General features: G+C 71.3%; 51 protein-coding genes, 1 tRNA gene and 2 pseudogenes (2 of these 54 only partly in view). 28 read left to right on the plus strand and 26 right to left on the minus strand.

The features are described from left to right. Positions 1-289: the final stretch of an alpha-hydroxy-acid oxidizing protein gene (locus tag AB5G72_RS11780; RefSeq protein WP_440219934.1), read on the plus strand. 1,040 nt of this gene lie to the left of the window's left edge; only the last 289 of its 1,329 coding nucleotides appear in the window; its start codon lies beyond the left edge, outside the window; its stop codon occupies positions 287-289. A 120-nt stretch (positions 290-409) separates the two neighbouring features. Here the strand turns inward: AB5G72_RS11780 and AB5G72_RS11785 are convergent, their stop codons facing one another. The 4 genes from AB5G72_RS11785 to mfd form a co-directional block, all read right to left on the minus strand. Further along, positions 410-541 carry a putative transporter small subunit gene (locus AB5G72_RS11785; RefSeq protein WP_096907137.1) on the minus strand — a complete coding sequence of 44 codons (132 nt, stop codon included), beginning with the start codon at positions 539-541 and terminating at the stop codon, positions 410-412. Between the two features lie 18 nt (positions 542-559). Beyond that, positions 560-2,293 (minus strand): sodium:solute symporter family protein, encoded by a 1,734-nt coding sequence (locus AB5G72_RS11790; protein WP_440219935.1) that lies wholly within the window; start codon positions 2,291-2,293, stop codon positions 560-562. Positions 2,294-2,773: 480 nt separating this feature from the next. Then, positions 2,774-3,718 carry a MazG nucleotide pyrophosphohydrolase domain-containing protein gene (locus AB5G72_RS11795; RefSeq protein WP_440219937.1) on the minus strand — a complete coding sequence of 315 codons (945 nt, stop codon included), beginning with the start codon at positions 3,716-3,718 and terminating at the stop codon, positions 2,774-2,776. After that, on the minus strand, positions 3,715-7,377 hold the full coding sequence (gene mfd, locus AB5G72_RS11800; RefSeq protein ID WP_440219938.1) for a transcription-repair coupling factor: 3,663 nt from the start codon (positions 7,375-7,377) through the stop codon (positions 3,715-3,717). The genes AB5G72_RS11795 and mfd overlap by 4 nt, the downstream gene beginning before the upstream one ends. 129 nt (positions 7,378-7,506) lie before the next feature. On the opposite strand from mfd, the gene AB5G72_RS11805 reads away from it, so the two are divergent. From AB5G72_RS11805 to AB5G72_RS11825, 5 genes are read left to right on the plus strand one after another with little or no spacing between them, the layout of a single operon-like run. Then, positions 7,507-8,238, plus strand: a complete 732-nt coding sequence (locus AB5G72_RS11805) for a vitamin K epoxide reductase family protein (RefSeq protein ID WP_185950247.1) — start codon at positions 7,507-7,509, stop codon at positions 8,236-8,238. Between the two features lie 6 nt (positions 8,239-8,244). After that, entirely contained in the window at positions 8,245-8,979 is a 735-nt protein-coding gene (locus AB5G72_RS11810) for a glycosyltransferase (RefSeq protein ID WP_440219939.1), read from the plus strand. Between the two features lie 27 nt (positions 8,980-9,006). Further along, on the plus strand, positions 9,007-10,041 hold the full coding sequence (locus AB5G72_RS11815; RefSeq protein ID WP_440219940.1) for an acyl-CoA dehydrogenase family protein: 1,035 nt from the start codon (positions 9,007-9,009) through the stop codon (positions 10,039-10,041). Further along, positions 10,038-10,829, plus strand: coding sequence for a PIG-L deacetylase family protein (locus AB5G72_RS11820; protein ID WP_440219941.1), 792 nt, complete (start codon positions 10,038-10,040; stop codon positions 10,827-10,829). Before AB5G72_RS11815 ends, AB5G72_RS11820 begins: the two co-directional genes overlap by 4 nt. Continuing rightward, complete coding sequence (locus AB5G72_RS11825; protein ID WP_440219942.1) at positions 10,826-11,398, plus strand: class I SAM-dependent methyltransferase; 573 nt, start codon at positions 10,826-10,828, stop codon at positions 11,396-11,398. Before AB5G72_RS11820 ends, AB5G72_RS11825 begins: the two co-directional genes overlap by 4 nt. A 13-nt stretch (positions 11,399-11,411) precedes the next feature. Here the strand turns inward: AB5G72_RS11825 and AB5G72_RS11830 are convergent, their stop codons facing one another. After that, positions 11,412-12,077 carry a TetR/AcrR family transcriptional regulator gene (locus AB5G72_RS11830; protein WP_440219943.1) on the minus strand — a complete coding sequence of 222 codons (666 nt, stop codon included), beginning with the start codon at positions 12,075-12,077 and terminating at the stop codon, positions 11,412-11,414. A gap of 117 nt (positions 12,078-12,194) precedes the next feature. On the opposite strand from AB5G72_RS11830, the gene AB5G72_RS11835 reads away from it, so the two are divergent. After that, positions 12,195-12,761 carry an HdeD family acid-resistance protein gene (locus AB5G72_RS11835; protein ID WP_440219944.1) on the plus strand — a complete coding sequence of 189 codons (567 nt, stop codon included), beginning with the start codon at positions 12,195-12,197 and terminating at the stop codon, positions 12,759-12,761. Between the two features lie 110 nt (positions 12,762-12,871). Here AB5G72_RS11835 and AB5G72_RS11840 read toward each other — a convergent pair whose 3' ends face one another. Next, positions 12,872-13,543 (minus strand): TetR/AcrR family transcriptional regulator, encoded by a 672-nt coding sequence (locus AB5G72_RS11840; protein ID WP_067713378.1) that lies wholly within the window; start codon positions 13,541-13,543, stop codon positions 12,872-12,874. Between the two features lie 204 nt (positions 13,544-13,747). Here AB5G72_RS11840 and AB5G72_RS11845 point away from each other — a divergent pair. Continuing rightward, positions 13,748-13,819, plus strand: a tRNA-Gln gene (locus tag AB5G72_RS11845). Here the strand turns inward: AB5G72_RS11845 and AB5G72_RS11850 are convergent. Further along, positions 13,820-13,990, minus strand: a complete 171-nt coding sequence (locus tag AB5G72_RS11850; RefSeq protein WP_325767487.1) for a hypothetical protein — start codon at positions 13,988-13,990, stop codon at positions 13,820-13,822. Further along, the gene (locus AB5G72_RS11855; RefSeq protein WP_440219945.1) at positions 13,987-15,792 is read right to left on the minus strand and encodes a thiamine pyrophosphate-requiring protein; all 1,806 of its coding nucleotides are present in this window, start codon (positions 15,790-15,792) and stop codon (positions 13,987-13,989) included. The genes AB5G72_RS11850 and AB5G72_RS11855 overlap by 4 nt, the downstream gene beginning before the upstream one ends. A gap of 133 nt (positions 15,793-15,925) precedes the next feature. Between AB5G72_RS11855 and AB5G72_RS11860 the strand changes: the two genes are divergently transcribed. Continuing rightward, on the plus strand, positions 15,926-16,537 hold the full coding sequence (locus AB5G72_RS11860) for a flavodoxin family protein (protein ID WP_440219946.1): 612 nt from the start codon (positions 15,926-15,928) through the stop codon (positions 16,535-16,537). Here the strand turns inward: AB5G72_RS11860 and AB5G72_RS11865 are convergent. Continuing rightward, positions 16,534-17,817 (minus strand): MFS transporter, encoded by a 1,284-nt coding sequence (locus AB5G72_RS11865; RefSeq protein ID WP_440221492.1) that lies wholly within the window; start codon positions 17,815-17,817, stop codon positions 16,534-16,536. The two genes, AB5G72_RS11860 and AB5G72_RS11865, sit on opposite strands and share 4 nt — an antisense overlap. 165 nt (positions 17,818-17,982) lie before the next feature. Between AB5G72_RS11865 and glmU the strand changes: the two genes are divergently transcribed. From glmU to AB5G72_RS11885, 4 genes are all read left to right on the plus strand, one after another. Further along, positions 17,983-19,479 (plus strand): bifunctional UDP-N-acetylglucosamine diphosphorylase/glucosamine-1-phosphate N-acetyltransferase GlmU, encoded by a 1,497-nt coding sequence (gene glmU / locus AB5G72_RS11870; RefSeq protein WP_067713368.1) that lies wholly within the window; start codon positions 17,983-17,985, stop codon positions 19,477-19,479. Further along, positions 19,476-20,453: a ribose-phosphate diphosphokinase gene (locus AB5G72_RS11875; RefSeq protein WP_067713365.1), complete on the plus strand. Its 978-nt coding sequence runs from the start codon at positions 19,476-19,478 to the stop codon at positions 20,451-20,453. Before glmU ends, AB5G72_RS11875 begins: the two co-directional genes overlap by 4 nt. 1 nt (position 20,454) lies before the next feature. Then, positions 20,455-20,814, plus strand: a complete 360-nt coding sequence (arsC, locus tag AB5G72_RS11880) for an arsenate reductase (glutaredoxin) (protein WP_067713362.1) — start codon at positions 20,455-20,457, stop codon at positions 20,812-20,814. 274 nt (positions 20,815-21,088) lie between these two features. Continuing rightward, positions 21,089-21,721 carry a 50S ribosomal protein L25/general stress protein Ctc gene (locus AB5G72_RS11885; protein WP_182635837.1) on the plus strand — a complete coding sequence of 211 codons (633 nt, stop codon included), beginning with the start codon at positions 21,089-21,091 and terminating at the stop codon, positions 21,719-21,721. 132 nt (positions 21,722-21,853) lie between these two features. On the opposite strand, the gene AB5G72_RS11890 is transcribed toward AB5G72_RS11885, so the two are convergent. Next, positions 21,854-22,471 (minus strand): LysE/ArgO family amino acid transporter, encoded by a 618-nt coding sequence (locus tag AB5G72_RS11890; RefSeq protein ID WP_440219947.1) that lies wholly within the window; start codon positions 22,469-22,471, stop codon positions 21,854-21,856. Between the two features lie 68 nt (positions 22,472-22,539). On the opposite strand from AB5G72_RS11890, the gene AB5G72_RS11895 reads away from it, so the two are divergent. Genes AB5G72_RS11895 through AB5G72_RS11905 form a run of 3 tightly spaced genes read left to right on the plus strand, consistent with a single transcriptional unit; the run spans position 22,540 to position 24,552 of the window. Beyond that, positions 22,540-23,436 carry a LysR family transcriptional regulator ArgP gene (locus AB5G72_RS11895; protein ID WP_325767481.1) on the plus strand — a complete coding sequence of 299 codons (897 nt, stop codon included), beginning with the start codon at positions 22,540-22,542 and terminating at the stop codon, positions 23,434-23,436. A gap of 49 nt (positions 23,437-23,485) precedes the next feature. Next, positions 23,486-24,097: an aminoacyl-tRNA hydrolase gene (gene pth / locus AB5G72_RS11900; RefSeq protein WP_440219948.1), complete on the plus strand. Its 612-nt coding sequence runs from the start codon at positions 23,486-23,488 to the stop codon at positions 24,095-24,097. After that, positions 24,094-24,552 (plus strand): DUF1990 family protein, encoded by a 459-nt coding sequence (locus tag AB5G72_RS11905; protein WP_335673312.1) that lies wholly within the window; start codon positions 24,094-24,096, stop codon positions 24,550-24,552. Before pth ends, AB5G72_RS11905 begins: the two co-directional genes overlap by 4 nt. 54 nt (positions 24,553-24,606) lie before the next feature. On the opposite strand, the gene AB5G72_RS11910 is transcribed toward AB5G72_RS11905, so the two are convergent. Continuing rightward, entirely contained in the window at positions 24,607-25,038 is a 432-nt protein-coding gene (locus tag AB5G72_RS11910) for a DUF6508 domain-containing protein (RefSeq protein WP_154828275.1), read from the minus strand. A gap of 291 nt (positions 25,039-25,329) precedes the next feature. Between AB5G72_RS11910 and AB5G72_RS11915 the strand changes: the two genes are divergently transcribed. The 4 genes from AB5G72_RS11915 to AB5G72_RS11930 all read left to right on the plus strand — a co-directional run bounded on the left by AB5G72_RS11915 (position 25,330) and on the right by AB5G72_RS11930 (position 31,549). After that, positions 25,330-27,003 carry a peptide chain release factor 3 gene (locus AB5G72_RS11915; protein ID WP_335673313.1) on the plus strand — a complete coding sequence of 558 codons (1,674 nt, stop codon included), beginning with the start codon at positions 25,330-25,332 and terminating at the stop codon, positions 27,001-27,003. A gap of 30 nt (positions 27,004-27,033) precedes the next feature. After that, on the plus strand, positions 27,034-28,017 hold the full coding sequence (locus AB5G72_RS11920; protein ID WP_440219949.1) for an LLM class F420-dependent oxidoreductase: 984 nt from the start codon (positions 27,034-27,036) through the stop codon (positions 28,015-28,017). 85 nt (positions 28,018-28,102) lie between these two features. Continuing rightward, entirely contained in the window at positions 28,103-29,758 is a 1,656-nt protein-coding gene (locus AB5G72_RS11925; protein WP_440219950.1) for a hypothetical protein, read from the plus strand. Between the two features lie 60 nt (positions 29,759-29,818). Further along, positions 29,819-31,549, plus strand: coding sequence for a serine hydrolase domain-containing protein (locus AB5G72_RS11930; protein WP_440219951.1), 1,731 nt, complete (start codon positions 29,819-29,821; stop codon positions 31,547-31,549). Between the two features lie 14 nt (positions 31,550-31,563). Here AB5G72_RS11930 and AB5G72_RS11935 read toward each other — a convergent pair whose 3' ends face one another. From AB5G72_RS11935 to ppk2, 3 genes are all read right to left on the minus strand, one after another. Further along, on the minus strand, positions 31,564-32,718 hold the full coding sequence (locus AB5G72_RS11935; RefSeq protein WP_440219952.1) for an AI-2E family transporter: 1,155 nt from the start codon (positions 32,716-32,718) through the stop codon (positions 31,564-31,566). A gap of 73 nt (positions 32,719-32,791) precedes the next feature. Next, positions 32,792-33,835, minus strand: a complete 1,044-nt coding sequence (locus AB5G72_RS11940) for an enoyl-CoA hydratase/isomerase family protein (RefSeq protein WP_253002115.1) — start codon at positions 33,833-33,835, stop codon at positions 32,792-32,794. A gap of 85 nt (positions 33,836-33,920) precedes the next feature. Next, positions 33,921-34,823 (minus strand): polyphosphate kinase 2, encoded by a 903-nt coding sequence (gene ppk2 / locus AB5G72_RS11945; protein WP_440219953.1) that lies wholly within the window; start codon positions 34,821-34,823, stop codon positions 33,921-33,923. 86 nt (positions 34,824-34,909) lie between these two features. On the opposite strand from ppk2, the pseudogene AB5G72_RS11950 reads away from it, so the two are divergent. The 5 genes and pseudogenes from AB5G72_RS11950 to AB5G72_RS11970 form a co-directional block, all read left to right on the plus strand. Next, positions 34,910-34,981 (plus strand): annotated as a pseudogene (locus tag AB5G72_RS11950) (twin-arginine translocation signal domain-containing protein); the annotation flags it as partial. A gap of 258 nt (positions 34,982-35,239) precedes the next feature. After that, positions 35,240-35,632, plus strand: a pseudogene (locus AB5G72_RS11955) (GMC oxidoreductase); the annotation flags it as partial. A 51-nt stretch (positions 35,633-35,683) separates the two neighbouring features. Beyond that, positions 35,684-36,238 (plus strand): TetR/AcrR family transcriptional regulator, encoded by a 555-nt coding sequence (locus AB5G72_RS11960; protein ID WP_440219954.1) that lies wholly within the window; start codon positions 35,684-35,686, stop codon positions 36,236-36,238. Next, positions 36,235-36,936, plus strand: a complete 702-nt coding sequence (locus AB5G72_RS11965; protein WP_440219955.1) for an HAD hydrolase-like protein — start codon at positions 36,235-36,237, stop codon at positions 36,934-36,936. The genes AB5G72_RS11960 and AB5G72_RS11965 overlap by 4 nt, the downstream gene beginning before the upstream one ends. Before the next feature lie 337 nt (positions 36,937-37,273). Next, positions 37,274-38,797, plus strand: coding sequence for a DUF222 domain-containing protein (locus tag AB5G72_RS11970; protein ID WP_440219956.1), 1,524 nt, complete (start codon positions 37,274-37,276; stop codon positions 38,795-38,797). An 18-nt stretch (positions 38,798-38,815) separates the two neighbouring features. Here AB5G72_RS11970 and AB5G72_RS11975 read toward each other — a convergent pair whose 3' ends face one another. From AB5G72_RS11975 to AB5G72_RS12005, 7 genes are all read right to left on the minus strand, one after another. Further along, complete coding sequence (locus tag AB5G72_RS11975; protein ID WP_440219957.1) at positions 38,816-40,663, minus strand: ABC-F family ATP-binding cassette domain-containing protein; 1,848 nt, start codon at positions 40,661-40,663, stop codon at positions 38,816-38,818. 2 nt (positions 40,664-40,665) lie between these two features. Then, on the minus strand, positions 40,666-41,664 hold the full coding sequence (locus tag AB5G72_RS11980; RefSeq protein WP_440219958.1) for a 4-(cytidine 5'-diphospho)-2-C-methyl-D-erythritol kinase: 999 nt from the start codon (positions 41,662-41,664) through the stop codon (positions 40,666-40,668). 10 nt (positions 41,665-41,674) lie between these two features. Next, entirely contained in the window at positions 41,675-42,604 is a 930-nt protein-coding gene (gene rsmA, locus AB5G72_RS11985; RefSeq protein WP_067713441.1) for a 16S rRNA (adenine(1518)-N(6)/adenine(1519)-N(6))-dimethyltransferase RsmA, read from the minus strand. Then, on the minus strand, positions 42,601-43,791 hold the full coding sequence (locus AB5G72_RS11990) for a resuscitation-promoting factor (protein WP_132061700.1): 1,191 nt from the start codon (positions 43,789-43,791) through the stop codon (positions 42,601-42,603). Before AB5G72_RS11990 ends, rsmA begins: the two co-directional genes overlap by 4 nt. A gap of 224 nt (positions 43,792-44,015) precedes the next feature. After that, positions 44,016-44,882, minus strand: coding sequence for a TatD family hydrolase (locus tag AB5G72_RS11995; RefSeq protein WP_120283932.1), 867 nt, complete (start codon positions 44,880-44,882; stop codon positions 44,016-44,018). Between the two features lie 9 nt (positions 44,883-44,891). Then, positions 44,892-46,730: a methionine--tRNA ligase gene (gene metG, locus AB5G72_RS12000; protein WP_440219959.1), complete on the minus strand. Its 1,839-nt coding sequence runs from the start codon at positions 46,728-46,730 to the stop codon at positions 44,892-44,894. 79 nt (positions 46,731-46,809) lie between these two features. Then, positions 46,810-48,384 (minus strand): BCCT family transporter, encoded by a 1,575-nt coding sequence (locus AB5G72_RS12005; RefSeq protein ID WP_440219960.1) that lies wholly within the window; start codon positions 48,382-48,384, stop codon positions 46,810-46,812. A gap of 99 nt (positions 48,385-48,483) precedes the next feature. On the opposite strand from AB5G72_RS12005, the gene AB5G72_RS12010 reads away from it, so the two are divergent. Further along, positions 48,484-49,713, plus strand: a complete 1,230-nt coding sequence (locus AB5G72_RS12010; protein ID WP_440219961.1) for an aminodeoxychorismate synthase component I — start codon at positions 48,484-48,486, stop codon at positions 49,711-49,713. Positions 49,714-49,727: 14 nt separating this feature from the next. Here AB5G72_RS12010 and rsmI read toward each other — a convergent pair whose 3' ends face one another. After that, positions 49,728-50,567 (minus strand): 16S rRNA (cytidine(1402)-2'-O)-methyltransferase, encoded by an 840-nt coding sequence (gene rsmI / locus AB5G72_RS12015; protein WP_440219962.1) that lies wholly within the window; start codon positions 50,565-50,567, stop codon positions 49,728-49,730. Positions 50,568-50,633: 66 nt separating this feature from the next. Here rsmI and AB5G72_RS12020 point away from each other — a divergent pair, with 66 nt between their 5' ends. Both AB5G72_RS12020 and AB5G72_RS12025 read left to right on the plus strand, forming a co-directional pair. Then, complete coding sequence (locus AB5G72_RS12020) at positions 50,634-52,145, plus strand: dolichyl-phosphate-mannose--protein mannosyltransferase (protein WP_120283937.1); 1,512 nt, start codon at positions 50,634-50,636, stop codon at positions 52,143-52,145. A gap of 183 nt (positions 52,146-52,328) precedes the next feature. Beyond that, entirely contained in the window at positions 52,329-53,357 is a 1,029-nt protein-coding gene (locus tag AB5G72_RS12025; protein WP_440221493.1) for a mechanosensitive ion channel family protein, read from the plus strand. A 37-nt stretch (positions 53,358-53,394) separates the two neighbouring features. On the opposite strand, the gene AB5G72_RS12030 is transcribed toward AB5G72_RS12025, so the two are convergent. The 4 genes from AB5G72_RS12030 to AB5G72_RS12045 all read right to left on the minus strand — a co-directional run. Next, entirely contained in the window at positions 53,395-53,793 is a 399-nt protein-coding gene (locus AB5G72_RS12030; protein ID WP_096907104.1) for a DoxX family protein, read from the minus strand. A 5-nt stretch (positions 53,794-53,798) separates the two neighbouring features. Next, positions 53,799-54,662 (minus strand): SDR family oxidoreductase, encoded by an 864-nt coding sequence (locus tag AB5G72_RS12035; protein WP_154828319.1) that lies wholly within the window; start codon positions 54,660-54,662, stop codon positions 53,799-53,801. A 108-nt stretch (positions 54,663-54,770) separates the two neighbouring features. Beyond that, the gene (locus tag AB5G72_RS12040; protein ID WP_154828321.1) at positions 54,771-56,024 is read right to left on the minus strand and encodes an NADH:flavin oxidoreductase; all 1,254 of its coding nucleotides are present in this window, start codon (positions 56,022-56,024) and stop codon (positions 54,771-54,773) included. A gap of 206 nt (positions 56,025-56,230) precedes the next feature. Next, positions 56,231-57,281, minus strand: the 3' portion of a protein-coding gene (locus AB5G72_RS12045; protein ID WP_440219963.1) for an alpha/beta hydrolase fold domain-containing protein. The gene runs 197 nt beyond the window's last position; the window shows 1,051 of its 1,248 coding nt (coding positions 198-1,248); its start codon lies beyond the right edge, outside the window — the gene reads right to left on this strand; it ends in the stop codon at positions 56,231-56,233.

Here is a 57,281-nt window from a genome sequence, read left to right on the forward strand (position 1 = left end):
CGGGTCGATCGGCACCCTCGACGCCCTCGTGGCGATCCGCGAGGCGGTCGGCCCGGAGCCGACACTGCTGCTCGACTCGGGCATCCGCAACGGCACCGACGTCGTCAAGGCCATGGCGTGCGGCGCGAACGCGGTGACGATCGGCCGGCCCCACGTCTACGGCCTGGCCATCGCCGGCGAACACGGCGTCGGCGAGGTGCTCGACAACCTGCTCGCCGAGATCGACCTCACCATGTCGCTGAGCGGCGCCAGCTCGTGGGACGAGGTCGACGCCTCACTCCTGGCCTGAGACTCGCGCCCGGTCCGAGGCTCGCACTCGGCGTGGTCGTGGTTCGGGCATGAGAAGAGCCCCCGGTCGGCGACTGCCTACCGGGGGCTCTGCTCTGCAACGGGCCAGCTCTGTGGCGACCTAGATGATCGGGTCGCCTTCGCGCCTGGCCTCGGCGGCCTCCTTGACGAAGCCACGGACGAGGACGGCGAGGACGCCGGCCACGATGACGGGCCAGATCAGGACGTAGATCGTGAGAAGGATCGGTGTCATTGTCAGCTGCCTTCCTTCCTAGACGCGGACGAGGTCGTCGTCGTCGTCATCGGTTCGGACGTTCTGGTCGCGGCCGTCGTCGTCGGACTGCGCCTCGAGGGCCTCCGCCGATTCCGCCGTGTCGTAGTCGGCGGTGCGGGCGGCGATCTTGGCGAAGTCGAAGTCCATCGAGCTACGGAAGGACATCGCGGCACAGACGATCGTGCTCACCGCGTACGCCACGAGCGAGGCGGTCAGGGTGTCGTAGTCACGCAGGAAACCGAGGATGAACGGCGCACTGCCCAGGGCTGCGATCGCGCCGACGACCAGCGCCGGGCGCAGGCCGAAGAACCCGAAGATCATCAGCCCGAGCACCACGCCCACGCCGACCACCGCCAGGGCCTCGATGGCGTAGGCCAACAGCCCGCTGTCCGGGATCGCACCGAAACGGGTCGGCAGGAACACCGCGAGCGCCGCGAGAACCGACACGGTGAAGGCCATGTTGGTGACCTTCTTCCAGTAGAAGCTCGCGATCACCGGGAACACCAAGGCACCCCACAGCGCACCCACGAAGACCAACAGGTCCAGGATGTTGAAGCGGATGTTGGCGAACACCAGCGCCGCAGCCGTGGCGACGACCATCGTGAGCCGGCCCACGATGAGCATCGTGCGCGGGTTGGGCACCTTGCCCTTGCTGCGCAGGCTCTGCCCGTAGACGTCGGTCATGGCGATCGACGACATGGCCGACAGGTCGGAGTCCGCGGTCGACGACAGCGAACCGATGATCATGATGAAGAACACCGCGACCAGGACGCCCGGCAGGTACTCGGCGGCCACCTGCGGCAGGATGTTGTTGGGGTCACCGTCTACGGGATCGATACCCGCGTACAGGGCGAGCACGCCCACCATGCCGATGCCGATGATCGTGGCGCCGTAGCCGATCGTCGCCGTGATGAAGGTCGGCTTGATCAGGTCCTCGCGCACCGCGAACAGGCGCTGGGCGATGGTCTGGTTGCCGATCGCGTAAGCCAGCACGGCCGCGATGTAGGGCGCGCCCTGGTTGAGGAACGCGTCCGAGGAGAAGAAGTTCTGCTGCTGCGGGGTGAGGTTGGCCGCACCCGTGGAGAACACCTCGACGCCGCCGAGAAAGAAGAACATCGACGGCACGATGATGATGACCGCGCCGAGCATGGCCAGCACCTGGGCGAAGTCCGTGAGCACCGAGGCGCGGAAGCCGGACCACAGCGTGTAGAGCAGCACACCGGCGGCGATCACGATGATGCCCTGCATGAAGCTGAACGGGCTGAGCATGGCGATCAGGGCGCCACCGGCGATGAAGTTCGACGTCAGCGAGATGACCGAACCCAGGATGTTGGAGCCGGCCAGCATCAGCTGGGAGGAGCGCCCGTGGCGGGCGAACATGACCTCTGCCAGGGTGTGAGCCTGGGGCGCGACCTTTCGGATGCGTCGGCCGAAGGGGTAGATGAACAGGATCATCAGGGCACCCCAGAGCCCGTAGTGGATCGGTCCCGACACACCGTAGAGGTAGCCGGAGTTGACCGAGGCGTACATCGACGAGGCCCAGATCCAGGTGGCCGTCATCGACGCGGCCGAGATGCCGAATCCGATCCGGTGACCGGCCGTCATGTAGTTGTCAGCGTTCTCGTCCTTGCGAGCGATCCGCATGGACATGACCATGGTGCCGCCGTAGAACAGCAGCAGTAGCAATACAAGCGCAGTCGCACTCAGCGCGGGAGAGCCGAGCAAATCCATATCTGCCTTTCTCTCTTTTATTGTCAGAACAACGGGCCCAGCATAGAGAACCCTGACGGGAAACTGAGAATCGCCAAGGTGAGAGGCATTGTCGGGAGGTCCAAAATGGAGCCCGCTCCCCACCGTTCGACGGCCTGCGACCCGGTCACGGGATGGAGGAAAACCCCAAACGTCCCCCTTTGGCGAGGCCGACGCTCAGGGAATGTTGTGGATGAACGTTGCCAGATCAGCGACACCCAGAATGTTGCGGTCGGACGCAAAAATTGCGGCGCCTGCCTGCGCTGACGGCCCAGGATCAAGCGGCAGCAGTCGACCCCGGCGAGTGTGCGCTCAACGAACGGAGTGCCGTCAACTTAAGAGTGGTGTCATATCCCTCAGCAGGTGACTGCGAGGACCACCCATCGGCCGGACGCACCCGTGGGCGGGTCGGCGGCGGGCTGGCCGGCGGCGGCCGGAAGGCGGGTGGTCCCGAGGTGTGGATCAGTACTGGCCGGTGCGGTGGGGCCAGGCGGCGCGCCAGTCGTCAGCGCTGGCCTCGGCCGCGGGCACGGGCAGCCGCGACTCCGCGGCGCTGACGGTCTCGGCGAACTCGCGGACCACCCGTCGGTACTCGACCTCCGCCGAGCCGGAGCCGTCGGCTTCGGAGGCCTCGTCGGCGGAGTGGGCGGCGGCGTGGAACAACCCCCCGGCATCGACGTGGACGACGCGCATCCGATCGGGCACGAGATCGTCGGGGATCCCGGCCGACCGGACGCGCTCGAGCACCTTCTGCCCCAGGGCCAGCGCGGGCATGTCCCAGGAGATCCCCTCGACCACACCGCGCGGCGGGCGACCGGCGCGCTCGGCGGCCTTGGCCTCCTGCCACAGTCGGTCCTGCTCGGCGGCATCGAGGGCCCCGGGCCCACGACCGGGCCCGTCGGTGAACCAGTACGGCGCCCGGCGTCGGAGCTTGTCGAGCAGCGCCCCGGCCACGTCCTGCACGTCGAACGGCGATTCGTCCCGCTCGGCCCCGATCGCGGCGTGGAACAGCACCTGGAGCAGCAGGTCGCCGAGCTCGGAGACCAGCTCGTCACGGTCGCCGTCGGCCACCGCGTCGACCAGCTCCCACGACTCCTCGAGCAGGTACGGCAGGAGCGAGGCGTGGGTCTGGGCGGACTCCCACTCGCCGTCGCGGCGGATGCGGGCCATCACCTCGACGGCCTCGGCCAGCTGGTCGCCGCCGCCCGTCGAGAAGAGGGTTTCGCCTGTATCGGTCGAGTGGACTCGTGCGAAATCCTCTTCTCGGCGGGAATCGCGGGCGCCGCGGGCGCCGCCGGCGCCACCGGGGCCGCTGGGGCCACTGGGGCCGCGGGCGCCGCCGGGGCTTCCGTGCCCGCCCCCGCCGCCGCCCGAGTCCACGCCGCCCGAGCCCCCGCCGCCGGTCACGACGCGGGCGCCGTCTCCGGCTGGATCACCGGGTTCGACCCCTCCGGATCTCCGGCCATCGCGGTGAGGAAGTCGGCGGCGTACTGCAGCATCTCGTCGTCGCGCGCCTTCTCCCCGCCGGCACCCGAACGCGCGCCTGCGGCCTTGGGCAGCGGGAGCAGCACGGTCTTCTGCGTGGCCCGGTACTGGGCGGCGGGGTACATGCGCTTGAGCCGCATCTGCTGCGAGTCCAGCAGGTCGAGCGGGCCCACGCGCAGGCGCGATCCGGCCAGGACGATCTCGCGGACCCGGTACTTCTGCGCGACCAACCGCAGCCGCGAAACCGAGACCACGCGGCGGGCCTCGGCGGGAAGCGGCCCGTAGCGGTCGAGCAGCTCCTCGACCACGGCGTCGATATCGGCGGCCTCCCGAGCCTGCGAGAGCTTGCGGTACGCCTCGAGCCGCAGCCGGTCTCCGTCGACGTACTCGACCGGGATGTACGCGTCGACGGGCAGCTCGATGCGGATCTCGCCGACCTCCTCCTCGACCTCCACCTTCTCCCCGTCGGCGACCGCGCGGTACGCCTCCACCGCCTCGCCCACGAGACGGATGTAGAGGTCGAACCCGACGCCCGCGATGTGCCCCGACTGCTCGGCGCCCAGCACGTTGCCGGCGCCGCGCAGCTCGAGGTCCTTCATCGCCACGGCCATGCCGGCCCCGAGGTCGTTGTTCTGCGCGATCGTCGCGAGCCGGTCGTAGGCGGTCTCGGTGAGCGGCTTCTCCGGGTCGTAGAGGAAGTAGGCGTACCCGCGCTCACGCGACCGGCCCACGCGGCCGCGCAGCTGGTGCATCTGCGACAGTCCCAGCTGGTCGGAGCGGTCCACGATGAGGGTGTTGGCGTTGGAGATGTCCAGGCCGGTCTCGACGATGGTCGTACACACCAGCACGTCGTACTCGCGGTTCCAGAACCCGCCGACCGTCTGCTCGAGCTGCTCCTCCCCCATCTGCCCGTGCGCCACCACGACGCGCGCCTCGGGCACCAGGTCGCGGATCTTCGCGGCGGTGGAGTCGATGGTCCGCACGCGGTTGTGGACGTAGAAGATCTGCCCCTCGCGCAGCAGCTCGCGCCGGATGGCGGCGGCGACGTGCTTGTCCGAGTGCGCGCCCACATACGTCAGCACGGGCAGCCGCTCTTCGGGCGGGGTGAGGATCTGGCTCATCTCGCGGATGCCGGCCAGCGACATCTCCAGGGTGCGCGGGATCGGGGTGGCGGACATGGTGAGCACGTCGACGTGGGTGCGCAGGGAGGTGATGTGCTCCTTGTGCTCCACGCCGAAGCGCTGCTCCTCGTCCACGATCACCAGGCCGAGGTTCTTCCACCGCACGCCCGTGGCGAGCAGCCGGTGCGTCCCGATCACCACGTCCACTGTCCCGTCCGCCAACCCGGCGAGAATCTTCTTGGCCTCGGCGTCGGAGGTGAAGCGGCTCAGACCACGGATCGTGACGGGGAAGCCGGTCATGCGCTCGGCGAACGTGGCCAGGTGCTGCTGCGCGAGAAGCGTCGTGGGCACCAGCACCGCAACCTGGGTGCCGTCCTGCACGGCCTTGAACGCGGCGCGCACGGCGACCTCGGTCTTGCCGTAGCCTACGTCGCCCACCACCACGCGGTCCATGGGGGCGGTCTTCTCCATGTCGTGCTTGACGTCCTCGATCGCCGTGAGCTGGTCGACGGTCTCGGTGAACGGGAACGCGTCCTCCATCTCGCGCTGCCACGGGGTGTCGGGGCCGAACGCGCGCCCGGGCGCGGACTGCCGCTTGGCGTACAGCTGCACCAGCTCGGTCGCGATCTCGCGGACCGCCTTGCGGGCCTTGCGCTTGGTGTTCTGCCAGTCGGCGCCGCCCATCTTGGACAGCGTCGGGGCCTCGCCGCCGACGTAGCGACTGAGCTGCCCGAGCGACTCCATCGGCACGTAGAGGCGGTCACCGGCCGCGCCGCGCTTGCCGGGCGCGTACTCGATGACCAGGTATTCGCGCCGTGAGGAGCCGTCGCCGCCGCGCACCTGCCGCTCGACCATCTCCACGAACTTGCCGATGCCGTGCTGGTCGTGCACCACCCAGTCGCCGGCCTTCAGTGCCAGCGGGTCGACCTGGTTGCGGCGCTTGGAGTGGCGGGCCTTGGGGCGGGTGGTGGAGCCGAGGCGGTTGCCGGTGAGGTCCGTCTCGGAGACGACGACGAGGTCATCGGCCACCCCGGCGGCGCCCTCGGTGAGCGAGAACCCGCCGTGCAGGACGGCCTCGTAGACCGACACGAGTCCGGAGGCGGGCTCGGATCCCGCCGACGCGGCCGTGGCGGGGACCTCGGCCTCGGACAGGCGTTCCAGGATGCGGGCGACGGTGCCGTGACCGGGCACGACCATCGCGGCCCGTCCGCCGCCGCCGACGAGCGCGCGGAGCCGGACGAGCATGGCCTCCATCTCGGAGTCCTTGCCGCGCGGGGCGGGCGGGTCGCCGGCGGGGACGGTGATGACCGCGCCGTCCTCGGGGTCGGTGAGGAACCCGGGCGGGACGAGCTGCCACCACGCGCGGCCCGCCTCGGTGGCCTCGGAGCGGACGGCGGAGAAGGTGCGGTAGCCCGACCCGGACAGGTCCAGCGTCTCGCTGTCCACGGGGGCGTCGCCGCCCATGGTGGCCGCGGTCCACGAGGCCTCGAGGAACTCCCGGCCGGCGGAGGCCAGGTCGGCGGCGCGGCGGCGGACCTTGTCCGGATCGCACACCACCACCCGTGTGTCGGCGGGCATCAGCATCGGCAGGGTCGTCATGTCCTCCGGCACGAGCACCGAGGTCAGGGCCTCCATGCCGTCTCGCGGGATGCCCTCGGCCAGCGAGTCCAGCAGCTCGGCGAGCGTCGGGTTGGCGCGGTGCTCGGCGGCCAGCTCCCCCGCCCGGGCCCTCACGGCATCGTCGAGCAGGAGCTCGCGGCACGGGAACAGCACCGCGGACTCCACCTCGCCGTCGGGCAGGGAGCGCTGGTCGGCCACGGAGAACTCGCGGATCTCGGCGATCGTGTCGCCGTCGAACTCGATGCGCAGCGGGTGGTCCGCGGTGGTCGGGAAGACGTCCACGATGCCGCCGCGCACCGCCACGTCCCCGCGCCGGGCGACCATGTCCTCACGCAGGTACGCGAACTCGGCCAGCCGCACCATGAGCTCGGTGGGGTCGACCTCGGCGCCCTTGACCAGCCGCACCGGCTCCCGGCGGGCCGCGCCGGGTGAGATCGGCTGCACCACCGACCGCGCCGCCGCCACGACGATCCCCGGGGGCCGCCCCGACAACACCGAGTTCAGCACCTTGAGCCGGCGACCGATCGTGTCCGCCGCCGGCGAGAGACGCTCGTGCGGCAACGTCTCCCAGCTCGGGAACTGCGCGACCTCGTCGTCGTACAGCCCCGACAGCTCGTCGGCCAGTTCCTCACACTCGCGCTCCGTGGCCGTCACCACCAACAAGGGGGCGCGCTGCGCCACGGCGGCGACGAGGAACGGCCGCAGCGCCTCGGGCGCGCGGACCACCGCCGCGTCGCGGTCCAGACCGTCGCGCAGGTCGGCCAGCGCCGGGTTGGCCAGGACCGCACCCGCCAGACCGGACAGTGCGGCGGCCGTGGGAGTGGTGGCGGTGGTGGTCACGCGTGTGGATCCTCCGGGTAGGGGGTTCGTCGAGCGGGGGTGTGCGGGTCGCACGGGTGGTGGGACGCACACCTGAAGGGCCGCAGATCCACCACTCTAACCGCGCACCCGCCCCGGTAGCCTGTGCGTATGCGCGAGACCACAGACGCCGAGCACGTCGACCCCCGGCCCGTCGACCCCGGGCACGGCGACACCCAGGGCGCCCCCGCCGGCCCGGTGACGATCTCCCCCGCCCCGGCCACCGCCGACGACGCCGCCCACGACACGATCGGCGCGCGCGTGTTCACCGACCGGTGGATCGGCGTGCTCCTCACCCTCGGCTCGGCCCTCGCGCTGGTCGCGTCGTTCCAGCTCAGCCTGGACAAGATCCGGCTGCTGGAGAACCCGGACTACACGCCGGCGTGCAACTTCTCCATCCTCATGAGCTGCAAGAGCGTCATCAACTCCGAGCAGGGGGCGGCGTTCGGGTTCCCCAACCCGTTCATCGGGCTGATCGGGTTCGGCATCGTGATCGCGATCGGCGTCGCCGCCGCCACGGGTGTGCGGTTCCCGCGCTGGTACTGGGTGGGTGCGCTGCTCGGGCTGACGTTCGCCGCCGGATTCGTCCACTGGTTGGCCTACCAGTCGATCTTCCAGATCCAGGTGCTGTGCCCGTGGTGCATGGTCGTGTGGGCGGCCACCATCCCCATGTTCTGGTACACATTGCTGCACGTGCTGGCCAAGCTCACCCGGGCGCGGTGGGTGCGCGCGCTGCAGCGGTGGCACCTGGTGCCCGTGGTGGTCTGGTACCTCGCGGTGGCCGGGGTCATCCTGTGGGCGTTCTGGGACTTCTACTGGGCCGACTTCTTCGCCAACCTCTGACCGGCCGTGGAGTATACCGGGGTCGACATCGTGATCCCCGCCCACGATGAACAGGACCTACTGGCGGGCTGCCTCGACGCGCTCGAGGACTGCATCGCCGCCACCCCGGTCCCGGTGACCGTGACGGTCGTGGTGGACTCCTGCCGCGATGCCACCGAGAAGATCGCGCGGGGGCGGGCCCGGATCGTGCGGACGAGCGCCCGCAACGTCGGCATCGCCCGCGCGCGCGGGTTCGACTCGCTGCGGCGGCCCTCGTCGTCGTCGCCCGGCTCCGTGCCGTCCCCCTCGCGGCGCTGGTACGCGACCACCGACGCCGACTCCCGCGTGCCCCGCACGTGGCTCACCGACCAGCTGGCGGTCGCTCGCTCCGGCGCCGACGTGGTGGCGGGCCTGATCGCGGTCGACGACTGGTCGGACTGGACCCCCGCCACCCGGCTGAGCTACCTCGAGGGCTACCACCCGGGTCCCGGCCACCGGCACATCCACGGCGCCAACATCGGCATCTCCGCCCGCGCCTACCGGCAGCTCGGCGGCTTCGACCCCCTCCCCGTGCACGAGGACGTCCAGCTGGTCCGGCGCGCGCAGGAGGCCGGGCTGACGGTGGCGTGGTCCACCGCTGCGCCGGTGATGACCTCGGCCCGCCGGACCGCGCGCGCCCCCGGAGGCTTCGCCGGTCACCTCGCCGCCACGGAGAGCGCCGCGACCGAACGCGCCGCCAGCGCAGGGACCACCGCGTCATGACCGCGTGTCCGCGAGCAAGGAGGCCCCGTGAGCAACACTGACGTGCCCCCCGGCGGCTCCCCGGACGCCGCTTCGTCCGCCGACCTGGCCCGCGAATGGGTCCGCGCCGGCCGCGCCGACCTGCCCCTGCCCGCCCGCGGCGACACCCGGACGAGATGGTCCGAGCTCACCGCGATGTGCACCCGGGACGTCTCCGCCGGCCGCCTGGTCGAGGCCCACGCCGACGCCGACGCGATCCTCGCCGAGATCTCCGGCACCCGCGTGGGGCGCAACGAACTGTGGGGCGTCTGGGCGGCCGAACCGCCGACGCCCGTGCTCCGCGCCCGGCGCGTGGGCGGAGGCTCGGGCGGTGGTTCAGACGGTGGCTCGGGCAGCCGGTGGGTACTCGACGGGGTCAAGGCCTGGTGCTCCGGCGGCGACGTGTGCACGCACGCCCTGGTCACCGCGTTCGACGACGACGAGCCGCGCCTCTTCGCCGTCGACCTGCGTCAGCCCGGTGTCGCGCCCCGGGCGGACGGCTGGGCGCACCCGGGGATGGCGGGCAGCCGCACCACCTCCGTCGAATTCACCGACGTGCCGGCCCGCTCCGTCGGGGACCACCGCTCGTACCTCGAGCGACCCGGGTTCTGGCACGGCGGGATCGGGGTTGCCGCCTGCTGGCTGGGCGCCGGGATCGCCGTGGCCCGGCCCCTGCTCGCGCGGGCGACCCGGCCCGACGTCGACCCCCACGCGCTGGCCCACCTCGGCGCCGTGGACGTGGCCCTGGGAGGGGCGTCGTGGGCGCTGGACGCCGCCGCCGCGGAAGTCGATCGCGACGGACCCGGCGCCGACCTCACCGTCGCGCGCCACCGGGCCGTGCGCGTGCGGGCGATGGTCGAGGCCGCGGTGGACGAGACCATCCGGCGTGTCGGCCGGGCGCTCGGCCCGGGACCGCTCGCGATGGACCCGCGCCACGGGCAGAACGTCCTCGACGCCGAGGTGTACATCCGGCAGTTCCACGCCGAGCGTGACCTCGCCGGGCTGGGCGCCACCGCCCGCACCCACGGCGGGTGGGCGCGATGACCACCGATCCCGCCGAGGGCGGTTCCACCCACTGGACCGGCATCGGGCTCGACGACCGCGGCACTACCCACGCCGCCTGGGACGCCTGGTTCGGCGGGCGTACCGCCGACCCGGAGCTGACCGTTCCGTCCGGGGTCCGGCGGGTGGTCGTGGTCGCGCCGCATCCCGACGACGAGATCCTCGGCGTGGGCGTCACCGCCGCCCGGTTCGCCGCAGCCGGGGTGGAGGTGGTGATCGTGGCCGTCACCGACGGCGACGCCTCGCACCCCGACTCCCCCACGGTGACGCCCGCGCGGCTCGCCGCGCTGCGGATCTCCGAGAGCCGGCGCGCCTGCGCGGCCCTGGGCCTTCCCGAGCCGGTGCGGATCGGACTGCCGGACGGCGGGGTCCGCGGGCACGAGACGCGTCTGGCCGACGCGATCGCCGAGGCGATCGGTGACGTCCCCGGCGAGGACTGCGTGGTGCTCAGCACGTGGCGCGGAGACGGCCACCCCGATCACGAGGCCTCCGGACGCGCGGCCGCCCGGGCCTGCGCCGCCACCGGAGCGCGACTGGCGGAGTACCCGGTGTGGACCTGGCACTGGGCCGAGCCCGGCGATCGGCGCGTGCCCTGGGACCGGCGGCGTCGCGTCGTGCTCACCGACGCCGAGCTCGCCGCCAAGCAGGCGGCGGTGGCGGAGTTCGTCACCCAGGTCGCTCCGCTGTCCGATCGGCCGGGGGACGAGGCGATCCTGCCCGACTGGATCCTCGACCGCCTGGTCACGCGCTCCGAGACGGTGTTCTGGTGAGCACCCCGGGCCACTACTTCGAGGAGATGTACTCCGGGTCGGCAGACCCCTGGGACTTCGCCGGCTCGTGGTACGAACTGCGGCGCTACGGGCTCCTCGTCGCCTCTCTCCCCGAACAGCGGTACCGCGTGTGCTTCGAGCCCGCCTGCTCGGTGGGGGTGCTCACCGAGATGCTCGCCGAGCACTGCGACGAGGTGCACGCGGTGGACGTCGTCGACACCGCCGCCGAGCAGGCCCGCGCGCGCATCGACCGCGCGGGGTTGGACCACGTGCACGTGCGCACCGCCGACGCGTTGGACCCGTGGCCCGGGCGGTCCTGCGACCTGTTGGTGCTCTCGGAGTTCCTCTACTACACTCCGGTCGACGGGCTCGACGACCTACTCACGGCGCTGCTGCGGCTGGCCGAACCCGGCGGGACCGTCGCGGCCTGCCACTGGCTGGGGCGGTCGGACGACCACGCCTGCCACGGCGAGGACGTCCACGCCGCACTCGCACGCCGCGTCGACCTCACGCGGCTCGTCCACCACCGCGAGGAGGGTTTCATCCTCGAGGTCTTCCGTCGCACCTGATGGCCGGCTGCAACTAGTCCGCCTTCGGCTGCGGCTGCGGCTGCGGCTCCGAAGCCGGCGCCTCGGCCTCGGCTCGAGAGACGAGGTGCACGATCGCCTCGGTGTGGAGCCGGAACAGCTCCGTGACGTCGGCGTCCCCGGTCAGGGACGCGAGGAAGATCCCATCGCCTCCGGCGAGGGCATAGGTGGCGAGCACCCGGGCATCCGCCTCTGGTAGCCGCGGACGGACCCGCCGGAACTCCGCCGCGATGCGCTCCAGGGCGTCCCCGCGCAGACGCAGATAGATTCCCCGGGCGGCCGGCTCCACGGGACGCTGCTCCAGCGCCAGCATCAGGCCCAGCCGGAGGAAGTCCGGGGACTCGCGGAACGTCCGGGCCACGCCCAGGCAGAAGGCGGTCACGCGCTCCCGCAGGGCTTCGCCCTCCCCGCGGGTGACCTGGCCCAGCCACAGCTCGACGCTCTCCTCGACAACAGCCGCCAGCAGTGCGTCCTTGTCCGCGAAATGCCAGTAGATCGAGCTCGCCGGGAGCCCGCTCGCCTTACTGACCCGCGCGATCGAGGTCCCCTCATACCCGCGTTCACCGGCCACCTCGGCGGCCGCCTCGATGATCCGGCGCCGGGACTCCCGGCCCTTGGCACGGGTGCGCCTGCCAGTGGACCCCGTTGGCTTCCCCGCCATCCGCTCCCCCGCTCCCTGTGTCCGGCGACTCATTGCGAATCGCCCCGGATCAGACTTACTGTAGTGATCACTACAGTACCGCGCGACGGCAGACGCCAGCGCAGGAAAGGTGGAGAAATGATCGAATCACTGACCCGGAACTGGTGGGTCCAACTCATCCGCGGAGCACTGGCGATCGCCCTGGGCGCGACCGCACTGGCCTCACCCACCACGGGCATGACGCTCGCGGTGTTCCTCGTGGCGGCCTTCGCCATCGGTGACGGCGCCATGACCATGACGACCGGAGTGGCACTTCCGGAACGGACCCCCGGCCGCGGTGGCCTCATCCTCGCCGGCGCCGGATTCATGATTCTCGGGCTGGTCGTCCTGTTCTGGCCCGGCATCTCGGCCACCGCGTTGATCCTGCTGTTCGCCGCCTGGCTGGTGGCCTCCGGCGCCCTCGTCGCCTACGGAGCCCAGACCCTGCGCTCCGAGATCCCCGACTCGTGGGTCATGGTGGCGCTCGGCGTGGTCCTGGCGGTGGTGGGACTCGGGCTGGGCGTCGTGGGCCCGGCAGCGGTAGACACGTTCGTCACCTTCGCCGGCTGGTTCGGTCTCGCCGTCGGCGCGGTCATGGCCGCCGTGGCGTTCCGACTCCGCGCCGACTCCGACCGGCTCGATGGCCGGGTGGCCGTCGCAGCCTGAACCGCGCCACCCTCATCCACCGGCAAGGGCCGGGCGTCGCAAGTGCGACGCCCGGCCCTTCTGCCATGTGACCGTGCCGCGCCCGGCCTCGCGCGACGGGGAGCGACCACCTACGGGCTTCCGGGCCCCGGGCGCATGTCGCGGCCCTGCGGTGTGCCACCGGGGTGACTCGGCCCGCTGTACTTCTCGAGGACGTCGACCTCCAGCGTCGGCGAGGGATCGAGATGCGAGAGCCCGTTGAAACAGAGGTTGACGATGTGCGCGGCGACCTCTTCCTTGGGCGGCGTGCGGGCGTCCAGCCACCACTGTGCGGTCCCGGAGACCATCCCGACCAGGGCCTGCGCGTACACACTGGTGGTGATGGGGTCGAACCCGCGGGCGACGAACTCCTCCTCGAGGATGTAGGTCACGCTCGCGGTGGCGTCGTTGAGCAGGGTCGAATACGAGCCCCCACCCACCGGGGACGATTCGCGCACGAGAATGCGGAAGCCGTCCGTGCGTTCCTCGACGTAGCGCAGCAGCGCCATCGCCGCGCGCTCGATGCGACGCCGCGACCCCTCACCCTGCAGCGCCTCGGTGATCTCCGCGCCGAGGTAGGCGAGCTCGCGGTCGCACACGACCGCGTAGAGCCCCTCCTTGCCTCCGAAGTGCTCGTAGACCACCGGCTTGGACACGCCCGCCGCGGCGGCGATGTCCTCCACCGTCGCGGCGTCGTAGCCGTTCTCGGCGAAGATCCGTCGGCCGACCTCCACCAGCTGCTGCCGCCGCTTGGCGGCGGACATCCTGGTCCTCGGTGTCGGTACGCCCACGCCCGTCATTCCCCACCCCTTTTGCTGATACCCCGAGGATAGCCACGCGCAGATTCCGCTCCCCCCGACCGGCGGCAACACCGCTGTTCACGTCGGGTCAGGCCCATCGGTGCGCAGGTACGCATCGGTGGGTCCGATCTCATGTGCCAGACTGGTGACGGCCCGTTCGCGGGCCGTTCCCCCGTGGTGTAATCGGCAACACTCCTGATTTTGGTTCAGGCATTTCAGGTTCGAGTCCTGGCGGGGGAGCTAGAAGATCCCGCCGAAGATCCCCACGGCCAGCACCAGCAGCAGGATCGCGATGATCGCGAACACCGCCAACGCCGGTTGCCGTGCGCGCCGCGGCTTCTCCTCCACCTCGGCATCGGGCTGGAAGGCCGGGTCCTGCCCGGGCTGCCCGGGTCCGTTCATTCCGGTCACGTGAATCGCTCCTCTTCCATCCGGGCGTAGGCCTCCAGCAGCTCGAGGGCGTGCTCCCCGGCAGCACCCTCCGCGCGCAGGCCCGTACGCATCGACTCCACCATCTCCCTACCGTGCGGGAACGGCGGCAGCAACGGAATATCCGGGTCGGTGATCGCGTCGATCACGGTCGGCCGGTCCGCCAGGACCGCCTCCTCCAAGGCGGGCACGAGCTGCTCGGGGTCCTCGACGCGCACCCCGCGCAGCCCCAGCAGTTCGGCGTAACCGGCCACGTCGAACGGCGGCACGTCCTGCGACCGGGCGAACCGCGGCTGGGCCTCGCTCTCGCGCTGCTCCCAGCTCACCTCCGCCAGGTCCCGGTTGCTGAGCACCACGATCACCATCGTCGGGTCCTCCCAGCTCGGCCACGCCTCGGAGACGGTGATGAGCTCGTTGATCCCGAGCATCTGGATGGCCCCGTCACCGGCCAGGACCGCGACAGGCTTGGCGGGCGCGGTGGCCTTGGCGGCGATCGCGTACGGGATCCCGCAGCCCATCGACGCCAGCGTGCTCGACAGGTGCGCAGGGACGGTCGTCGGCAGGCTGATCTGCCGGACGTAGTGGTAGACGCTGCTGCCCACGTCCACGGCAAGGCGCGCATCGTGCGGCAGGCGCTCGCCCAGTCGCCGCGCGACCAGCTCCGGGTTCAGCCCGCGCGCCGGCACCTCGGAGCGCATGCGGGAGATCTCCCACCACTGCCCCACCCACTTCTCCACGTCGCCGCGCCAGGCGGAGCGGTCGCGGTCGGCCACGCGTCCGGTGAGCTCTCGCAGTGCGGCCGCGGCGTCGCCCACCATGCCGACCTCGATCGGATACCGGTTGGCCAGGTGCACCGGGTCCAGGTCGATCTGCACCGCCCGCGCCCGCCCAGGCTCCGGGTAGAACTCGGTCCAGGGGTCGTTCGATCCGACGATGAGGAGGGTGTCGCAGTTCTGGAGGATGCGCGCGCTCGCCGTCGTCCCCAGATGGCCCATGGTGCCGCCCACCACCGGCGAGGACTCGTCCACGTAGGGCTTACCCAACAGGCTCATCGTCACGCCGGCGTCCAGGCGCTCGGCGAGTTCCATCAGCTCGGCCTGCGCACCGGCGACGCCGCGCCCGGCCAGGATCGCGATCCGCTCCCCCGCGTCGAGCACCTCCACGGCGCGCGCCACGTCGTCGTCGCGGGGGGTGGTGACCCCGTGGGTCCATTCGGGGGCGGTGACCACCACCCCGTGCTCCTGGTCGAGGTCCTCGCCCAGCTCCGGGGCCTCGGCGTTCTGCACGTCGTGGGGAAGGATGACGACGACGGGGGTCCGGTGCGTCAACGCGGAGCGGAACGCCCGGTCGATCACCATGGGCGCCTGCTCGGCCGACGTCACCGTCTGCAGGTACGGCCCGGCCACGTCCGCGAAGACGTTGCCCAGGTTGATCTCCTGCTGGTAGCCCGAACCGAGCACGCCGGTGTGCTGCTGCGCGACGAGCGCCACCACGGGCACGCTGTCGAGTTTGGCGTCATAGAGCCCATTGAGCAGGTGTATCGCGCCGGGGCCCTGCGTGGAGGTCATCACCCCGACCGCGCCGGAGTACTTGGCGTCGGCCACCGCCATGAACGCCGCCGACTCCTCGTGGCGGGCCCGCCCGAACGCCGGGGCGATCTCGGCGCGCTGCAACGCGCCGAGCAGTGGGTTGTTGCCGTCCCCGGCGTAGCCGTAGATCCGTTCGACGTCCCAGGCCACCAGTCGTTCGACGACGAGGTCGGCCACCGTCCTGTCCGTGGTCATACGCGTGCCCCTTCCGCTCGTCAGCCGTAGTGGCCCCACCGTAGGGGGCGCACCCGCGGCCCTCCACCGGTGATGGTGGCGTGGGCCCGCGGAACCGGTTGTCCGGCGGGTGGGGTGGTCCTATCGTCCGGGCATGGACACCGATCTGAAGGCACTCGCCCTGGTGTGCTCGCTCAAGGCCTCGCCCGCCGAGTCGAGCAGCGACCTCATCGCCCGGCAGGTCCTCGACGAACTCGCCGGTCACGGCGTGACCGGGGAGACCGTCCGGGTCGCGGACTTCGACGTCCGTCCGGGGGTCGACGACGACATGGGCGACGGCGACGAGTGGCCCGCCATCCTCGACAAGGTCCGAACCGCCGACGTCCTCGTGCTGTCCACGCCGACGTGGCTCGGCAATCCGTCCAGCATCGCGCAGCGAGTGCTGGAGCGTCTCGACGCGCAGCTGTCGGCCACCGACGACGAGGGCCGTCCCGCGATGTTCGGCAAGGTCGCCGTGGTCGCGGTGGTGGGCAACGAGGACGGCGCGCACAAGATCGTCGCCGACATGTTCCAGGGCCTGAACGACATCGGGTTCACGATCCCGGCGCAGGGCTGCACCTACTGGAACAACGAGGCCATGAACCCGGTGGACTACAAGGACCTCGACTCCACGCCGTCGGCCGTGGCCTCGACCATCACCACGCTGTCGTCCAACGCGGTGCACCTGGCGCGGTTCCTCCGCAGCGAGCAGTACCCGGCGGTCTAACCCTTGGTGCTCCGCTCGACCGCGCTGCGGACGGTGTAGCGCAGGAACGCCGGGAAAGCGATCGCGCAGATCACCACGCCGATCACCACCAGCACGCCACCACCCGACGCGGCGACCGCCGTGCCGACCGAGGCCGCCGCCACGCCGTGCGCGACGTCGCCGATCCGCGGGCCACCGGCCACGACCACGATGAACACGCCCTGCAGACGGCCGCGCATCTCGTCGGTGGCCGAATCCAGCAGGATCGCCTGGCGGAACGCGGCCGAGATCATGTCGACGGCTCCGCCGAACGCCAGCGCGGCGAGCGCCAGCCATAGCCACCACGCGGAGCCGCCGGGCGAGGACGCGCCCACGAACCTCCCGAACGCGACCATCGCCGCGCCCCACAGCGCCACGCACACCAGCACCGCCAGGCCCTGCCTGCGCACGCGCGGGATCCACCCGGAGAACACCCCGCCGGCCACGGCGCCCACGCTCATCGCGGCGAACAACAGACCGAGGGCGGTCCCGCCGGTCGCGGGGTCGCCGAAGGACTCGGTGGCGATCTGCGGGAACAGTGCCCGCGGCATGCCGAAGACCATCGCGATGATGTCCACGAGGAACGAGGCCAGGAGGATGCGGCGGGTGGCCAGGTAGGCGAACCCGTCGATCACCGACCGCAGCCCCACCGACCCGCGCTCCCCCTCGACCGGCTGCGGCGGGAGCCGGAACACCGCGTACAGGGTGGCCAACAGCGCGACGGCGGTGAACAGGTACATCGTCGACAGGCCCAGGACCGGGATGAGGATGCCCGCGGACAGGGGCCCGACGATCGCCCCGAACTGCATCACGGTCATGTTCAGGGCCGAGGCGGAGGCAAGCTGGTCGGAGGGGACGATCCGGGGGATGATCGCCGAGCGGGTGGGCTGGTTGACCGCGAAGAACGCCTGCTGCACCGACAGCAGCACCATCACCACCCAGACGTTCCGGTTGCCCGCCGCGGCCTGCGCCCAGAACAGCAGTGAAGTGACGATCAGCCCGGTGGTGGTGACCATGAGCAGGCGACGCCGGTCGAGGGCATCGGCCAGCGCGCCGCCCCACAGGCCGAACACCACGAGGGGCACCAGCGCGAACACGCCGGTGAGCCCCACATACGCAGAGCTGCGCGTGATCTCGAAGACCTGCTGCGGCACCGCGACGATCGACAGCTGCGCCCCGATGACCGTGACGATGTTGGCGAGCCACAACCTGCGGAAGTCCGGCGCCCGGAGTGGGCGGGTATCCGCCAGCTGGCGCCTCAGAACTGACACGCGGGGCAGGCTACTCCGCCTCAAGACGGTTCGAATCGCCGGAGTCACCCTCTATCCTTGGGGCTCTGTCCGCCTTGGGACCCTGTCCGCTCGCCGGACGTACCCGGACCCATCCATCACCACCACCGTGCGCGTGCGGCGCGCCGAGGAGACTCGATGACCACACCCGAGACCGACCGTTCAGCGCCCGACCATGCACAGACCGCGGTCATCGTCCTGGCCGCCGGATCCGGCACCCGGATGAAGAGCGCCACCCCCAAGATGCTGCACCGGGTGTGCGGGCGGACGATGCTCGGCCACGCACTGCACGCCGCGGCGGGGCTCGAGCCGGACGCGATCGTCGTGGTCGTCGGCCATCAGCGCGACCAGGTCTCGGCGGCGGTCGACGAATTGTCGGCCGAGCTCGGCGTGCCGGTCTCCACCGCGGTGCAGGAGGAGCAGAACGGGACGGGCGACGCCGTCGCGGCCGGGATGTCGGGACTGCCCGCCGACTTCTCGGGCACCGTGCTCGTCACCACCTCGGACATCCCCCTGCTCGACGCCGACACCCTGCGCGAGGTCGTGACGCGCCACGACCTGCGACCGCGCGCCGCGGTCACCGTCCTGACGTCGACGGCACCCGACCCCACGGGGTACGGCCGCATCGTGAGGAACGACGACGGCGAGGTGCTGCGGATCGTCGAGCACAAGGACGCCTCGGAGGACGAGCGGGCGATCGACGAGGTCAACTCCGGCATCTACGCCTTCGACGCCCTCGTCCTGCGGGACAAGCTCGGGCAGCTGGGCACGGACAACTCGCAGGGCGAGCTGTACCTCACCGACGTCATCCAGCTCGCGCGGCGCGACAACGGCCTCATCCGCGGGCACCGTGTCGAGGACCCCGATCTGGTCGCGGGCGTCAATGATCGCGTGCAGCTCGCAGCCCTGGCCGGCGAGATGAACCGTCGCCTCTGCGAGTCGGCGATGCGGGGCGGCGCGACGATCGTCGACCCGTCCAGCACGTGGCTCGACGTCGGCGTGGCCACGGGCCGCGACGTGACGATCCTGCCGGGCACCCATCTGACGGGCGCCACCGAGATTGGCGACGGTGCGACCGTCGGACCGGACACCACGCTGCAGGACACCGTGGTCGGCGAGGGCGCCACGGTCGTGCGTTCACATGCGGTGCGCGCCACAATCGGGGCTGGCGCGGAGGTGGGCCCGTTCGCCTACCTGCGGCCCGAGGCGGACCTGGGCGAACGGAGCAAGATCGGCACGTTCGTCGAGGTCAAGAAGTCGACGATCGGGGCGAACACCAAGGTGCCGCACCTGACCTACGTGGGCGACGCGACGATCGGCGAGCACACCAACATCGGGGCGTCGAGCGTGTTCGTCAATTACGACGGGGTGAACAAGAACCGTACAGTGATCGGCGATCACTGCCGCACCGGTTCGGACACCATGTTCGTCGCACCTGTGACCGTCGGAGACGGGGCCTATTCGGGCGCGGGTACCGTGATCAAGGACGACGTCCCACCCGGAGCCCTCGCGGTTTCGGGCGGACGGCAGAGGAACATCGACGACTGGGTGATCGAGAACCGGCCCGATTCCGGTTCTGCAGAGGCCGCCCGTCGTGCCCGGAACGACTCCCAGAAGGACGGACTCACGCAGTGAGCGAGTGGATCGACAACCAGAAGAACCTGATGTTTTTCGCGGGGCGCGCGCACCCCGAACTCTCCGACCAGGTCGCCGCCGAACTGGGCGTCGAGGTCACCCCCCAGACCGCCAGGGACTTCGCCAACGGCGAGATCTTCGTCCGCTTCGAGGAGTCCGTCCGCGGCTGTGACGCGTTCGTGCTGCAGAGTGCCCCGGCGCCGCTGAACAAGTGGATCATGGAGCAGCTCATCATGATCGACGCGCTCAAGCGGGGAAGCGCCAAGCGGATCACCGCTGTCCTGCCGTTCTACCCGTACGCGCGGCAGGACAAGAAGCACCGCGGCCGCGAGCCGATCTCGGCCCGTCTCATCGCGGACCTGCTCAAGGCCGCCGGCGCGGACCGCATCATCACGGTCGACCTGCACACCGACCAGATCCAGGGCTTCTTCGACGGTCCCGTGGACCACATGCACGCCCAGGGCCAGCTCTCGGACTACGTCCGGCAGCACTACGGGACCGACAACATCGTCGTGGTCTCCCCCGACGCCGGCCGCGTCAAGGTGGGCGAGAAGTGGGCCGATGCCCTCGACGGCGCGCCGCTCGCGTTCGTCCACAAGACCCGCGATCCCAACGTGCCCAACCAGGTCAAGTCCAACCGCGTGGTCGGTGACGTGGAGGGCAAGACCTGCGTCCTGATGGACGACATGATCGACACCGGTGGCACCATCGCCGGCGCCGTCAAGGTCCTCAAGGACGCGGGTGCCGGCGACGTCATCATCGCCACCACCCACGGCATCTTCTCCGATCCGGCCGCCGAGCGTCTCGCCAACTGCGGGGCCAAGGAGGTCATCACCACCGACACGCTGCCGATCCCGCCGGAGAAGCGGTTCGAGAACCTCACCGTGCTGTCCATCGCGCCACTGCTGGCCCGGACCATCCACGAGGTCTTCGAGAACGGGTCGGTGACCAGCCTCTTCAACGGGAACGCCTGACATGACCGCGGACCCGGCGGGGCGCGCCACGATCTACCACAACCCCCGCTGCTCCAAGTCCCGGCAGGCGCTGGAGCTGCTCCGCGAGCGGGGTGTGGAGCCGACGGTCATCAAGTATCTCGACACTCCCCCGGACGTCGAGCAGTTGCGCACCCTCATCTCCGACGCCGGTCTGACGGTGCGGGAGGCGGTGCGCGTCAAGGAAGCCGAGTTCACCGAGCTCGGCCTCATCGACGCCTCCGATGACGACCTGCTCGCCGCGATGGTCGCCCACCCCCGGCTCATCGAGCGGCCCTTCGTCGTCACCGACAAGGGCACCCGCCTCGCGCGTCCCACGGCGGCGGTCGAGGAGATCCTCTGACGTCCCATCGCTGACGGCGCCTCGCCTGCGTCGAGCCCGCTGCGCTCTCATCCGAGAGCGGCGGGCTCGACGCGATTTTGGGCCCCGCACCCCTCGGCGCTAGGCTGGTCGGGTCATCTCGGCGAGGGAGGACCCGCATCAACCCGGGTCACTCCGTTATCGACGCGATCATTGTCGGCGTGGTCCCGGTGGACCGGCCCGGCGATCGTCTCGATCGCCGAGGAGGTCATCACCCGCAGAGCGTCCCGCTCTCCCACCCGACGAAAAGGCAGTCATGGCCAAGGAAATCAACAACCTCAAGACCTCTACCCGCACCGAGTTCGGCAAGGGTTCCGCCCGCCGCGCCCGTCGCGAGGGCAAGGTCCCCGCGGTGCTCTACGGCCACCACACCGAGCCCCGCCACCTCCTGCTCGACGCGCTCGAGTTCGCCGCCGTCCTCCGCGCGCACGGCACCAACTCCCTGCTCACCCTCGACATCGAGGGCGAGGAGCAGCTGGCGCTGCCCAAGCAGATCGACGTGCACCCGCTGACCCGCATCATCGAGCACACGGACCTGCTCGTCGTGCGCAAGGGCGAGAAGGTCGTCGTCGAGGTCTACGTCGTCCTCGAGGGTGAGGCCGCCCCCGGCACCCTGGTCACGACGGACGCCGACTACATCGAGATCGAGGTCGAGGCCACCGATATCCCCGAGGAGTTCACTCTCTCGGTGGAGGACGTCGAGGCCGGCACCCAGTTCACCGCCTCCGACATCACGCTGCCCGCCGGCGCCACCCTGGTATCCGACCCGGAGACCCTGCTGGTCAACGTCATCGAGGCGCCGTCCGAGTCCGACCTCGAGGAAGACGAGGAGGCTGCGCCCCAGGGCGAGGCCGCCGAGGACGCCGCGAAGGCTGCCGAGGAGGAGTGATCCTCCCCCGCCTGATCCAGGCGGACGTCGCCTGAACGGCGGCACCCGGCCACGGGCCCGGAACGACCACAGCGTCGTACCGGGCCCGTCCCGCATTTCGCCAGCCCGGCCCCTCCACGCCGGGGACCCGGATCAGCCGCGGACGAGGCCGATCGCCAGGACCAGCATCATCACGGCGATGCCGGCGTCGAGCACCCGCCACGCCCCGGGCCTGGCGAACAGCCCCCGCAACGCCTTCCCGCCGAACCCTATGAGCGAGAACCACAGCACGCCCGCGATGAAGGCCCCGGCCGCGAATACCCAGCGCAGGTCGCCCCCCTGTTGGTTGGCGAGCGTGCCGAGAAACACGACGCAGTCGAGGTAGGCGTGCGGGTTGAGCCAGGTGAACGCCGCGCACGCTGCCACCGCCCCGAGCGTCGACGGGACCCGCGCACCGCCGTGAACCTGCAACCCGTCGCCGGGCCGGATCGCGCGGGACGCGGCGAACGCCCCGTAGGCCAGCAGGAACACGACCCCGATCCACTTCATGACCGTGATCGCCGCCGGCGCCGATTCGATGAGCACCCCCACGCCCGCCACGCCGAGCAGGATGAGCGCGGCCTCGGACACCACGCAGAAGGCGACGATGGGAACCATCGCCACATCGCCACGGATCGAACGCTGGAGGACGTAGGCGTTCTGCGCGCCGACGGCGGCGATGAGCCCGAGGCCCATGCCGACGCCCATGAGAAGTGTGGAAGTAGCGGTCACGACCTCACGGTAGGCCCGATTTCTTCAGTAGTGCCACTGCACTTTCTGCACTAGCATTAGCTGTGCTTATGAACACTCTGCAGCTCGATCACCTCCGCACCCTCGCCGCCGTCGTGGACCTCGGCTCGTTCGAGGCCGCCGCCTCGCACCTGCACATCACCCAGTCGGCGGTGTCCCAGCGGGTCCGCGCACTCGAGGAGTCCGCGGGACGGATCCTCGTCCGTCGCGAGCGCCCGATCTCTGCCACCGCCTCCGGCGAGATCGTGCTGCGCACAGCGCGGCAGATGCTCCACCTCGAGGAATCCCTCGCCGGCGAACTCGACGACCCGGCGTCGGCCCAGGAGCACGTGGTCCTGGCCGTGGCGTGCAACTCCGACTCGCTGGCCACCTGGTTCCTCGATGCCATGACCGAGGTCCACGCGGCCGGCCGGGTGGTCTTCGACATCCGCCGCGAGGACGAGTCCCTGTCCAGCGAGTTGCTGCGGCGCGGCGAGGTGATGGCCGCGGTGACCAGCCAGTCCCGGCCGGTCCAGGGTTGCCGCTCGCAGCCCCTGGGGTCCATGCGGTACCTGGCCTGCGCGAGCCCCGGGTTCGTCGCCCGGCACCTGCGTGACGGCTCGACCACCGCCGCGCTCGGCCGGGCCCCCATCGTCGACTTCGACCGCAGCGACGGCCACCAGAACAACCACTATCGCCGCCTGGCCCGCCGGGAACCCACCGGACCGCGGCACTTCATCCCCAGCTCGCACGATCACGTCCGGGCGATCGTCGCCGGGCTGGGCTGGGGCCTGATCCCCGAGCACCTCGCCACCCCGTGGCTGGTCTCCGGCGAGATCGTCGACGTCTCCCCCGACCATTTCCTCGACGTCCCCCTGTTCTGGCAGCACTGGAAACTGCAGTCACCCGACCTCGACGCCCTCACCGCCGCCGTCCTCGACACCGCCCGCACCGAGCTGCGGAACTGATCGGACAGGTGCGCCCGGGCGGGCCGACGCCGTCTGGGATCATGGCCCCGTGACTACCGCTTCCACGTCCGGCCCCACGCCCGGCCCCACGCTCATCGTGGGTCTGGCCAACCCCGGACCCGACTACGAGGGCACCCGCCACAACATCGGCTGGGACGTCCTGCAGGAGTTGGCGTCCCGCGCCCTGCCGATGCCGGCGAGCTTCTCCACCCACAAGCGGACGAACTGCGAGATCGCCCAGACCCGGCTCGCCGACAAGCCCGTGGTCCTGGCCCGCCCCCGCAGCTACATGAACCTCTCGGGCGGGCCGGTCGCCGCGGTCGCCAAGTACTTCTCGGTCACGCCCACCGACATCATCGTGATCCACGACGAGATCGACATCGACTTCGGGCAGGTCCGCCTCAAGCGCGGTGGCGGCGAGGGCGGCCACAACGGCCTGCGCTCGCTGTCCGGCTCACTCGGCACCCGCGACTACATCCGCGTCCGCGCCGGGGTGGGCCGCCCGCCGGGCCGCATGGCGGTGGCCGACTTCGTACTCAAGCGCTTCTCCAAGCTCGAGCAGCCCGATGTGCCGTTCCTCATCCAGGACGCCGCCGACGCCGTGGAACTCCTCCTCAAGCACGGGCTGGAGGCGGCCCAGAACCAGGTCCACTCCGCGTGACGCGCTCCCGGCGGTTCGAGCGCGAGGCCCACCTGGGCTCCGGAGCCGAGCTCTTCCGCCGCGCGGGTGCAGCACTCGTCACCTGGGACCTGCACCGGCGGGCAGGCCTCGTCGTCGACGCCACCGGGCCCGCCACCCCCGGCCGCACCGTCACCCTCCGGCCGCGAACGGGCCCGGGCGCGTGGCTACGGCTCACCGCCCCCTGCGAGGTCACGGAAGTCATCGACCGCCCGGACGCGCGGGGGTTCACCTACCGCGCCCTGCCCGGCCACCCCGAGCGTGGATGGGAGACGTTCCTCGTCCGGCACGATCCCGTCACCGACGCCGTCGCGCTCACCCTCACCGGTGAATCCGCGCACGCCACCCTGCTCGCCCGGCTGGGCGCACCCGTCGCCCGGCTCGAACAGGAGCGGATCACCCGCCGCTACCTCGCCGTCCTGCGCGACCGGCCCTGACCCGCGGCGCCCGGCGTGGACATCACAGTTCAGCAACGTCACAGTGCACGGACATCACAGTTCATAGAGCTCCCGCAGCCGGTCGAGCAGCGCCACCAACGACCCCTCCCTCAGCGCCTCCGCGACCGCGCCCTCGTAGAACCGCTCGGACCGGACCACCCAGGTGAGCAGCGCGCGGGTCAGGTCCTCGTCCGACTGCTCCGCCAACCCGGTGAGGTCGGTCAGGGAGCCGTCCGACAATCCGCGCCGCTCCAACTCGTCTAGGTAGCCGTGCCGGGTGAGCACTCCCCCGCCGAACGCCTCCATCACGGCCAGGGTGTCCTCGTCGTAGGTCGGGTACCGCACCAGGTAGGCGCCGTTGCGGTCCCGCCGACCGCCCGCCCAGGTCACGCCGTCCAGCCCGCGCAGCCGCTCCGTCACCGGCATCAGCCGCCGGAGCGCGGCCCTGCGCTCCTCCAGCTCGTGCCGGTCACTGCCCTCGCCCATTCCAGTCCCCGCCTCTGCGCGTCGACGTGACGCGGCTCGTGCGCACCGTAGCGACCGGGTACGACACCCGGCCGCGCGTCGCGTCGTTCACGGTTCATCGGTCGGGGCACGCTCACTCGTTACGAAAGCTATCGACTGGCGAGCTCGATCCCCGCCGGCGCCGCGCCTGACCTCGCGTTTCACGCACCACACCGACCTCGCGGGTCGCACCGCCGGATTGTGTGCTCACCCGTGGGCGGACGTACGCTGGGTGACGACGACGAGGGCCGTCGACTGCCAGAAGGAGTGCGCGTGACCGAGACCGCCGAGGACACCGGAACGGGCGGGCACGCCACGGATGCGGACGCCGCCGGGGACGTCACGTCCGAAGTCGCGCGCCGCAGGACGTTCGCCGTGATCGCCCACCCGGACGCCGGCAAGTCCACGCTCACGGAGGCGCTCGCGCTGCACGCCCGGGTGATCACCGAGGCCGGCGCGGTCCACGGCAAGTCGGGCCGCCGCTCGACCGTGTCGGACTGGATGGAGATGGAGAAGGCCCGCGGTATCTCCGTCAGCTCCACGGCACTGCAGTTCACCTACGCGCCAGAGGGCTCGAACCCCGGCGACGACCCGTACGTCATCAACCTGGTCGACACCCCCGGCCACGCCGACTTCTCCGAGGACACCTACCGCGTCCTCACCGCGGTCGACGCGGCGGTCATGCTCATCGACGCCGCCAAGGGCCTCGAGCCGCAGACCCTCAAACTCTTCCAGGTGTGCAAGCACAACGGTCTGCCGATCATCACGGTGATCAACAAGTGGGACCGACCCGGCCGGGCGCCGCTCGAACTGCTCGACGAGATCACCGAGCAGATTGGCCTGGTGCCCACCCCGCTGTTCATGCCCGTGGGCATCGCCGGCGACTACCGCGGCCTGCTGCGCCGCGGCGACGACGGCGCCCCCGAGGAGTACGTCCACTTCACCCGCACCGCCGGTGGCTCGACCATCGCGCCCGAGGAGCACTACGACCCCGACACCGCCGCCGAGCGCGAGGGCGACGTGTGGGAGACCGCGGTCGAGGAGTCCGAGCTGCTCTCGGCGATGGGTCAGGACCACGACCAGGAGCTGTACCTGGCCGGCGAGACCAGCCCGGTGATCTTCGCCTCGGCGATGCTCAACTTCGGCGTCCACCAGATCCTCGACGCGCTGGTCGAGCTGGCCCCGCCGCCGCGCGAGTGGCCGACCGTCTCGGGCGAACCGCGGAAGACTTCGGAGCCGTTCTCCGCCATGGTGTTCAAGGTGCAGGCCGGCATGGACGCCGCGCACCGCGACCGCCTGGCGTTCATGCGCGTGGTCTCCGGCGAGTTCGAGCGCGGCATGGTGGTCCAGCACGCCCAGACGGGCAAGCCGTTCACCACCAAGTACGCGCTGACGGTGTTCGGCCGCGACCGCACCACCGTGGAGACCGCCTACCCCGGCGACGTGGTGGGCCTGGTCAACGCCACGGCCCTCGCCCCCGGCGACACCCTCTACAGCGGTAGGAAGGTGCAGTTCCCGCCGATCCCACAGTTCGCCCCCGAGCACTTCGCGGTGGTCCGCGCCCAGTCGCTGGGCAAATACAAGCAGTTCCGCAAGGCCATCGACCAGCTGGCCGCCGAGGGCGTGGTACAGATCCTGCGCAACGACACCCGCGGCGACGCCAACCCGGTCATGGCCGCGGTCGGCCCCATGCAGTTCGAGGTGGTCACGGCCCGGATGAAGGCCGAGTTCAACGTCGAGGTCGTGGTGGACAACCTGCCGTACACGATCGCCCGCCGCACCGACGCAGAGTCGGCCGGCGAACTCGGCCGCCAGCGCGGGGTCGAGGTCTTCCAGCGCACCGACGGCGAACTGCTGGCCCTGTTCGGTGACAAGTGGCGGCTGCAGTACATCACCAAGGAGATGGAACACCTCACCATCGAGCCGCTGGTCGCCGACACCAACTAGCCCGCCCGCCGGACGGGCATCCTGGGAACCATGCCAGCAGATCCCGCAGCCACCGCAGCCACGCCCTCTCCCGGAGCCGACCCCTCCGTCAGCCTCCGCGTCTTCGTCGAGCCCCAGCAGGGCGCGACGTACGCCGACCAGCTCGCCGTCGCCCGCGCGGCCGAGGACCTCGGCTACGAGGCCTTCTTCCGGTCGGACCACTACCTCAAGATGGGCGACGTCAGTGGACTGCCCGGCCCCACCGACGCGTGGTTGACCCTCGCCGCCCTGGCCCGCGAGACCTCGACCATCCGGCTCGGCACCCTGCTCACCTCGGTGACGTTCCGCCACCCGGGCCCGCTGGCGATCTCGATGGCCCAGGTCGACGAGATGTCCGGCGGCCGCCTCGACGTGGGACTCGGCGCCGGCTGGTACGCCGACGAGCACACCGCCTACGGCATCCCCTTCCCGCCGCTGGGCGAGCGGTTCGACCTGCTGGAGGACACCCTCGGGGCGCTGGAGACCTTCTGGTCCACGCCCGCCGGCGAGACGGTCTCCGTCCGCGGGAAGCGTGTGGAGATGCTGGAATCCCCGGGCCTGCCCAAGCCCGTGCAGCAGCGCCCGCCGGTGATCGTCGGCGGTCACGGCAAGAAGCGGACCCCGGCCCTGGCCGCCCGGTTCGCCGACGAGTTCAACGTGCCGTTCGCGGACCTCGACACCGTGGCCACGCAGTACCGCCGGGTCGACGAGGCCTGCGCCGAGCGCGGCCGCGCCCCCGAGGAGATCATCCGCTCGGCCGCGCTGGTCCTGTGCTGCGGACGCGACGAGGCACAGATCGCCCGGCGTGCGGACGCCATCGGCCGCGACGTCGACGAACTGCGAGCCAACGGCGCCGCCGGGACCCCGGACGAGGTCGTGGACACGATCGGCCGGTACGCGGCGATCGGCGCCCGGCGCATCTACCTGCAGGTGCTCGACATGTCCGACCTGGACCACCTCGACCTGGTCGCCTCCGAGGTGGCGCGCCAGCTCTGACGCGAGCCCTGCCCGGCCGGCCGGTCGCCCCGCCGGGCGGGCGAAACCCCCTCCCCTGCCCGAGGAGTGGGATTAGTGTCACGCCATGGTGGCACAAGGGACGACGACGACGAGGGCAGCACATCCCGGAGGCCGTGCGTGGGCCGCGACGGCACTCCTCGTCGTCGTCGCCCTACTCGCCCCCCTGAACGCCGCACCGACCCGGGCGGCGACCCCGACCGACGGCTCCCCCATCAGAGGAATGGTCGACGCCCACGCGCACCTCGCGGCGTCGCAGGCGTTCGGCGGGGCACTGCGCTGCGGCGAGCCGTTCTCCCCCGGCGGCCTCGGCGAGGCGCTCGCGGACTGCCCCAGCCACTCGGGAACCGGGCACTTCGCGCTGCTCGAATCGGCGCTCGGGGGCACCGCCCTGCCCGGCGGGACTCAGGGCTTCCCCACCTTCGCGCAGTGGCCGTCGCACGACTCCCAACTGCACGAACAGGCCTACTACACCGGTATAGAGCGGGCATGGCGCGGGGGACTGCGGGTGCTCACCAACCATCTTGTGGCCAACCGGGTCCTCTGCGAGGCGCTCGCCGGGATCGGGGTGCCCGCGCGCTCCCCGTGCGACGAAATGGAGCAACTGCGCCGGCAGGTGGACTACCTCGAACGGATGGAGGCCCACATCGACGCCGAGCACGGCGGTCCCGGGCGGGGCTGGTTCCGGATCGCCCGCTCGCCGGAGGACGTCCGCGCCATCACGGGGGACGGGAAACTCGCCGTCACGCTGGGCGTCGAGGCGTCCGAGCCGTTCGGGTGCCGGGTGGTCGACGACGTGCCGATGTGCACGACCGAGGACATCGACCGGGGGCTCGACGAGTTCGCCTCGTGGGGCGTGTCGACCGTGTTCCCGGTGCACAAGTTCGACAACGCCCTCGGCGGCGCCCGCATGGACGAGGAACTGGCCGGCCTCGCGGTCAACATCGGCAACAAACTCGGCACCCAGCGCTTCTGGGAGACCGAGCCGTGCACCGGTCCCGACGCCGACCACGCCCAACCCCTGGCCGCCACCCCCGTCGCCGACGGCCTGGCGGCGGCCTCCTCGGGCGCACCCGCGGGCGCGGCACTGCCCGTCTACCCCGAGGCCCCGCTGTGCAACGTGCGCGGACTGACGCCGCAGGGTGAGCACGCGATCCGCGGGATGATGGCCCGCGGCATGGTGATCAACATCGACCACATGGGCGTCAAGACCGCCCACCGCACCCTCGACATCGCCGCCGGGGCGGGGTACACCGGCCTGGTCGTGGACCACGCCTGGGCCACGCAGGGCAACACGCGCCGGGTCCACGAGCAGGGCGGGTTCGTGGCCGCGTTCGCCTGGCCCGCCGACGCCACCGAGAACTTCGAGACCGGCTTCCTCGAGCAGTGGCGCACGAACACCGCCGGTGCCACCCGGCCGTTCACCGGCTACGGCTTCGGCTCCGATGTGAACGGCCTGGCCGCCCTCGCCGAGCCCCGGCCGAGCGCGGCGAGCGACCCGCTCGTGTACCCGTTCACCGCGCCCAGCGGCGAGGTGATGGACCGGTGGCGGTTCGGTGACCGCGTGTACGACCTCAACACCGACGGGGTCGCCCAGTACGGCCTCTACGCCGATTGGGCCGCCGACGTGCTGCACCGCGCCGGGCCCGACCGGGCCGAGCTGGAGCGTCAGCTCATGGGCGGCGCCGAGGCGTGGACGGCCAACTGGGAACGGGCGCGCTGACCACCGGCTCGTCCTGCGCTGTTGCGGCGATTCGCGGCGCCGGACGACTAACCTGAGGCAATGACCCCGGACCCGTCCTCTCCCCGTCGCTCGCGCCGCCCGCGGATCGCCGGAGCAGCGGCGCTCGGGCTCACCGTGGCCCTGTCCGCCTCGGCGTGCGGCACCCCGGTCCCCGACCCGGAGCCCGGCCAGAGTCCCGCGGCCTACTCCGGACTGGAGGTCTCGGAGGACCGGGTCGAGTACGCGATCGGCAAGGTGACCGACATCGTCGAGGAGGAGCTCGAGGCCTCGGGCATCCCGGGCGTCGCAGTGGCGGTGGTGCACGGTGGCGAGGTGGCGTTGGCCGAGGGGTTCGGCGTGCGCAGCACCGAGACCGGCGAGGAGGTCGACGCGCGGACGGTGTTCCCCATGGCGTCGGTGTCCAAGCCGGTCAGCGCCACCGTCGTGGCCGCGGAGACCGCTGCGGGTGAGGTCGACTGGTCGACGCCCGTGCGCGAGCACCTCCCGTGGTTCGCCCTGTCCGATCCGGGCGTGACCGCCGACGTGACGGTGGGCGACCTGTTCGCGCACCGCTCCGGGTTGCCCGAGCACGCGGGCGACGACCTGGAGGACCTCGGATACGACCGCCCGGCGATCCTGCACGGCCTGCGCCACCTGCCGCTGGAGCCGTTCCGCGCCTCGTACGCGTACACCAACTTCGGGCTCACCGCCGGAGCCGAAGCCGTGGCCGTCGCGGCTGGCACCCCCTGGCCCGAGCTGGCCCGCGAGCGGCTCTTCGACCCCCTCGACATGGACGACACCTCCTACTCCTACGAGGACCTGCTCGACCGCGACAACCGCGTCGTCGGTCACGTCCGCGCCGCCGCCGACGAGTCGGGCGAGTCGTCCGGCGACTGGGTCCCGGCCGATCCCGCGCGTGACCCGGACGCCCAGGCCCCCGCGGGGGGCCTGAGCTCGTCGGTCACGGACATGGCGCGGTGGATGTCGATGGTGCTCGCCGACGGCGCCGGGCCCGGCGGCTCGCAGGTCGTCCCCTCCGACGCACTCCGACAGGCTCTGACCCCGCAGGCCGTGTCCTCACCCCCGCAGTCCGCGGCGGACCGGACCGGGACCTACGGCTACGGGTTCAATATCTCCACCAGCTCCTCCGGCCGCGTCGAGTGGAGCCACTCCGGTGCGTTCGCGCTCGGCGCCGGAACGGCGATGCTCATGATGCCGTCGCTGGACCTCGGCATCATCACCCTGACCAACGCCTCGCCCGTCGGGGTGGCGGAGACCATCAATTCGCGCTTCGCGGACTACGCGCAGTTCGGCGACCCCACCCTGAAGTGGCGGGAGCTGTACGGCGAGGCGTTCGGCCCACTGCTGGCCCCCGTCGGCGACCTGGTCTCCACTCGGCAACCCTCCGCCCCCGCACCGCCGCGACCGGCGGACGAGCTGGTGGGCGTCTACCGCAACGACTACTTCGGCGAGATCGAGATCCGCCGCGTCGCCGCCCGGTCGGACGGGGATCCGGACGATCCCGTTTCGGACGCCCCGCCGGACGCCGGCCCCTCACTCGCGCTGGACGTGGGCCCGGGCCCGCAGGTTTGGCCGCTCGAACACTGGGACGGCGACACCTTCGCCGTGAGCCCGGTCGGTGAGAACTGGCCGCCCGGCTCCCGCGGCAGCGTCACCTTCGACGGCGACACGGTGACCGTGGATCTCCTCGACGGCAACGGACTGGGCACCTTCACCCGCGTCGGGGACGAACCCGCCGAGCCCGACCGTCCCGCCGAGCCCGCCGCCTGACCGTCCGATGGTGACTACGCCGACCGGGCCGCCTCCAGCCGCGCCGCGCGCCGCCGGTCCCGCTTGGCGTCCGCGTCCGGGGTTGTGAGGAACGTGGAGAGCCAGGCCATCCGGGGGTCGGCGTCCACGAGGAACGCCTTGACCGCCAGTGTCAGCGGGACGGCGAGGATCGCGCCCAGCGCGCCAGCGATCGCCGACCAGAACACCAACGACAGGAACGTCACGGTGGGGGTCAGCCCCACGGCGTCGCCCGTGAACTTGGGCTGGATGAAGCTCTGCATGACCAGGTTGACGACGCTGTAGATCACCACCACCCAGATGGCCTCGACCGGCCCCCCGGTGAGCAGCGCGAACAGTGCCGGCGGCACCAGCCCCAGCACAAAGCCGATGTTGGGGATGTAGTTGGTGACGAACGCGAGCACTCCCCACACCAGCGCCAGCGGCACGCCGAGGATCATCAGGGCCACCGTGTCGATCACGGCCACGATGAGGCCGAAGACCGTGGAGACGATCCAGTACGACTTCACGCCGTCGGTGAACGACCCGAGGGCGTCGGCGAGCCGGGGCCGCTGCCGGGCGATCACCGCGCGACGCCTCGTGATGCCGGGGACGTCGAACACGAGGAACGTCAGCGCGATGACCAAGACGGTGAGCTGACCGCCGGCCGAGGACAACTGACCGGCGACGTTCTGCAGGGTGCCGACGATCGTGGTGGGGTCCACGCCCTGGAGGCTCGAGGTGACCTGATCCTCGCTCACGCCGAAGGTGCCGAGGAACGCGATCGTCTGCTCGTACAGTTCGACGAACTTGTCCTGGTATTGCGGGATCTCCTCGGCCGCGACCCACAACGCCCACACCAGCATCCCGACCAGCGCGGCCAGCAGCAGGTAGAGCACCAGAAGAACGATGATCATCGCCCCCCAGCGGGGCAGCCCGGCCCGCTGCAGCAGCCGCTGCAGGGGCTGGGCGGCGATGACCAGGTTCAGCGCCAGGAACGCCGGCATCAGCAGGCTGGCGTGCTCGGACAGTCCCCACACCACCACGAACAGGGCCGCGAGGGACACCGCCGTGACGCCGGCGATGCCCCAGCCCTTGGGTTCCTCGTGCGGAGCCAGCGCCTCCGGCGCAGGCGCAGGCGGCGGAACCGCGTTGTCTCCGCTGCTAGTCATGACGCTCCTCACGCACGGCGCCCCGTGCGCCGGATGTCGCTCAGAGTATCCCGATCGACCCCGGGGAAACCGATCAGTTCCCGGCGAGCGCCGAGCGGATGGCGTCGACGTCCACGGAGTCGAGGTCCGCCGGGTCCCAGGTGGGGTTGCGGTCCTTGTCGATCACGACGGCCCGCACGCCCTCGACGAAGTCCGGGCGGGCGGTGATCCAGGCGCCCAGGGCCAGCTCGTTGTCCAGGCACTCCCGCAGGTCCCCCGCCTTCGCGCCGGCACGCAGCAGTTCGATGGTGGCGACGATCGACGTGGGGCAGTGCGACCGCAGCATCTCGAGCGTGGTGGTGGCCCACTCGTCCTGCTCACCGGACTCGAGCGCCGCGATCATCTCCTGCGCGGTGTCGCGGGAGAAGACGTCCTCGATGCGCTCGATACGGGCCTCGATGGCGGACTCCCCCGCCTCGGAGCGCTCGAGACCGAACCTCTTCAGTGCGTCGGCCAAGCCGATGGCGGCGACCGCGTCGACGAAGGCGTTGCGCTCGTCGTCGTCGATCAGGTGGGTGCCCAGGCCGGTGAAGAGGGCGTCGGCGGAGTTCATCCGCACGCCCGTCGTGCCCAGGTAGATCGCCACGGCCAGGCCGCGCGCGCCCCCGCCGCACAGGCGCGGCAGGAAGTGGCTGGCGCCGACGTCCGGGATGAAGCCGATCGCCGTCTCCGGCATGGCCATCATGACCTTCTTGGTCACCACGCGGTGCGAGCCGTTGATCGAGACTCCCAGGCCTCCGCCCATGGCCACCCCGTGGATCACGGCGACCGTGGGGACGCGATGCGTGTGGTACGCCAGATCCATCGCGTACTCCTCGGAGAAGAACTCGTGGTTCCTCTCGTGCTCACCGGCCGCCGCGGCGTCGCGCAGCGCGCGGATGTCGCCACCCGCACAGAACGCCTTCTCCGAGGTGCTGGTGGTGATGACGGCCTCGACGTCCTCGTCCTTGGACGCCTCGTCCAGCGCCGTGTGCAGGGCCCGGCACATGGACAGGTCCAGCGAGTTCAGGGCCTTGGGGCGGTCCAGGACGATGTGCTGTATCCGGCCATCACGCCGGCTGCTGACGAATTCGCTCATGACCCCATAGTGTCAGGCCGCCCACGGACCGTCGCACGGATACTAGGAATTCCTACTTCGCTGCCCCCGATGCGGGCCCGCCGCCTCAGCCCTCCAACAACTGCGAGGCCACGTCCGGCACGTACCTGAACTCCTCGCGCGGCGGGCGGTCGTAGTTCGAGTCCGCACCCTTCGGCCGCTCGGGGATCTCCAGCTCCGGCGGGTCGAGCTTCTCCCACGGCACGGTCGACAGCAGGTGCGAGATGACGTTGATCCGCGAGCGCTTCTTGTCCTCGGACTCGACCGTGAACCACGGCGCCTCGGGGATGTCGGTGTGGACGAACATCTCGTCCTTGGCCCGGCTGTAGTCCTCCCACCGGGTGATGGACTCCAGATCCATCGGCGAGAGCTTCCAGCGGCGCATCGGGTCGTCATGGCGCGACCGGAACCGGCGCTCCTGCTCCTCGTCGGACACGGAGAACCAGTACTTGCGGAGCATGATCCCGTCCTCCACCAGCAGCCGCTCGAAGATCGGAGCCTGGTGCAGGAACCGCCGGTACTCGTCGGGTGTGCAGAAACCCATCACCCGCTCCACCCCGGCCCGGTTGTACCAGGACCGGTCGAAGATCACGATCTCCCCGGCCGCCGGCAGGTGCTCGATGTAGCGCTGGAAGTACCACTGCGTCTTGTGCACCTCCGTCGGGGCGGGCAATGCCACGATCCGGGCGTGCCTCGGGTTGAGGTACTGCGTGATCCGCTTGATGGCCGAGCCCTTGCCCGCGGCGTCGCGCCCCTCGAACACCACCACCATCCGGTTGCCGGTCTCCCGGAGCCAGGCCTGCATCTCGACCAGCTCCGCCTGCAGCCGCTCGAGCTCGGCCTCGTAGGCCTTCTTCGGCAGCTTCTCCAGACCGCTGGGCAGGAGGTCCTTCTTCTTGGCACCGCTCTTGGCACCGCTTTTGGACGCGCTCTTGCTGCCGCTCTTGCCGGAGGCCTTCTTGCTGCTCATGGCCCGAGCTTACGGACCCGACCCGGCCTCCTCGACCGGGACGACGATATTGACAGTTTTCGTCAACACTGTCTAGTTTCACGCCCATGCGGCACATCTCCCGCCGGGGCTTCCTCGGCACCGTCGCCGCCGCCGGGGTCGCCGCCCTGGCCACCGACCCCGCGGCTGCCGCCCGGCCGAGCGACTCCGCCGGCGCCGCGACCGACTCCCCCGCACCCGGACGGATCCCCCACGATGTGCAGGACCACCGGTGCATCGTGGTCGGGAGCGGATTCGGCGGCGGCATCTCAGCGCTTCGTCTCGCTGAGGCGGGCGTCGCCGTCGTCGTCGTCCAACGAGGCCGCCGCTGGCCCGCCGGACCGGACTCCACCACCTTCCCCAGCGCCACCTCCCCCGACGAGCGCGCCCTGTGGTTCACGGTGATGGTCGGCTACGGCGTCAGCACCGACCGCGGTCGGGTCGTCTACGACTCCGCGCAGGACCGCGGGATCATCCGATGGCCGGCCGGCGGCGACTCCAACATCCTCACCCACGTCGACCGCACCGCACGTGCCATCGCCGGCCCGACCGGCCACCTCACAAACACCAACCGCATGCTCAACTCCACCTGGCACCCGCTCGGCGGCGCCGTCATGGGACAGGTCTGCGACCTCGACGGCCGCGTCCTGGGCCAGCGCGGGCTGTACGTCGTCGACGGCGCGCTCATCCCCGGCACGACCGCCGCGTGCAACCCGTCGCTGACCATCGCCGCGATCGCCGAGCGCGCGCTGGACAGGATCGTGCGGCGGGACGTGGGCGCTGTCTTCTAGGGGCGCCGTCTTTTAGGCACGGCGTCCGGCGGCGTCCGGGATACTGGCGGGGTGCGCTCCCGCGACTCCATCCTCGACGCCACCCGAGCGGTCATCGGGCGCGCCGGTTTCGGGGGCGTCACGATCGCCGCGGTCGCCAAGCAGGCCGAGGTCAGCCGCCAGACCGTCTACTCCATCTTCGGCAGCCGCGAGGACCTGGTCTCGCAGGCCGTCTCCGAGCGACTCACCATGCTCACCGGCGCGTTCACCGATGTGCTCGACGCCGCGACAACGCCCCTCGAGCTGATCGTGGAGATCGTGGTCGTGGGCCGCCACTGCATCCTCGACGATCCCCTGCTGCGCGCGCTCACGCTCGGCGGCGGCTCGAACCCCATCTTCGACCCCGGCTCCGCCGAACGGGCCCGCCAGTACGCGGTCGAGCTCCTCGTCCCCGCCGCCGAGCGGTTCCCGCAACTGGCCGGCCGCCTGGATCTGGTCGCGGAGGTGGGCGTGCACGTGGGCTGGTCGGTGCTGTGCCTGGACTCGCCCGAGGCCCGCTCCGACGACGACCTCCGCACCTTCCTCACCACCTGGCTGGCGCCGCTGCTGGAGACGTCCGGGACGTGAGCGACGTACTCGTCCTGTGGGACCTCGACCTCACCCTCCTCGACCCGGCCGGCTTCGGCACCCGCATGATCACCCCGGCGCTCGCCGACCTCCTCGGCCGCGACCCCGTCATGGGCGCGTCCTTCGCCGGACGGACCGACCGCGCGATCCTTACCGATCTCCTCGAGATCAACGGGATAGGTGTCGACGACGACGAGGTGGTCCTCTCCCTCATGGACGCCGTGGCCCGGCGCTGCGAAACGTTCGGGGACGATCTCCTGGCCGGTGGTGGCGGTCCCCTGCCCGGCGCCCACGAGGCTGTCGCCGCCCTGGCCGCGGACCCGCGACTGCACCAGGGGATCGTCACGGGCAACATGCGGCGGACGGCGCTGCTCAAGCTGCGGCTCTGTGGCTTCGACGGGCTGCCCGACCCCGGACTCGGCGCGTTCGGTGATCACCACGCGGACCGCGCCCACCTCGTCCGCGACGCCCTCGCCGCCGCCCGGGCCCGCGGTGTGGACGTGCCCCCCGGGCGGTCGGTGGTCGTGGGCGATCACGTGCACGATGTCCGCGGGGCGCGCGCCGCGGGTGCCGTCTGCGTAGCTGTCGCCACCGGCAGGGTTTCCGCCGACGACCTCCGCGCCGCCGGCGCCCACGCCGTCCTGCCGGATCTCACAGATCCCGGCGCCCTGCTGGCCGCGATCCACGCCACCGTCTGAACCGCGGTGCCGTCCGACCTGCGGTGCCGTCTGACCTGCGGTGCCCTGGACGGGGCATCCAGGGCACCGCAGGTCACGAGGCTGCAGACGCCGCCCGGGCCCGCGGGCTGCCGGTGTCCATCGAGCACCCGGGCGCGGTGGCGCCGTACCGCCATGCCTCACCTACGCCGCCGCGCTGCTGCCTGCCGTCAACCCCTCCGACTGCACCGCAGTCCCGTCTGAACCGCAGCGCCGTCTGACCTGCGGCGCCCCGAACGGGGCATCCAGGGCACCGCAGGTCACGACCGCGCCAGCCACTTCTCCCAACCATGTCGTACCTCGAACATACAGTCGAACCATGAGCGCAACAGACACCGCCCACTCGCAGTTCGTGGTCCCTCCGGGATTCACGACGGTCCCGACCCCCGCCACCGACGTCGTCGTGCCTGAGGCCTTCAACCAATGGGACCCCGGGCAGCGACGCGGTTATCTCGCGCAGCGGGCGATCAACGCTGCCGAAGGCCGCACTGTGGCCTATGCGTACGACTGCGTATCCAGGTCAACCCAGAACGACCAGCGGCGCGATCCCCTGGACACGGCGGCGACCACGGTGAGCGCCTCGATGGCTTTGTCCCGCCGCGGGGCATTTCGGCTGGTGGCCACCGCCATAGAACTGACCGAGCGGCTGCCTCTCACCGCGACACTGCTGACGACTGGGTGGATCGGAGTCGACGCGGCCCACGCCATCGCCGAGGAGACCGCCCTGGTGGAGGACCGTCTCATGCCGGAACTCGACCGCCGCATCAGCGAGGGACTCGCACCGACGAGGCGCCGAACCCACCCTCCCAGGATCGGGCCACTGCGCAAGATGCTCAGCAAGCACGTCGCGAGCTGCGACCCCGTGGGAGCGGACGCCCGCGCACAACAGGCTCGGCGAGAGCAGAACGTGAAGATGACGCCGGTCACCGGCGATCTCGCGCTGCTCACCGCGACCCTCTCAGCCGTCGACGGCCTGGAGATCACCGAGCGGATCGAAGCCCTGGTCCGCACCGCCGCAACAGACGACCCCCGGTCGATCGGGCAACTCAGGGCCGCCGGCCTCCTCGCCCTGAGCCGCGGCTGGACCTGTCTGCCCACACCCGACGGAGACCACCCCACGAACCCGGACGCGATGGCCGCAGCCCGCCGGGTCGTGATCCACGCCTACGACGACGGGGACGCGGACTTCCGGGGCCTGTTCGTGGCAGGTTACGGCCCCGTCAGTCGCTTCACGTCCGATGAACTGCAGCGATTCGCCAGGCGCAGACTCGACGCGATCGACACGCTCGCGGACCCGGACAGTGAGGCCTCCCGCCGGTACAGCCCCTCGGAGGCACTGGCCCGCTTCTGTCGGGGTCGCGACGGCACCTGCGTTTTCCCCGGCTGCCAGACCCCGGCGGACAAGACGGACCTCGACCACATCATCCCCTTCGACCACGACGATCCCCAACGCGGCGGATACACCACCAGCGACGACCTCGGCAGCATCTGCCGCACCCACCACCGCCTCAAGACCGATGGCATCTGGGCCTACTACCGGAGCACTGACGGGGACTACGTGTGGATACATGGTCCGAACCATCCCGACAAGGACCCCGGGACACGCGTCATCACCACCCCCACCGGCCCATTGGCGGAGTTCGGCGCACCGCGACACCCCGAACGCTCCCGGCTACAGAAGGAGGCCGCCGAAGCCGGCAGAACCGGAGACGGCATACCCGGATCGCAGCGCCAACCGCACACCCGGCACCGTCGCGCCTCCGAACGGAGGTACCTGCGCGCTCAGGCGGAACAGCGACTCCACGCTGCAGAGCGCGAACCGGGGTCGCAGTCGGCTGCCTAGGTCGGCCGGCCGGGCGACTCAACCCTCGATTTGCTCGCCCAGTTCCATCCAGCGCTCCTCGAGCGTGTCCTTCTCCGCGGAGACGTCCTTGAGCTCGCGGTCCAGGGCGGCCAGCTTCTCAGTGTCCATCGCCCCTGCCGAGACATCGGCCATGGCCTTGTGGAGCTCGGCCTCGCGCTTGTCGAGCTTGCCCATCTGCCGCTCGATCTTCGACATCTCCTTGGTGAGCGCCCGCTCCTCGGCGGCGGAGAGGGCGGGAGCCGTGGCACTACCACCCGCGGCACCGGCCCCAGAGCCGCCAGCCGAAGCAGACGCGGCGCCCGGCGTGGAGCGCGACACCTTGCCCGAGTCGCCCGCCGCCCCGGCGAGGCGACGGCGCTCGAGGTATTCGTCGATGCCGCGCGGGAGGTTGGTGAGCTGGCCGTCGCCGAACAGCGCCCACACCGAGTCACAGATGCGCTCGACGAGGTAGCGGTCGTGCGAGATGACGACCATCGTGCCGGGCCAGCCGTCGAGCAGGTCCTCGAGTTGGCGCAGCGTGTCGATGTCGAGGTCGTTGGTGGGCTCGTCGAGCAGCAGGACGTTGGGCTCGGCCATGAGCACGCGCGTGAGCTGCAGGCGCCGCCGCTCGCCGCCGGACAGGTCGCCGACGGGCGTGCGCTGACGGGCCGGCGAGAAGCCCAGCCGCTCGGCCAACTGGGAGGCGGTGAGCTCGTCCTTGCCGAACGCCACCCGGGCGGCGACGTCCTCGATCGCCTCGAGCACCCGCTGATCCAGCGGCAGGTCGTCGAGTTCCTGACGCAGCCACCCGATCCGGATGGTCTTGCCCTCCTTGCGGCTACCCGCGGCGAGGGGGGCCTCACCGGCGAGCGCGCGCAGGAGCGTGGTCTTGCCGGAACCGTTGACGCCGACCAGGCCCACGCGCTCGCCGGGGGCCAGTCGCCAGGTGAGGTCGTCGACGAGGGTGCGGCCGTCGGGGGCATCGAGGCGCGCGTCCTCCAGCTCGATCACGACCTTGCCGAGGCGCCGCGCGGCGAAGCTCGACAACTGTAGCGAGTCGCGGGGCGGCGGCACGTCCTTGATGAGCGCCTCGGCCGCCTCGATGCGATAGCGCGGCTTGGACGTCCGCGCCGGGGCGCCGCGGCGCAGCCACGCGAGTTCCTTGCGCATGAGGTTCTGACGACGCGACTCGGTGGCCGCGGCCTGGCGGTCGCGCTCGGCGCGCGCGAACACCCAGTCGTTGTAGCCACCCTCGTACTGCTCGACGTGGCCGTCGACCACCTCCCAGGTGTGGGTGGCGATCGTGTCGAGGAACCACCGGTCGTGGGTGACGACGACGAGCGCACTCGATCGCGCGACCAGGTGGTCCGCCAACCACTGGACCCCCTCGACGTCGAGGTGGTTGGTCGGCTCGTCCAACACGAGCAGGTCCAAATCCTGCACGAGGGCCGCGGCGAGCGACACCCGGCGCCGCTCACCGCCGGACAGATCCGCGACGGGCGTGTCCAGTCCCAGGTCGTGGATGCCGATGCCGTCGAGCACCGCGCGGACGCGGGCGTCACCGGCCCACTCGTGGACCGCCAGGCCGAGCCTGCCGACCACGGCCTGGCCCACGGTGTCGGCGGCGAGCTCGGTGCGCTGCGTGACCACGGCGATCCGCAGACCGCTGACCTGTGAGACGCGCCCGGAGTCGGGCTCGGCCACGCCGGTGAGGATCTCCAGCAGGGTGGTCTTGCCGCCCCCGTTGAGGCCGACGACGCCGATGCGGTCGCCGGCGTTGACGCCCAGTGAGACGTTGTCGAGCACCTGCCGGATCCCGAAGGAGACCGAGCACTGCTCGAGGTTGATGAGGTTGGTGGGGGCCATCTCTACTTTCCTGTGGGGTCGTCGACGATGTGCGCACCGCCGACCGGGCCGCGGGTCACGCGGACCTCGCGGGCGACACTGTGCTCGCTGATCTCGGCGGCGACGGCGATCGCGTGGTCACGGTCGGTGCAGAAGAACAGGCAGGTGGGGCCGGAGCCGGAGACCATGCCGTGCAGGGCCCCGGCCTCCCGGCCGACGCGCAGGGTCCGGCGGAGGGCGGGCATGAGCGAGAGGGCTGCGGCCTCCATGTCGTTGGCGAGCAGCCCGGCCACGGCGGCGGGATCGTCGCCGGCGAGAGCCGCCACGAGCGGGTCGACCCCGCCCGCGCGCGGCAGGCCCCGCTCGGGATCAGCCGGGTCGCGCCCGGGATCAGCAGGGTCGCGCTCGGCGCGCAGCCGGTCGAACTCGGCGAACACCGTCGGGGTGGACAGTCCCCCGTCGGCCAGGGCCACCACGATGTGCTGCTCGGCACGGGCGTGCAGAAGCGTCGCGAGCTTCTCGCCGCGCCCGGTACCCAGCGCCGTGCCGCCGCGGATGCAGAAGGGCACGTCGCTGCCCAGCCTCGCGGCCCGCTCCTCCAGCGCCGCCCGGCCGAGTCCCAGACCGAGCAGCCGGTCCGTGGCCACGAGCGCGGCGGCGGCGTCCGCGCTGCCGCCGGCCATCCCGCCGGCCACGGGGACGCCCTTGTGGATCCGGATGGCGATCCGGGCGTCCGATCCCGCCTCCTCGCGGAGCAGGTCGACGGCCCGGGCGGCGAGATTGGTCCGATCGGTCGGCACCTGCGGGGCCCCGGGCCCGGTGACGACGACCTCGCTGTCGTCGTCGGCGTCGTCCAGCGACACGGTGACCCGCTCCCACAGGTCCACGGCCCGGTACACGGTGAGCAGGTCGTGGTAACCGTCGCCGCGGACGTCACCGACGCCGAGGTGGAGGTTGATCTTGGCGGGGGCGACGGCCGTCACGGCGCGCGCGCCGGCGGGGGTGGAGGCGTCGCGGGGCATGACCACCAGCCTACGGCTCCCGGTGCGCCGGTCCGATCCCGAGCCGCACCGCCGCCTCGGCGATCCGGACGAAGTCGGCGGTGGTGAGTTGTTCACCGCGGGCCTTGGGGTCGACGTCGGCCTCGGTCAGCGCGAGTTCGGCGTTCGCGCCGGAGCCCGCCCACCCGGAAAGGGCGGCGCGCAGGGTCTTGCGACGCTGGGCGAACGCGGCGTCGGCCACCGCGAACACCCGTTTCCGGTGTGCCTCGCCCAGGTCCCACGGGGCCTCGGGGTAGGCGTCGATCCGCACCAGGCCCGACTCGACGTTGGGGACGGGCCAGAAGACGTTGCGGCCGACGGTGCCGGTGCGGCGGACGGTGCCGAAGAACCCGGCCTTGACGCTGGGCACCCCGTAGACGCGGGAGCCGGGGGCGGCGGCGAGGCGATCGGCCACCTCGAGCTGCACCATCACCAGCGCGGTGCGCAGGGTCGGCACCTCGGCGAGCATGTGCAGCAGCACGGGCACGGAGACGTTGTAGGGCAGGTTGGCCACCAGCGCGGTCGGCGGCGGGACCCCCGGGCCGCCCAGGTCGGCGCCGGAGACCGCGAGCGCGTCGGCGCCCACGACGGTCAGTGCGTCGGCGAGCTGCGGGGCCCGCTCGGCCACGGTCCGGGGCAGGCGCGTGGCCAGCACGGGGTCGATCTCCACGGCCACCACGTGGCCGGCGGCGTCGAGCAGCGGCAGGGTCAGCGACCCGAGGCCCGGCCCGACCTCAATCACCGTGTCGTCTCGGCCCACGCCGGAGGCGGTGACGATCTTGCGGACCGTATTGGCGTCGTGGACGAAGTTCTGTCCAAGGGTCTTGGTGGGCTTGATGCCCAGTTCCTCCGCGAGCGCGCGCACCTCCTGCGGGCCGAGAGGGTCGGCCTGCCCGCGGAAGGTCGCGTCCGGGCCGGTCAGCGCAGACCCAGCTTGGAGGTGCAGGCGGGCCAGGCGCCCCAGCCCTGCGAGGCCCGGACCTTCTCGGCGATCGCGATCTGCTGCTCACGTGTGGCGAGGTGCGCGCTGGGCGCGTACTGGCCGCCGCCGTGGCCGGTCCAGGTGCCGGCGGCGAACTGCAGCCCGCCGGAGTACCCGTTGCCGGTGTTGATGCTCCAGTTCCCGCCCGACTCGCACTGGGCGATCGAGTCCCACACGCCGCCGTTCGAGACGGCCGGCGCGGCGGGCTTGGGCTTGGTGCCCACGCGGACGACGGCGGGGCGGGCCTCGGTGAGGACCTTCTCCGCGCCGCGGGCGCGCTCGGTCTCGACACCGTTGACGCGGGTGATTGTGTAAACGACCTCGCGCTCGCCGGGGGCACCGGGATCGACGACCGTGCGCTCGCCCTCGGTGGCCTCGGGGTCCTCGGTGGTCTGTTCGGGGGCCTCGAACTGCTCGACCGCGGTCTCCTCGGCGACGGCCACGCGGGTGATGGTGACCTCGGTGCCGGGCTCGACGGGGGCGTCCGGGGCCGGGGTGACAGTGTCCAGCGGGCCGAGGGTGATGCCGGCGCGCTCGAGGAACTGCCCGACCGTCTCACCGGGTGAGGCCATCGGGGTGGCGGGGCCGCCGTGGTCGGACAGCAGCGCCTCGCGCGGGGTCACCACGGAGACGGTGGTGCCGTCGAGCGGGACGTCCGCGTCGATGCGTGGGCTGACGTAGCTGCGGGGCGGGACGTCGTCGCGCTCGGCCACGAGGTCGGCGACGGTGGTGGCGGTGGTCCACACCTGCTCGCTGCGACCGTCGACCTCGACGGTGACGGGCCGGGCGCGCAGCAGGGTGACGGTGTCGCCGTCGTCGATGCGGTCGCCGGGCGCGATCACCACGTCCCGGTCGTCGACGCTGTAGCCGGCGTCGGCGAGCGCGGCGTGGACGTCGGAGCTGAAGGTCACCAATTCGACCTGCTCGCCGTCGACCTCGAGGGTGTACTGCGTGCGCTGGTCGAGCGCCGCCACCCCGCCCACCACGAGGGTGGTGAGCATCCCGGCGACGGACAGCCGCAGCATGGTGGAGCGGGACTCGTGGAGTCGCTTGACGGGGGCGAGCATGCCCCGGGTCGCGGTGGGTCGGGCGCCCGTGGGGGTGTCGGTCCGTGCGTCGTCAACCACTTGTCGGTTCTCTCCTCGGGTAGCTCCGCGAACTGCCGTACAGCCGTTCGCGTTTCATCACGATAGCGTAACGAGCGGACAGCGCCGGGGCAACGTGACCCTCGTGACATGCGGGAACGAGTCGACGACGACGAGGTATTCAGGTCACGTTTCGTTACATTCGCCACTCAGCCCTCACGAGTACCACGCGCCACACCGGTCGTCGGCCCGGGCGGGCCCGCCCGTCAGACGGTCAGGCCGAACACGGCGCGGGCGGTGTCGGCGACCTCCGACACGAAGTCCTCCGGCGTCTGCCCCCGGACCTCCGCGATCGCCCGGGCGGTGTAACCCACCAGGCCGGGCTCGTTGCGGGCGCCCCGGAACGGCTCGGGAGCCATGTACGGGGCGTCGGTCTCCACGAGCAGCTGCCCGGCCGGGGCCAGGCGGGCCGCCTCGCGCAGGTGGTCGTTGGCCTTGAACGTGACGTTGCCGGTGAACGACAGCACGTACCCGCGGTCCAGCGCCTCCCGCGCCACCTCCAGCGGCGAGGAGAAGCAGTGGAGCATCACGTGCGGGATGCCCGAGCCCGGGCCGGCGACCTCCGCGAGCACACGCAGCAGGTCGTCATCGGCCTCGCGATTGTGGATCATCAGGCATTTGCCCAGCTCGGCGGCGAGCCCGGCGTGCCAGCGCAGCGACTCCTCCTGCTCGGCCGGGTCGGCGCAGCCGTCCATCTTTCCCACCCAGTAGTGGTCGAGGCCGGTCTCCCCGACCGCGACGACCCGCGGATGGGCGGCGAGTTCGCGCAGTCGCGCCCGCACCTGCTCGCCGCGCTCGGGGTCGGTGATCTCGGCGGCCCGGGTGGGGTGCACGGCCACGGCGGCGTACACCCGCTCGTCAGCTTCGGCGGCGGCCACGACGGCCTCGGACTCGGCCAGGTCGTCACCCACCGTGACCAGGGCCGCGACCCCGGCGAGCGCGGCGCGGTCTGCGGCGGCGCGCACCTCGTCGGCGGTGCGGTGTCCGCAGGAGTAGAGGTGCGTGTGTGCGTCGACGAGCCCGGGTAGCGACTCGGGCAGGACGGGAGTGGGGCGGGGCTTGCGCTTACCCATACGGTCGCCTCAGTCCTCCTGCTGGATGGGCGCCCAGCTCGGCCCGGTCTCGGCCAACTCGGGGTCGACCTTGGCGAACAGCGGGCTGGGCTTGGCCAGCGGGGTGCCCGGGGTGATCTCGGTGCGCGCCCACCGCGCCTGCTCGGCGGCGTAGTCACCCATGATCACCGGGTAACTGCGGCCCGCGTCGGGCAGCCCGACTCCGACGAGCTCGACCGGCATGTCGTCGGTGACCTCGAGCACCTGCGGGGCGGCGGCCCACACGCCCTGCCCGCCGATCGCGCCGTGGATCTGCTGCGCGGCGGACGGCAGGTACGGGGTGAGCAGCGTGTTGGCGTCGGAGACGACCTGCAGCGCGGTGTGCAGGACGGTGCCCAGACGCTCGCGCTGGTCGGGCTCCTTGGCCAGCTTCCACGGCTCGGTGGCGGCGATGTAGCGGTTGGCGGCGCCGACGATGCGCATGGCCTCGGTGGCGCCGGCCTTGAACCGCGAGCGCTCGAGGTGCGCGCCGACGGTGGCGAAGGCCGACTCCGCCTCGCGCAGCAGCTCGGCGTCGACGTCGGTCAGGGTGCCGGGCCGCGGGATCTCGCCGAAGTTCTTGTGTGCCATCGACACGGTGCGGTTGACGAGGTTGCCCCAGCCGCCGACCAGCTCGGAGTTGGTGCGGCGCACGTACTCGTCCCAGGTGAAGTCGGTGTCGTGGTTCTCCGGGCCCGCGACCGAGATGAAGTAGCGCAGCGCGTCGGGGCCGAACTCGGCCAGGAAGTCGCGTACGTAGATCACCACGCCGCGCGAGGACGAGAACTTGGACCCGGACATGGTGAGGAACTCGGATGAGACCACCTCGGTGGGCAGGTTCAGTGCGCCCAGCGCCCCGGGCTCGCCGCCGTTGGCGCCCCGGCCGTCGTAGCCGATGAGCTCGGCCGGCCAGATCTGGGAGTGAAAGGTGATGTTGTCCTTGCCCATGAAGTAGTGGGACACGGCCTCGGGGTCGGTCCACCAGCGCCGCCACGCCTCGGGCTCCCCGGAACGCCACGCCCACTCGATGGAGGCGGACAGGTAGCCGACCACGGCGTCGAACCACACGTAGAGCTTCTTGTCGCCGCGATCCTGCCACCCCTCCACCGGGATGGGGATCCCCCAGTCGATGTCGCGGCTCATGGCGCGCGGACGCAGGTCCTCGAGCAGGTTGAGCGAGAACTTGAGGACGTTGGGTCGCCAGTCCTTCCGCCCCTTGAGCCAGTCCCCCAGCGAGTCCGCGAGCGCGGGCAGGTCGAGGAACCAGTGCTCGGTCTCGATGAACTTCGGGGTCTCGCCGTTGATCTTGGAGACCGGGTTCTTCAGGTCCGCCGGGTCGAGCTGGTTGCCGCAGTTGTCGCACTGGTCGCCGCGGGCACCGTCGTCACCGCAGATGGGGCAGGTGCCCTCGATGTAGCGGTCCGGCAGGGTCCGCCCGGTGGACGGGCTCACCGCACCGGTGGTGGTCTTGGCGACCATGTAGCCGTTGGCGTGCAGGCCCCGGAACAGTTCCTGCACCACCGCGTAGTGGTTCCGCGTGGTGGTGCGGGTGAACAGGTCGTAGCTCAGCCCCAGGCCGGCCAGGTCGTCCACGATGACGCGGTTGTAGCGGTCCGCGAGCTCCTGGACCGGCACGCCCTCCTTCTCGGCCTGCACGAGGAGTGGCGTGCCGTGCTCGTCGGTGCCCGAGACCATGAGCACGTCGTTGCCGGCCATCCGCTGGTAGCGCGAGAAGACGTCAGACGGCACCCCGAACCCTGAGACGTGTCCGATGTGCCGGGGGCCGTTCGCGTACGGCCATGCGACCGCGGTCAGGACTGTCTTCGCCATGGGCTACAGACTAGTGGTCACGTCCGCGGCGGCCGTGCCGGGCGTACACCCGCACGCCCGGCGCCACCCCGGGGTCGCGTCAGGCCTCCTCGGCCGCGGGATCCCGCGAGAGCGATTTGTGGATGGACACGCACAACGCGATCAACACCAGCACGAACGGCGAGGCGGCGATGATCGTCATGTTCTGCAGGCTCGACAGGGCGTCGCCGCCACCGTCACCGGCCACGAGCATGATGATCGCCACGGCGGCGGTGAACGACCCCATGAGCATGACGAGCCAGCGGGTCGGCTCCTCCACGCCGCGCTGGGCCATTCCGCCCATGACGATCGACGCGGAGTCCGCGGAGGTGATGAAGAAGACGGCGATGAGGACCATCGCCACCACCATGAGCACGGGCGCGAGCGGCAGCTCGCTGAGCAGGTTGAACAGCTGCGGCTCGAGTGACCCGTCGCCGAAGACGCTGCGTCCGGCCTCCTCGAGATAAAGCGCGAAGCCTCCGAAGATGGAGAACCAGATCACCGACAGGGTGCTGGGGATCAGGACCACGCCGATGATGAACTCGCGCACGGTGCGCCCACGGCTGATGCGGGCCAGGAACATGCCCACGAACGGCGACCAGGAGATCCACCACGCCCAGTAGAAGACCGTCCACCCGGAGAGCCACTCGGCGGCCTCACCGTTCTCGCTCACCGCGGTGCGGGAGGCCATGTCGAAGAAGTCGGAGAAGTAGGTGCCGATCGTGGTGGGGATGAGGTCGAGCATGAAGAACAGGGCGCCGGAGAAGATCGCCACGAACAGCGCGAGCGACACCGCCAGGATGAGGTTGATGTTCGACAGCAGCTGGATGCCGCGGCTGATCCCGGAGGCAGCCGAGGCGAGGAACACCAGGCCCAGGACCACGATGACGCCCACGACCAGGGCGATGCCGCCACCGCTGACCGCACCGGTCTCGTTGAGCCCGGCGCGGATCTGCAGGGCGCCCAGGCCGAGCGAGGCGGCGGTGCCGAAGATCGTCGCGAGGATGGTCGCGATGTCGAGGACTCTCCCCATCCACCCCGCGGCCCGCTTCTCGCCGATGAGCGGGACGAAGGCCTGGGAGATGAGGTGGCCGCGCTTGAAGCGGTAGGCGGCCAGCGCGAGCGCGAGCCCGACGATCGCGTACATCGACCACGGGTGCAGGGTCCAGTGGAACGTCGTCGTGGCCATGGCCACGTCGTACTGCTGCTCCTGCCCCGGCGGCGGCTCCTGGAAGTGGGTGAGCGGCTCGGACACGCCGTAGAACATCAGCCCGATGCCCATACCCGCGGCGAACATCATGGCGATCCACGACCGCGTGGAGAATTCCGGCTTCTCGTCGTCACCGCCCAGGCGGATGCCGCCGAACCGGGAGAGGGCCAGGTAGATCGCGTAGACCACGACCGTGGTCGAGACGAGGATGAACAGCCATCCCACCGTGTCCACCACCAACGAGAACGCCTCACCGGCGGCGTTCTCGAACGAATTCGTGTAGAACGAGCCCCAGATCACCACGATGAGCGCGATGATCGTGGTGGGCACGAGGACCGTGAAGTCGACGCCCGGACGGGGCCCGCGCACAGGGTCCTCTGGGCCGTCTTTCGACGCGTCGAAAGCTTTCTCTCGTGACTTTGGCATACGTCGAACCCTGTCAACAATCCAAGGTGAGCGCAAGATATTAAAACGCTTATCGGGCCCTGGCGTGGATTCGACGCCCCGGGGTGGCACGATCGGACGGTGCCCGATTCCACCCCCGCCGTGCCGGCGCTCCTGCGCGCTCTCCACGTGCGGGCGCGGGCCCTCGGGATCGGTCCCCCGGCGGCGTTCCTCGGCGACTGGCGTGACTCCCCGGCGGTGATCATCCCGTCCGTGGACCTACGGCCGACCCGGACCGAGCAGGTCTTCTCGGCGGACGGCGACCTCGTCGTCGTCGGGTTCCGCTCCTTCCCCGACCACGTGGCGGGCGACGCCCCCCTCCTGCCCGCGGCGGTCCGCGGCACGGCCACGGGCATGCTCACGCTCGACCCGGACGGCCGGTGGCGGGGCGACGGCACCGCCCCCGACCCGCACGAGGTGGTCCGACGGTACGGGCCGCCGTCATCCGGGGGCGCCGGTGACGACGAGGGCGTTGGCGACGACGGTGGCGACGACGACGAGGTCGGCATCCCCCTCACCTGGGCCGCCCCCGACCGACGCGCGCACAGACGTGCCGTGGTGGACTGCCTCGAGGCGATCCGCGCCGGCGAGGTCTACCAGACCTGCCTGAGCACCCGCCTCGACGGCAGGCTCCGCGCGGACCCGTTCGAGACGTTCCTCTCCCTGGCCCGCCGCGCCCCCGCCGCGCGGTCGGCGTACCTCGAGGGCGAGTGGGGCGCGGTGCTGGCCTTCTCCCCCGAGGAGTTCCTCGTGCGCACCGGCGACGACGTCCGCACCAGCCCCATCAAGGGCACGGTGCCCGCCGACCGCGACCCCGCCGAGCTCCTCGCCTCCGCCAAGGACGTCGCGGAGAACATCATGATCGTCGACCTCGCACGCAACGACCTCGGACGTGTGGCGGACGTGGGTTCGGTGAGGGTGTCCGACCTGCTCGCCGTCCGTCCCGCGCCCGGCGTCCACCACCTGGTCTCCACCGTCACGGCGCGGACCTCGGTGGACCACGACGCCCTCGTGGCCGCCACCTTCCCGCCCGCCTCGGTCACCGGCACCCCCAAGCAGCGTGCCCGGGAACTCATCGCCGGCTGGGAGCCGCGGTCCCGCGGCCTGCACTGCGGCACCTACGGGCTCGCGACCGCCGACACCCTCGACCTGGCGGTGGCCATCCGCACCCTCGAGGTGGCGCCGGACGGCCGCTGCGAACTCGGGGTGGGCGGCGGGATCACCATCGACTCCGACCCGGACGCCGAATGGGACGAATGCGTGCACAAGGCGGCGTTCACCTGGGGCGGCGGGCCCGCGCCCTGGCTCTGAGCCGCCGCGCCCCCTCAGGCGCGTGAGTCGAGCACGGCCTGGTAGAGGTCCCGCTTGGTCACCGCCGACCCCTCGGCCACGGCGGCGCAGGCGTCCTTGAGCCGCTCCCCCGCCTCGACCCGCTCCTCGACGATCTCCACGAGGTCCTCGACAGTGGCGGTCGACCCGGCGGCGTCGGCCCCCTCGACCACCACGACGATCTCCCCCAGCACGCCGCCGGCGGTCCGCTCGGCCAGCTCGCCCAGGGTCCCGCGCAGGACCTCCTCATAGGTCTTGGTCAACTCCCGGCACACCGCCGCCCGGCGGTCCGCGCCCAGGACCTGCGCCGCCTCGGCGAGCGTGTCGGCCAGGCGGTGCGGGGACTCGAAGAACACACACGTGCGCTCCTCCGCCGCCAGCCGGGCCAACCACGTCCGGCGTCGGCCCGGGCGCCGCGGCGGGAACCCGTCGAAGCAGAAGCGGTCGACCGGCAGCCCGCTGAGCACCAACGCCGTGGTGACCGCCGACGGACCCGGCAGACACGTCACCGGGAGCCCGGCCTCGATGCACGCCACGACCAGCGAGTACCCCGGGTCGGACACCGCCGGCATCCCCGCGTCGGTCACCACCGCCACCACGTCCCCGGCGCGGACCCGCTCGACCAACTGGGGCACACGACCGGCCTCGTTGTGCTCGAAGAAACTCATCACCCGGCCCCCGATGGTCACCCCGAGAGCCGTCGAGAGGGAACGCAGCCGGCGGGTGTCCTCCGCGGCCACGATGTCGGCGGTCGCCAGGACCTGCCGCAGCCGATCCGAGGCGTCAGCCGGGTTCCCGATGGGGGTGGCCGCCAACACGACACGTCCGGACGTCATGACGACCACCCTATCGGTGGCCGGGCGCATCCCCGCCCGGCGCACGGCCCCCACTATGCTCTGCCTGTGACCTCGACCATCGGCGTGCGCTCACCAGGACGCCCGCTGCCCGCCCCCGACACCGGCCCGGTCGACACGACCCGCGACCTGATCGCCACCGGCGTCATCCTGGTCCTGGCGTTCCTCTCCCGCTTCTGGGGCCTGACCTCGGCCACGGACAAGGGCACCCCGGTCTTCGACGAGAAGCACTACGCACCGCAGTCGTACAACGTCGCCCAGCTCGGCATCGAGGAGAATCCCGCCTACGGCCTGGTCGTCCACCCGCCCGTCGCCAAGCAGATCCAGTCCATCGGCGGCATGCTCTTCGACTACTCCCCCCTGGGCTGGCGGTTCACCGCGGCCCTGGCCGGGGTGCTCGTGGTGCTCATGGTCATGCGCATCACCCGGCGCCTGACCCGGTCCACCCAGCTCGGCCTCGTCGCCGGGCTGCTGCTGTGCCTCGACGGCGTCAGCTTCGTGACCTCCCGCATCGGCATGCTGGACATCTACCAGGTGCTCTTCGTCGTCGCGGCCGCCGGCGCCCTGTTGGTGGACCGCGACCAGATGCGCGCCCGCATGCACCGGACCGCCCTCGAGGGCAGGCTCCACCTGTCGAGCCTGGGACCGCGACTGGGATTCCGCTGGTGGCGCTTCACAGCCGGCGTCATGCTGGGCCTCGCCCTCGGGGTCAAGTGGTCCGGCCTGTACTTCATCGCCTTCTTCGGTGTGATGACCGTGGCGTGGGACTGGGCTCTGCGCAGCCGTTACGGGGTCCAGCGCCCCCTCGCGGGCGCACTGCTGCGCGACGCGGTGCCGGCCTTCCTCACCCTCGTCCTCTGGCCGGCGATCCTGCACATGTTCACGTGGCTGCCCTGGTTCGCGAACGAGAACTCCGTGTACCGGCACGTCGTGGGCGACGAGGTCGAGGACAACTGGCTGCCCGACTCGGTGCAGTCGTGGCTGTACTACCAGTCGTCGGTCCTGGACTTCCACTCCACGCTGACCACCTCCGCCGGGAACCGGCACCCCTGGGAGTCCAAGCCGTGGACCTGGCCCATGAGCCTGCGACCGATGCTCTACTACGTCGAGCAGGGCGAGGGCATCGCCGGCTGTGGGGAGACCTCGTGCGTCCGCGCGATCATGCTCCTGGGGACCCCCGCCATCTGGTGGCTGGCCGTCCCCGTCCTGGCGTGGGCGTTCTGGCGCGCAGTCATCTGCCGTGACGGCCGCTACGCGTTCCCACTGGTGGGCTACATGGCCGGCTATCTGCCGTGGTTCTTCCAGCACGACCGCCAGATGTATTTCTTCTACGCCTCGGTCATGGCGCCGTTCTTCGTCATGATGATCGCGCTCGTGTTGGGCGAGATCGCCGGCAGGGCCACCGACTCCCCCCGGCGGCAACTCATCGGTCGTGCGATCGTCAGCCTGTACCTCGCGCTGGTCGTGGTGAACTTCATCTACGCGCTGCCCATCCTCTCGGGGATGCCCATCACCCAGACCGAGTGGAGTCACCAGCTCTGGCTACCTTCCTGGCGCTAGCGCAGTCGCCCCCGCGAGGTCCCCACCCGCACGTGGATCCCGCCCCCTGAGCATGTGCTGATCACCGGCTCGGCGCCGCCTGATCCCCGCGCCCCGCGGCCGGGGACGAGGTGTCGCCGACGGTGTGCGGTCAGTACCGTCGCGGCAGTGAACGAGCTATCCCTTCCCTTCGCCGATCTCCCGATGAGCGACGTGACCCAACAGTGGCTGGTCGAGAAGCCGGTCATGATCGCCCTGTACCTCGTGCTGGCGCTGCTGGTGCGGTGGGTGCTCCACCGGGGCATCGACCGGATCACCGCCCCGTCGAAGAACGCGTCCCCGTCCTCGTGGCGGCGCCGCCGACAGGAACGGGCCGACCGGCGCGCCGACGCGCACACGGTCGAACTCGACCCCGACGGCGACCGCGGTGAGGTCACCGCCGACGAGAGTGGCGGTCTCACCGCCGCGAGTCTGAAGAAGAACAGTCGACGACGCTCCGCGGAGCACGTGCGGACCGAGCATCGACGCGCGGAACGGCGGGCACAGCGGATGGCCACCATCGGGTCGGTGCTCAAGTCGATCGTCTCGTTCGCCGTGCTCGTATGGGTGGTGCTGCAGACCCTGGCCATCGTCGGCGTCAACGTGGCGCCCTTCATCGCGTCCGCCGGGATCGTCGGCGTCGCGCTGGGCTTCGGCGCCCAGGCCCTCGTCCGGGACTTCCTCTCCGGTCTGTTCATGCTCTTCGAGGACCAGTACGGCGTCGGTGACTGGGTCGACCTGGGCGAGGCCGAGGGCACGGTCGAGCACGTGGGACTGCGCGTCACCTCACTGCGGGACCTGCACGGGACGCTCTGGTACTGCCGCAACGGCGACATCGCCCGGGTCGGGAACTACAGCCAGGACTTCGGCGTCGCGTTCCTCGAGATCCCCGTGTCCTACACCGCCGACGTCGACCGGGCGTGCACCGTGGCCATCGAGACCGCCAGGCAGGCGGCGTCCGAGGAGCCGATCGCGTCGAACCTCATCTCGGGCCCGGAGCTCCAGGGCGTGAACGCGCTGGACGCGGACTTCTGGTCCCTGCGGATGACCGCGGTGACGCAGGCCAACACCCAGTGGGCCACCGAGCGGGAGCTGCGGCGCCGCATCCGCAACGCCTTCGACGAGGCCGGCATCGACGCCCCGTACCCGGACGGCCTCCCGGTGTCCGCGATGCGCGCGATGGCCTCGGGGTGAGGCCCGGGCGGCGACAGCCGTCCCCGCCCGGTCGGCGCTAGCCGCCCAGCACCCTGTCGATGCTGAACCGGCCGGCGCCGACCGCCGCCACGAGCAGCGCCCCCACCCCGAGCGCCACCACGAGCTCCCAGCCGTTCTGCGTGATGAACGGGCCGTTGGTGGCGTGGACGAAGTAGAACGCGCCGGCCATGTCCACGCCGAGCAGGATGCCCGCGAGCGGGGTGAGAAGCCCGGCGATGAGGGCGGCCCCCGCCACCAACTCCACCCCGGCGACGATCGCGGCGGTGACGGCCGGCTGCGGGATGCCGTAGCTCGAGAACTGCTCGGCCACCCGGCTCAGGCCGAGGGTGAAGAACTTCTGCCACCCGTGGGCCGCGAACACCACCCCGAGCCCGACACGGGCCAGGAGGATCGCGGCGTCCCGGAGGGTCTCCATCCCCCTCACGGGAGGATGTCCCGGCCGGCCTTGGCGAGTCGGCGGTGGAGGGCCATCATCGCGATCCGGTAGAGCGGCGGGGCGAACTTCTGCGCGGCGAAGCCGATGCGGACGTCCGGGGAGGTGTAGACGAGGTAGCGCCCCTTGCGCACGCCCTCGAGCATCTTCTCGGCGGCCTGGTCCGGGGTGACCGCGTGGCGCCGGAACTGGTCGACGGTCCTGGCCACCTCGGGATCGGACCTGTCGACGCCCGCGATCTCGACGGTCTCCACGAGCGGGGTGTCGACGCCGCCGGGGCAGACGAGGTGCACGCCGATGTCGTACGGCGCCAGGTCGAAGCGCAGGACCTCGGCAACGCCGCGGATCCCGAACTTGGCGGCACTGTAGGCGGCGTGCCACGGCAGGCCGAGCAGACCGGCGGCGGACGAGACCAGGACGAGCGCGGCGGGCTTGCGGGCGGTCATCATCGCGGGCACGAACGCCTCCACCACGTGGATGGTGCCCATGAGATTGACCTCGACCATCGACCGCCAGATCCGGTGCTCGAGCAGATCCGGGCGGCCCCAGGCCGAGTTGCCGGCCACGTGGAAGATCGCGTCGGGCGCACCGCTGTCGGCCACGACGCGCGCCCCGAACGCCATCACGGCCTCGTGGTTGGTGAGATCGAGCGCCTCGGCCACGAGCACGGGCGCACCGGCGTCCCGGCAGGCCTGTTCGGCGGAGGCCAGCCCCTCGGCGTTGAGGTCGGTGAGCACCAAGCGGGCGCCCTCATCCGCGAGCCGGAGGGCCGCCGCGCGACCGATCCCGCTGGCCGCGCCGGTCACCACGCAGACCCTGCCCCGGTAGTTCTTGATCCGTCGCCTCGACATCTACTCCCCCACGTCCGGGCCCGGATCGAAAAGCGGCGGGCCACCCGATGTGATCACCGTAGCGGCCCGACGGGGCACGTGAGGCGGGGACGGGCGGGCGCGTCCGCTCTACACGGGTGGCGTGGGGCTCGTCGCCTGGAGCGTGTCGTGGCCGCCGCGGGCGGGGATCGGCGGGACGTACTCGCGCAGCACGCAGCGGCTGCCGCTGTAGATGGTGGCCATACAGCGGTTGCAGTGCACGCACAGCGACCGACGCCGGTCGTCCTCCTTGAGCTTGTTGGGCAGGTCGGGCTCACGCAGCAGGCCTCGGCCCATGGCGACGAACTCGAAACCGGCCCCCATCGCCTTGTCGATGGACGGCCGGTCGACGATCCCGCCGAGCAGCATCATCGGCAGGTCCACGGCCTCGCGGATCTGCCGGGCGTCGTCGAACATGTACGCGTCGGTGTACGGGTACTCCTTGAACATCTTCGGACCCACGACCTTCATGCCCATCTTGATCACCGCGGGCTGGGTGGCGGCGAACTCCTCGAGGGGCGCGGCGCCCTTGAACAGGTAGATGGGGTTGAGCAGGGAGCTGCCGACTGTCATCACCAGCGCGTCGGCGGAGCCGTCCTGCTCGAGCCACTGGGCGACCTGGCGGGCCTCGTCGATCCAGAACCCACCGGGCACGCCGTCGTCCATGTTGAGTTTGATCGTCACCGCGATCTTGTCGCCCATGGCGTCGCGGATGGCGCGGCCGATGCGGCGGGCGAAGCGGGCGCGGTTCTCCAGCGATCCGCCGTAGGAGTCCTTGCGCCGGTTGAGCTTGGGGCTGAGGAACTCGCTGACGAGATAGTTGTGACCGAAGTGCACCTCGATGGCGTCGAAGCCGGCCTCGTGGGCACCGCGGGCGGCGCGGACGTGGTCCTCCACGATCCGGTCGATGTCCGCCTCCGTGCACGGCTTGGTGATGGCGAGACCGGTGGGCGCCGGGATCCGGGACGGCCCGAGCGGGGGCAGCCCGTTGGAGGAACCGTTGGCGACGGCCCCGGCATGTCCGACCTGGGCGGAGATCGCGGCGCCCTCGGCGTGCACGGCGTCGGTGAGCTTGCGCAGCATGCCGCCGTCGTCCATGCCCCAGTGGTACTGGTGCTTGTCGGTGCGGCCCTCGGGGGAGGTCGCGAGGTAGGCCACGGTCGTCATGCCCACGCCGCCGCGCGCGTACTCGGCGTGGAACTCGATGAGCTCGTCGGTGATGCGCCCCTTGGGACAGCGCCCCTCGAAGGTCGCGGCCTTGACGATGCGGTTGCGCAGCGTCACGTTGCCGATCTTGCCGGGGCTGAAGACGTCGGGTGCGGGTGTTCCGGGCGCGAGACTCATGAGCAGAACTATAACCTGTTCCACCCACCCCGTCCCCTGTCTGGCCAGCGCATTTGCCACGAATCGCCGCAGGCACGCTACACCGGGCGGCGCTACCGCCCGCCACCTGCGGACCATAGGTAGGCCTTACCCGCTGGAGGCGCCCGTGCCGATCTCCACGGACGACACGCCGCAGGCGATCATCACGATCCTCGACCCCGTCATCCCTACCGGCGAGCGTCCGAGGCACCGCCGACCGCGCTCCTGATGTGGGCCGCGAGCACGGCCAGCGCTGACGCGCCCTCCGGGGTGCCCGCCACGACCGGGAAGCAGTGGATCATCCCGGGCCAGACCCGTAGGTCGATCGTCGCGCCACGCGAGCGGCTGGCCTCGACGAAGCGGCGGACGTCGTCGACCACGAAGTCGTCGCCGCCGCACACGATCGCGATCGGTGGCGCCGATTCGTCGAGGGGGCGCCGGGCGGGTGAGACCCCCGGGTCGTCGACCGGGACGTCCCCGGCGTAGGCATCGCGACAGGCGCAGGCCAGCCTCGGTGGCGTGCGCGGGTCGAACGCGCCGCGCCACCGGGCCGCGCCGGTCTGCCGCCCCGGGCCGGTGGGCCCGGCGAGGTCGACCCAGGGGCTGACCAACGCCAGGGCGGCCGGGCGCTCCCCACGGCGGCGGAGACGATCGAGCAGCCCGAGGGCGAGGGCGCCGCCCGCGGAGTCCCCGGCGACGGCGACCCGCTCTGCACCGCCGACGCGCTCGGCGAGATGACGGAATGCCACCTCGGCGTCATCGAGGGCGGCCGGGTACCGGTGCTCGGGCGCGAGTCGGTAGTCGGGAACATAGGCGGTCGATCCGGACATCCGCGCGAGCGTGGTCGCCATGGTGGCGTGCGAGTCCGGGGAACCGGCGACATAGCCACCACCGTGCAACACGAGCAGACCCGGGGCATCCGCCGGCCCGTCGATCCAGAGCCCGGGGACGGGAGCGCCGACCGCCGGCCGGGCCACCCGACGGGATCCCGTGGCCCGCGACGCGCCGGTGGCGACAGCGCGCATCACCCGGATCCACCTGTCGTCGAACGGGGCGACGGTCAACACGGGTCGGATGAACAGTCGCAGGCCGAGGCGTTGAAGGCGGGCCGGCAGGCTCGGCCTGCGGGTGAGGGTGATCCGCCGGTCGGCCTCGGTGACCAACCGACGCGCCAGCAGGGCGACCAGGGCCTCGAGGACCCGGGCTGCCGCCGCTCCGACCGCCCGGTCGGACGTCCGG

The sequence above is a fragment of the Dietzia sp. MNB45 genome (assembly GCF_051994785.1).
Lineage (GTDB): Bacteria > Actinomycetota > Actinomycetes > Mycobacteriales > Mycobacteriaceae > Dietzia > Dietzia kunjamensis.

Excerpts from the sequence above, each read along its gene's own strand:
- AB5G72_RS11840 (WP_067713378.1), bottom strand. The coding sequence starts at position 13,543 with ATGTCCGCCGCCAAGCGGCGGCAGCAGCTGGTGGAGGTCGGCCGACGG.
- AB5G72_RS11805 (WP_185950247.1), top strand. The coding sequence starts at position 7,507 with ATGCGCGAGACCACAGACGCCGAGCACGTCGACCCCCGGCCCGTCGAC.
- AB5G72_RS11895 (WP_325767481.1), top strand. The coding sequence starts at position 22,540 with ATGAACACTCTGCAGCTCGATCACCTCCGCACCCTCGCCGCCGTCGTG.
- AB5G72_RS11820 (WP_440219941.1), top strand. The coding sequence starts at position 10,038 with ATGACCACCGATCCCGCCGAGGGCGGTTCCACCCACTGGACCGGCATC.
- AB5G72_RS11790 (WP_440219935.1), bottom strand. The coding sequence starts at position 2,293 with ATGGATTTGCTCGGCTCTCCCGCGCTGAGTGCGACTGCGCTTGTATTG.
- AB5G72_RS11855 (WP_440219945.1), bottom strand. The coding sequence starts at position 15,792 with ATGACCACGGACAGGACGGTGGCCGACCTCGTCGTCGAACGACTGGTG.
- AB5G72_RS11935 (WP_440219952.1), bottom strand. The coding sequence starts at position 32,718 with ATGACTAGCAGCGGAGACAACGCGGTTCCGCCGCCTGCGCCTGCGCCG.
- arsC (WP_067713362.1), top strand. The coding sequence starts at position 20,455 with ATGACCGCGGACCCGGCGGGGCGCGCCACGATCTACCACAACCCCCGC.
- AB5G72_RS11970 (WP_440219956.1), top strand. The coding sequence starts at position 37,274 with ATGAGCGCAACAGACACCGCCCACTCGCAGTTCGTGGTCCCTCCGGGA.
- AB5G72_RS12030 (WP_096907104.1), bottom strand. The coding sequence starts at position 53,793 with ATGGAGACCCTCCGGGACGCCGCGATCCTCCTGGCCCGTGTCGGGCTC.
- AB5G72_RS11835 (WP_440219944.1), top strand. The coding sequence starts at position 12,195 with ATGATCGAATCACTGACCCGGAACTGGTGGGTCCAACTCATCCGCGGA.
- AB5G72_RS11995 (WP_120283932.1), bottom strand. The coding sequence starts at position 44,882 with ATGGGTAAGCGCAAGCCCCGCCCCACTCCCGTCCTGCCCGAGTCGCTA.
- AB5G72_RS11910 (WP_154828275.1), bottom strand. The coding sequence starts at position 25,038 with ATGGGCGAGGGCAGTGACCGGCACGAGCTGGAGGAGCGCAGGGCCGCG.
- AB5G72_RS11925 (WP_440219950.1), top strand. The coding sequence starts at position 28,103 with ATGGTGGCACAAGGGACGACGACGACGAGGGCAGCACATCCCGGAGGC.
- metG (WP_440219959.1), bottom strand. The coding sequence starts at position 46,730 with ATGGCGAAGACAGTCCTGACCGCGGTCGCATGGCCGTACGCGAACGGC.
- AB5G72_RS11785 (WP_096907137.1), bottom strand. The coding sequence starts at position 541 with ATGACACCGATCCTTCTCACGATCTACGTCCTGATCTGGCCCGTCATC.
- AB5G72_RS11830 (WP_440219943.1), bottom strand. The coding sequence starts at position 12,077 with ATGGCGGGGAAGCCAACGGGGTCCACTGGCAGGCGCACCCGTGCCAAG.
- AB5G72_RS11975 (WP_440219957.1), bottom strand. The coding sequence starts at position 40,663 with ATGGCCCCCACCAACCTCATCAACCTCGAGCAGTGCTCGGTCTCCTTC.
- rsmI (WP_440219962.1), bottom strand. The coding sequence starts at position 50,567 with ATGACGTCCGGACGTGTCGTGTTGGCGGCCACCCCCATCGGGAACCCG.
- AB5G72_RS11930 (WP_440219951.1), top strand. The coding sequence starts at position 29,819 with ATGACCCCGGACCCGTCCTCTCCCCGTCGCTCGCGCCGCCCGCGGATC.
- ppk2 (WP_440219953.1), bottom strand. The coding sequence starts at position 34,823 with ATGAGCAGCAAGAAGGCCTCCGGCAAGAGCGGCAGCAAGAGCGCGTCC.
- AB5G72_RS12025 (WP_440221493.1), top strand. The coding sequence starts at position 52,329 with ATGAGCGACGTGACCCAACAGTGGCTGGTCGAGAAGCCGGTCATGATC.
- glmU (WP_067713368.1), top strand. The coding sequence starts at position 17,983 with ATGACCACACCCGAGACCGACCGTTCAGCGCCCGACCATGCACAGACC.
- AB5G72_RS11920 (WP_440219949.1), top strand. The coding sequence starts at position 27,034 with ATGCCAGCAGATCCCGCAGCCACCGCAGCCACGCCCTCTCCCGGAGCC.
- AB5G72_RS11940 (WP_253002115.1), bottom strand. The coding sequence starts at position 33,835 with ATGAGCGAATTCGTCAGCAGCCGGCGTGATGGCCGGATACAGCACATC.
- AB5G72_RS11885 (WP_182635837.1), top strand. The coding sequence starts at position 21,089 with ATGGCCAAGGAAATCAACAACCTCAAGACCTCTACCCGCACCGAGTTC.
- AB5G72_RS11980 (WP_440219958.1), bottom strand. The coding sequence starts at position 41,664 with ATGCCCCGCGACGCCTCCACCCCCGCCGGCGCGCGCGCCGTGACGGCC.
- AB5G72_RS12035 (WP_154828319.1), bottom strand. The coding sequence starts at position 54,662 with ATGTCGAGGCGACGGATCAAGAACTACCGGGGCAGGGTCTGCGTGGTG.
- AB5G72_RS12005 (WP_440219960.1), bottom strand. The coding sequence starts at position 48,384 with ATGCCAAAGTCACGAGAGAAAGCTTTCGACGCGTCGAAAGACGGCCCA.
- AB5G72_RS12040 (WP_154828321.1), bottom strand. The coding sequence starts at position 56,024 with ATGAGTCTCGCGCCCGGAACACCCGCACCCGACGTCTTCAGCCCCGGC.
- AB5G72_RS11860 (WP_440219946.1), top strand. The coding sequence starts at position 15,926 with ATGGACACCGATCTGAAGGCACTCGCCCTGGTGTGCTCGCTCAAGGCC.